Below are 55,668 nucleotides of genomic sequence, written 5' to 3'. Positions count from 1 at the left end.
GCCCTTGGTATCGCAGAGGATGACGTTGTCGGGCTTGAAGCCCATCGCCTTGAGCAGCTCCGTGCAGGCGATCGAGGCTGCGCCGGCGCCATTGATGACGAGGCGGGTCGATTTGACGTCGCGGCCCGTCAGGTCGAGCGCATTGATCAGGCCCGCGGCAGCGATGATCGCGGTGCCGTGCTGGTCGTCATGGAAGACCGGGATGTCCATCAATTCGCGCAGGCGCTGCTCGATGATGAAGCATTCCGGGGCCTTGATATCCTCCAGATTGATGCCGCCGAAGGACGGGCCGAGATAGCGCACCGCGTTGATGAAGGTGTCGGCGTCCTCGGTGTCGACCTCCAGATCGATCGAATCGACATCGGCGAAGCGCTTGAACAGGACCGCCTTGCCTTCCATCACCGGCTTCGAGGCGAGCGCGCCGAGATTGCCGAGGCCGAGGATCGCAGTGCCGTTGGAGATCACGGCGACGAGATTGGCCCGCGCGGTATAGTCATAGGCCTTGGAGGGATCTTCCGCGATCGCCAGCACCGGCACGGCGACGCCGGGCGAATAGGCCAGCGAGAGATCGCGCTGCGTCGCCATCGGCACGGTCGGGACGATCTCGAGCTTGCCCGGCCGCCCTTCCGAATGGAACAGCAGCGCCTCCTGATCGGTGAAGGTCGGGCGGGCGCGTTTGATCGGCGGCTGGTCGTTCATGAACGTATTCTTTTTTGTGAGCGTTTCCTGAAGGAGGCGGACCATAGGCAAGCCCCCGCCCGCCCACAAGATACGCGCAACGATCAACGCTCATGCCTGCAAGGCGAAAATCGCGCGGCTGGGGGCTCAGTGCCGTCAGAGCCGGCCGCGCACGCTCTGCACGAAATCGCCGACATAGCGGTCGAGCGCCACGGTCTGCTCATCGACCTTGCGGGCCGCCGCGACCACGCGCACAGCTGCATCGCCAGTGATGCGCGCCTCGTCGCCGACCGTGCCGACGCTGGCGGTGACGACGCTGGTGCTGCCGGCGACGGCCTGCGCGTCGGCGGCGATGTTCGAGGCGATGTCGGCCTGCCGGCTGACAACATCAGCGAGGATACCGGAGGTCTGCTCGATCGAGGTCATCGTGCCCTCGATATGCGCGACGGCATCCGATGCCGTGGCGGCCGCGCCGCGAATCTCCTGCAGCGTCTCGGCGATGTCGCGCGTCGCCTTCTGGGTCTGCTCGGCCAGATTCTTGACCTCGCCGGCAACGACCGCAAAGCCGCGCCCGGCGGCGCCTGCGCGTGCCGCCTCGATGGTCGCGTTCAGAGCGAGCAGATTGGTGCGGGCGGCGATGTCCTCGATGAAATCGAGCACCGCGCTGACCTTGTCGGCCGCCTCGGCGAGGCCGGCGACGTCGCGGCGCGTCGAGCGCACATAGCTCGCCGCATCGCGCGCGGTCTGGTCGGCATGGGCGGTCTGGCGCGTCAGCTCGCGGATCGAGGCCTCGATCTCCTCGGCAGCGACGGCAACGCTACCGACGCGCTGCGAGGCGCCCTCGGCCTGCTGCGTGACGTCGGCCGCGCGCTGCGCCGTCTTGTTGGCGCTGCTCGCCATTTCGCTGGCGGCTTCATGCATGCTGCGCACCGACTGCCCCATGCCCTGAAGAGCCTTGCCGACGGTGACCTCCAGCTGGACGGCGAGATCCTCGAGCGCCGCCTTGCGGCTGTTTTCGATGTCCTGACGGCGGTTCTCCAGCGTGCGCTCTGCGGTGACGTCGGTCAGGATGCCGTCCCAGCAGATCGAGCCATCCGCCAGGCGGCGTGCGGCCGCATCGGTACGCAGCCAGACGATCGAGCCGTCATCCTTCTGGTGGCGGGCCTCGAAGCGCCAAGGTGCGAGAGCGTGTTCAGCGACGCTCCTGGCATTCTCCCTGGTCAGCACCTCGCGGTCCTCGGGTGCCATCCAGCGCAGCCAACTCGTCGGCTCGCGCTCGACCTGCTCGCGCGTGACGTCGAGCAGCTTCTCGATGCCGGTGCTGGCGAATTTGTAGCTGACCACGCCGTCGGGCTTGATGATCTTCTGGTAGAGCACGCCCGGCGTGTTGGCAGTGAAGGCCTCGAGCTGGCGCAGGGTCTCGACGCGCTGCTGGTCGCTGGTCATGACATAGCCGATGAGGCAGGCGGCGAGCAGGTTGATCGCCGTCGGACCCAGGCCGGAGAAGAATGGCATCAGTTCCCAGGCCTCCGGAAACGGCACGAAAATCGAGATGATCAGCACCGGCATCCAGGCTGCGACGAGACCGATGAAGATCAGGTCCCGCATCGCCGCAGCCCGGCTCGCGCGCCGAAGCCGCCATCCGTAAATGCCGCCGATGGCGCCGCAGAGCAGGATGCCGACAAAGCCCGGCACCGCGCCTTCACCCCCCAGATAGAGGCGCACGCCGCCGATCACGACGGTCGAGATCACGGCCGAGATCGGCCCGCCCAGCGGGCCGGAAAGACCGGCGACGACATTTCGGAAGTCGAGCAGGATACCGGGTTTGACGACGACCGGGTCGAGCATGCTGGCGCAGCCTGCCGCGGCGAAGACGATCCCGACGATGATTTGGCGAAGCAGATGGCGTTCGCCGAGCCGCTGCATCGCCAGCGGCACGAAGACCGCCGCGATCAGGAGGTAGCTGAGGCCTCTGAACAGTTCGAACAGCATGGCGGTACGCACAACCAGGACGGGCGGAGGGAAGTTTCCGTCCCGTTACTTAAGCCGGGCGCCATTGATAAATTATAAACCGTAGAGCGCCTCGGTCGCGATCGCCGAAAGCTCCACATCAAAATCCCGTTTGCCGGGGATGGCGCGCCTCCGTGAGGTTCCCAAGCCGAGACCGAATCGCTAGCGTTCGCCGCGCCATGCGTCATGCCACCGATCCCCTTTCCGAGCGAAACGACCCCGGCCCCGTCCCTCCGACGGCGCCAAAGGACGAGGCCGCGCGCGTCACGCCGATGATGGCGCAATATGTCGAGATCAAAGCGGCCAATCCCGACTGCCTGCTGTTCTACCGGATGGGCGATTTCTACGAATTGTTCTTCAGCGATGCCGAGATCGCCTCGCGCACGCTCGGTATCGTGCTGACCAAGCGCGGCAAGCATCAAGGCCACGACATCGCGATGTGCGGCGTCCCTGTCGAGCGCGCCGACGACTACCTCCAGAGGCTGATCGCGGCCGGCCATCGCGTCGCCGTCTGCGAGCAGGTCGAGGATCCCGCCGAGGCCAAGAAGCGCGGCCCCAAATCGGTAGTGCGGCGCGATGTGGTGCGGCTTGTCACGCCCGGCACCATCACCGAGGAGCGCCTGCTCGAACCCGGCCGCGCGAGCCTGCTGGTCGCGGTCGCGCGCCGCAAGCTCAGCGACGACGGCGCGCTCTATGGGCTGGCGGCCATCGACATCTCGACCGGGCGCTTCAGCGTGATGGAGACGCCGCAGGAGCGGCTCGCAATCGAGTTCGCGCGCCTCGAACCGCGCGAGATCGTCTGCCCCGACGCGATCTATGACGACCCGGCGATGAAGGCGTTCTGGCGCGAGGTCAATGTGCCGGTGACGCCGCTGGCGCGCGAGGGGCTGGACGCAGCCTCGGCCGAGCGCAGGCTCAAGGAGTTCTTCGGCGTCGCCACGCTGGACGCCTTCGGCGCCTTCACACGCGCCGAGATCGCGGCGGCGGGCGCCGCGCTCGCCTATGTCGAGCGCACGCAGTTCGGCGCACGACCGCCCTTGTCGCCACCGGTGCGCGATGCCGGCGCCGGCACCATGCTGATCGACGCCGCGACGCGGACCAATCTCGAATTGACGCGGACCCTGTCGGGCGAGCGGACGGGAAGCCTGCTCGCCACCATCGACCGGACGGCGACACCGGGCGGCGCGCGCCTGCTCGCCGAGCGACTAGCCGGACCGCTGACGGATACCGCCGCCATCGCCAATCGGCACGACGCCATCGCGGCGCTCGTTGCCGACAGCGCCCTGCGCGAGGATCTTCAGCGCGCGCTTGCCCGCGTTCCCGATGTGGCGCGTGCGCTCGCCCGCCTCTCGCTCGACCGTGGCGGTCCGCGCGACCTCGCCGCACTAGGGGCAGGCCTCACCGCCGCACGCGAGATCGCAGCCCTGCTCGCCCGCCAGGCGACGCTGCCGCAGGATCTCGCCAACGCCGCCAGCGCGCTTGCGGCGACCGATCCGGCTCTCCCGACCCGGTTGACCGATACGCTGGCCGAAGAACTCCCGCTCAACCGCCGCGACGGCCGCTTCGTCCGCGAGGGCTTCGACGCCGCCCTCGACGAACTGCGGCTGCTGCAGGTCGATTCCCGCAAGGTCATCGCGCAACTCCAAGCGCGCTACAGTGCCGAGACTGGCTGCCGGACGCTGCGGATCAAGCATAATTCCATGCTCGGCTACTTCGTCGAGGTGCCCCAGGCCGTCGGCGAGGATTTCCTGAAGGAGCCCTGGCGGGCGACCTTCGTGCACCGGCAGACGATGTCGGATGCGATGCGCTTCTCCTCGGTCGAGCTCGGCGAACTTGAGGCCAAGATCGCATCGGCCGCCGATCGTGCCTTGAAGCTTGAGCTTGGCGTCTTCGCGGCCTTGTGCGAGGCGGTGCTGGCTCAGGCCGAGCCGATCAAGGCCGCAGCCGCCGCGCTCGCCGAGATCGACGTCTTCGCCGGGCTCGCGGAACTCGCCAGCCGCGAAGGCTGGAGCCGTCCGGTCATCGACGACAGCGCTGCCTTCACCATCACAGGCGGACGCCACCCAGTGGTGGAAGCCGCGCTCAAGCGCGACGGCAAGCCCTTCGTCGCCAATGACAGCGAACTCTCGCCGCCTGGCGAAAGTAGCGGCGGCGGACGCATCTGCCTGATCACCGGCCCGAACATGGCGGGCAAATCGACCTTTCTGCGCCAGAATGCGCTGATCGCAGTGCTGGCGCAGATGGGCTCTTTCGTGCCCGCAGCCAGCGCCCATCTCGGCATCGTCGACCGGCTGTTCTCGCGCGTGGGCGCGGCCGACGATCTTGCGCGCGGCCGCTCGACCTTCATGGTCGAGATGGTCGAAACCGCCGCGATCCTGAACCAGGCCGGGCCGCGCGCCCTCGTCATCCTCGACGAGATCGGGCGCGGCACCGCGACCTTCGACGGGCTCTCGATCGCCTGGGCAGCGATCGAGCATCTGCACGAGGTCAATCGCTGCCGCTCGCTGTTTGCGACGCATTATCACGAGCTCACCGCGCTCGGAGACCGGCTGGAGCGCGTCTCCAACGCGACCGTTCGCGTCACCGAATGGAACGGGGAGGTGATCTTCCTGCACGAAGTGGTAGCGGGCGCGGCCGACCGCTCCTACGGCATCCAGGTCGCCAAGCTCGCCGGCCTGCCGCTCGCCGTGGTCGAACGGGCACGCGCGATCCTCAGTGAACTGGAGAAGACCGAGCGCGAGAAGCCGGTCGCCTCGCTGGTCGATGACCTGCCGCTCTTCGCCGCGCCGGTCAGGCGGACTGCGCCTGTCCTGGCCATTGCTGCAGTCGATGCGCTGCGCGAGGCGCTGGATGAGCTCGACCTCGACGAAATGACGCCACGCCAAGCGATGGAGGCACTGTATCGGCTGAAGGGGCTGGGGTGACGGCAAGCGATCAGAAGACTACTGAAACTCGCGTTCCCAATCGCGACGGCCGTGCAGGACGCGCATGATCAGGATGTCCTCCTCATCGACTGCGTAGACGATGATATGACTGCCATGGGCATGCACCCGGACCGGCGGTTGAATTTCCGTTCGCTCTCGCGCCATCAAAGGCTGGGAGGCGAGCAATTCGAAGCATGAACTAAGGTTGGCCGCGTAAATCTCGGCTTGCCTTTGCCCGAATTGCCCGACGCCTTCGAGATAAATCCCGACCAGATCCTGGTCGGCTCGCGGCGTTCGCCTAACCGCCATCGAGGCCAAGCTCTTTGGCGCGGCGACGGGCCTCCTCCCAGACCTCGTCCAAAGCCCGCGTGCTGACGCCGCTAGCGCGGCCTTCATCGATCAGCCGCTGGAATGCTGCGATCTTGTCCTGCCGCTCCTGGTCGCGCCGGATCAGGTCGCGGACATAGTCGCTGGCGTTGCCGTAGCGGCCGCTCTCGGCCTGCGTCTCGACCCAGGCCTTCATCTGGTCGGGTAGGGACACGTTCATCGTCGCCATGGCAGCCTCCTGTGGCGACGAGATTCACATATTTGGCAAAGATTGCCAAGATTGGATTATCCCAGCCGCCGAACGCCCGTGATCGCGCCGAAGCTCTTGGCCTGGATGCGGTCGCGGGCCGTGCGCAACGGCTCGCTATAGACCGTCATCGTATAGGCGGTGGCGTGCAGCAGCGTCTCCGGGTCGGTCAGGATGCCGACATGGCCCTTCCAGAAGACGAGATCGCCGCGTTGCAGGCCCTGAAGACTGTCGTCAAAGGCAACGGGGTGGCCGAGCGACGCCTCCAGCATGTCGGAATCGCGCGGCGAACCGACGCCTGCCGCCGCCAGCGAGAGTTGCGTCAGCCCGGAGCAATCGAGCCCGAGACTGGTCTTGCCGCCCCAGAGATAGGGCACATGCAGGAAGCGCTCGGCGACTGCGACAAAATCGGGTTCATAGGCGTCGGTGGCGGACAGATGAGCGGCGAAGACATGCCCGCCATCAGCAAGCACGAGGAAGTCGCCGGCCTCTCCCGTGACCGTGACGCTCGCGCCGAGGGACAAGGCCTCCAGCGGTGGCAATTTCATCGATGCGCCGGGATAGATGAAGGTCCGAAGCGCCGAGACGCGGTGTGTCGGCACGGGGGCGTCTAATCGCAAGGCGTCGTCGGGCACGTAGCCGACATAGCCGTCGGTGGCGAGCTGGACCCAGGCCCAGCCTTCATGGCTCTCATAGACATCGACCAACTCGCCCGACAACGCTTCCGTATCGAGGGGTGCATCGGGGCGCGGCTCGCGGCGCACGGGCGCCGAGGCCGCGACGACGCGCCTCGGCTCGGGATCGACGAAAGCGCGCGCCTCGACCTGGCCCCGCAAGCGGCTGGCGGCGAGATCGGGGCGGGCAGGCGTGACACGATGATCGAGAATCAGGCTCATGGCCGCAATCTAGCCGCTACCGGTTAACGCGCGAAGACTGTGGGTGTTAGCCACCGCCGAGCTCCCTTGCGCGCTCCGTCACCAGATCAGCCAACTTCTCGACCGCGAGCGCGCCTGCCACGGTGCGCTGGATGATGACATTGCGGCGGTCGAACTCATCCCGCCGCCGGCTGACGAGGCCGAGCTTGCCCATGGTGTCGAGCGCGCGCGTGATCACCGGCTTGGTGACGCCGAGCTGCGCGGCGAGCCCGCGCACGGTATGGGGCGGCAATTCGAGATAGATCGTCAGCAGGATCGCGGTCTGGCGGGCCGAAAGATCGGCCTGCCCGTCGCGCACCAGATCGAGATGCACCTGCCGCCACAGTCTGAGCGCCTGCGCGGGCCTGATCTCCAAGGGCATGAATACGCGGATCCCGATCGTTACGGACCCGTATCATTATGCGCCTTCGGCCCGGGCGCAATCGCTGTCGCGCAAGAAGCTTAACCGACAGAAGAGGCTTAGCCGATGGGGTGAAGCTGTTTCAGCAGCGCATAGGTCAGGCGGGCGGCCTGGCACTCGCCGCCCTCCGGCCGACCGGGTTTGGCCGATGGCGTCCAGCCATAGATGTCGAAATGGGCGTAGGACGCGCTCTTCTCGACGAAGCGGTTCAGGAACAGGGCCGCCGTGACCGAGCCGGCAAAGCTGCCGCCCGAGACATGATTGACGTCGGCGATCTTGGAATCGAGCAAACCGTCATAGGGCGGCCAGAGCGGCAGCCGCCAGACCGGATCATTCACCGCATTGCCGAGGCGGGCGATCTCGGCGGCCAACCCCTCGTCATGCGTATAGAAGGGCGGCAATTCCGGCCCAAGCGCGACGCGGGCCGCACCCGTCAGCGTGGCGTAGTCGATCAGCAGCTCCGGCGCCTCCTCATCGGCGAGCGCCAGCGCATCGGCCAGGATAAGCCGACCTTCCGCGTCGGTATTGCCGATCTCGACCGTGATGCCCTTGCGGCTTTGCAGCACGTCTCCGGGCCGGAAGGCTGAGCCCGAGACCGCATTCTCCACCGCCGGGACGAGCAGGCGCAGACGGACCGGAAGCTTCGCCAGCATGATCATGCGCGCGGCGGCGATCGCCGCGGCAGCCCCGCCCATATCCTTCTTCATCAGCAGCATGCCCGCCGACGGCTTGAGATCGAGGCCGCCAGTGTCGAAGGCGACCCCCTTGCCCACAAGCGTGACCTTGGGATGGTTGGGATCGCCCCAGACCAGATCGATCAGACGCGGCGCGCGCGGCGAAGCGCGGCCGACCGCATGGATCATCGGGAAATTCCTGGCCAGCAGATCGTCACCGACGATGCTGGTGACGGTGGCGCCGCATTCCTCGCCGAGCGTGCGAATCGCCGTCTCGATCTCGGTCGGGCCCATGTCATTGGCCGGCGTATTGACGAGATCACGCGCAAGCATGACAGACGTCGCGACCGCGCTCAGCTCCTCGCCATCGACTCCAGCGGGCAGCACGAGGCGGGCCATGGCGGAAGCGGGATTGCGATAGCGGTCGAAGCGGTACCCCTGAAGCAGCCAAGCCAGCGCAGCCAGGCCGGCATCACCGATCTCGCCCGACAGCACATAGTCTCCCGCCGGCAAGATCGCCGCGAGCCGGCCGGGCGCGAAAGGATCGCGGCGACGCGATTCAGACGATTCGACGCCGAGCAGGACGGCAGCAACCGCTCCCGAAGCATCGGGCAAGACTAGATGCTGGCCCGGCCGGGCGGCGAAGCCCTGAGCCTGCGCAAAGCGCCGGCCTTCCGGCGCCAGGGCTTCAAGCAGCGTGGGTAACCCGGCTTTCGAGACGACATGAACCGGAATGGCCGAAGGCGAGGCGGAAACGAGAAGGCTGTGCACGGAGATGGACACCTGATCGAAAGCGAGGTCGGGAACCGGTCGCGAGGCCGTGGTTAAGAATGCATTAGGGTTAACGTTTTATCACCGGCAGGACCAGATTTTCCATCGTTGCGAGGCGATCCCGCCATGTCCGCCAGCCTTCCAGCGCCCCTGATGGCCTCTCGCAGGCTTGTCCGCACCGGCCTTCTGGCTGCCGTCTGCCTGGCCGCATTTGCCACTGCCGGCTGCCAAAGCCGCAGCGGGCTCGGCGATATCACAGGCTCGATCGGCCGCAGCGAGGCCCAGCCGCGCAATCCGGCCGATTGGCAGGCAGAGAGCCAGCGTTGGGGCAAGCGCTACGACGCCAACCCCAAGGAGCGCGACGCCGCCTTCTACTATGCCCGCGCCTTGCGCGCGCTCGACCAGAATGCCCAGGCGCTGGCCGTGCTGCAGGGCGCAGTCCTGATCCATACCAATGATCGCGAAATGCTGGGGGCCTATGGCCGTTCTCTCGCCGATAATGGCCGGTTGAAAGAGGCGGACGAAGTGCTCTCCCGCGCGCATTCGCCGGAACGGCCGGATTGGCGCATCCTCTCGGCGCAAGGCACGGTGGCTGACCAGCTCGGCGAGCCCGAACGCGCGCAGCAGCTCTATCAGGCAGCGCTCAAGCTCGCGCCCGGTGAGCCGACCGTGATGTCCAATCTCGGCCTCTCCTTAGCGCTCTCGAAGCATTTGCCCGAGGCTGAACGGGTCCTGCGCGAGGCCGCCACCTCCAACCGCAGCGATGCGCGCGTGCGGCAAAATCTCGTCCTCGTGCTCGGCCTGCAGGGCCGCTTCGGCGAAGCCGAAACGCTGGCCCGGCAGGACCAGAGCCCCACGGAAGCCGCGGCCACAATCGCTTACCTCAAGCGCAGCGTCAGTCAGACGAATAGCTGGGACGTTCTGAGGGCCGGCGGCAGCAAGGGTAAGACAACCGCCCGCAAGCCGGAAGCACCGATGGGCGAAGCGCCCAAGGTCTGAGTACCGAGCTCTGGGAAAGACGACCTAGGCCGGGGCAATCATGCTTCCGGTGCCGCGCCAGCATCCCATGCCTGGAGATTGCGCCACGGCGTGAATGCAGGGTATCCAACCAGATTGGGCCGGCGAACGGCTTTGGCTGCGTTCGACGCCGCTCGGCGATCGCTGCTCCCGTCAATGCGCCTGGCGGGTGCCCATGGATGGTGTGACGATGGCCTTGATCGGCAAATGATCGGACGCAATGCGAGCAAGGGGTGTGTCATGAAGCTCAACCCGCACAATTGTTTCGGCAGGATAGCCAACGATCCTATCGAGGGCCCAGAGCGGAAACCCGGCGGGAAAACTCGGTATTGCAGCATGGAGCGGTCCAAACTTCGGCGCGAGTCCATGCAGTGTCGATTTTTTGCCCAGGCGCCATTCATTCAGGTCGCCCATTAGAAAAACTGGCCTGCCGTCGGTAGGCTTTGAAGCATTCACGAGCGCTTCGACCTGCTTCGAGCGCGAGCGTCGAAGGAGGCCAAGATGGGCTGCGACAATGCGAACGTCAGCGGCCCCCATCGACAGGTCTATGATCAGAGCACCGCGCGGTTCTACGCCGGGCAATACGAGTTGTCGGCTAGCCGTGACGCGTCCGTTGCGAAACAGCACGACATTCCCGTGCCAGCCATGACCTTGCCAGCGCGTTTCGATCATAACCGGTCGTAATCCCGTCTTGCGGTGCAGAAGTCCCAGATCGAGCAAACCCGCCCGTGCACCAAAGCGCTGATCGGCCTCCTGCAGCGCAACAATATCGGCGTCGATCTGTTTGAGAACTTCCACGATGCGGTCGGGAGCAAAACGGTGATCCCGGCCGACAGCTTTATGAATGTTGTACGAGGCTATCGTCAGCTCGCTGGTGGAATGGTGTGATTCGGGCCGGGAACCTGCCCCCGCCCGGTCCCGACTCCAGCTCGAGATGCGCAGCGCCGGCAAGCGCCTGGTCCGACGAGGTTCGTGAAGATCGGTTTCGTGCATCAAGATTGTCCCAAGGCGGCCTGCAACTCATCAATGCCGAAGCGAGGCGAGAGTTCAGCGACGAGCGAACGAATGTGATCGAGCCGGGTTATCTTCGCGACACGTTTTAACGGTTGCGCGCATGCCGCTTTTCGAAATCCTGGCCAGTTGCTTGGTGGTCATCACGCTCGCCACGACGGCGGCGTTCTATTCGTACGGGCGGTTTGCCAGGCGGGCAAAGGGCGAACCCTCTTCAGCTCTCCCCGTTCGTGACGATGCGACACCGTTGGATCGCGAGCTCGCCCCGCTCCTCCGGAATCACGACGGAGCAACGGGCTTGGTGCTTTTGTCAGACAATCTCCATGCTTTTGAGATGCGTGTCCTCGCTGCGCGCAACGCCGGGCGTAGTCTTGACCTGCAATATTACTACTGGTGCGAGGATCTGACCGGAAACCTGCTCGCGAGGGAGGTTCTCGCAGCAGCCGACCGAGGCGTGCGCGTCCGCATGCTGATCGACGACATTAACACCCGCGGAAACGATTCGAGCTACCTCGCCCTCGACAGCCACCCCCACATCGAGGTTCGGCTGTTTAACCCCAGTCGAAATCGCTCGAATGGGTTGCGGCGTGGCCTGGAACTAGCCCTGCGCGTCTTTAGGACGACCCGGCGTATGCACAACAAGTCGTGGATCGCTGATGGGCGTTTGGCCATCGTCGGCGGCAGAAATATCGGCGATGCGTATTTCGACGCGGCGAAGACAACGAATTTTCACGATATGGATTTGCTGTTTGTCGGCGAAGGCTTGCGCAGCGTTCAGGACATTTTTGACGATTTCTGGAACAGTGCAGTCGCAGTTCCGATCAGTGCGCTAAGCCGCCCCATATCGCGTAGACTTCATACGTCGAATCGTCCGAAGGACCGCACGACCGCGACGGACGCCGAACCCTATCTCCAGCATTTGGCCAAGCTCGATAGTTGCGATGGCGTGCTCCGCGCCGCCGGCCAACTAAGCTGGACGACTGAAGTCGAGATCGTATCCGACCCCGCCGAAAAGGCGTGGGCAGTCGGCCAAAAGGGCTGGCTCGCCGATCGGATCTATAAAACCATCGAGACGGCGCGCGACGAGCTGAGGATCGTGTCCCCGTATTTCATTCCAGGGGACAGGGGCGTGGACGCGCTGCGGCGGCTGTCGAAAGGCGGCGTGGCGGTGTCGGTGCTGACGAATTCGCTTGCTGCAACGGATGTGGTGGCCGTGCATGGTGCCTATGCATCCTATCGGAAACCGTTGCTGCGGGGCGGTGTGGAGCTCTTCGAGCTGCGGCCGGACATGCCCGCGCAGAGAGCCTCTCTCTTCGGATCGAAGGGGGCGAGCCTCCACACCAAGGCATTTACCGTGGACCGGCGCTCCGGCTTTATCGGATCCTTCAACTTCGATCCGCGCTCGGCCTCGCTGAACACCGAAATGGGTGTCCTGTTTTCGGATCGGACGCTGGTTGAGCAGGTGAATTCCGTTGTCCACCAACAAACGATATCCGCATCCGCCTTCCGCGTTAGCCTAATCGATGATCGGGTTGCCTGGAGCGATCATGCTAAAGCTGGAGGTGCACCCCAGGTTTACGAGCCCTCGGCCAGCCTGTGGCGTCGGTTTGCTGCGCGCGTCATTCGAATTTTGCCCCTCGAATCCCAGCTTTGAGCGGTGCCCGCGCCTTCAGCCGGCTTGTTGCTAATTCAGCGTTCCCGAATGCCTCCACGGCTATCCTAAGCGCTGTGAGCGGTCGAAAAGGCGCGTGTCGAACATGCTTCGCCCGCAAAGAACAAGCGGTCGTCGTGTTGGGACCGCGGTTCAGCCGCCCTCATAATGAGACTGCATTAGCTATCGATTTTGAGAGAGGAAGCTCATTCGGACGGACATTCCGCTCCTCAGCACGCGAAATTATGGGTTTCACGCAAGCATCTGGAATCGTTCGTCATATTCGATAGGGCAGAGCGCATATCAGTCTCGTCCGTGTCCGATTTCGGCACGCTCCAGTCTCACGGCGACATCCGACACCAAAAGCCTTCTCATTGCCATTTGAAGACCTGGATCAGCGCTGGCGTCATGATGACGACGAACAGCACCGGCAGGAAGAACAGGATCATCGGCACCGTCAATTTGGGCGGCAACGAAGCCGCCTTCTTCTCCGCTTCCATCATGCGCTGGTCACGGCTCTCCTGGGCCAGGGTGCGTAGAGCCGTGCCCAGCGGCGTGCCGTAGCGTTCGGCCTGGATCAGCGCGGTCGAGACCGATTTGACGCTTTCAAGCCCGGTACGCAGGGCCAGATTCTCATAGGCCTGCCGGCGCTCGGCCAGATAGGCCAACTCGGCCGTGCACAGCGCGAACTCTTCAGCAAGCGGAACGGACTGCGTGCCGATCTCGCCGGCGACCTTGCGACAGGCGTGCTCCATCGACATGCCGGACTCGACGCAGATCAGCAGCAGGTCGAGAGCGTCGGGAAAAGCCAGCCTCATCGACGCCTGGCGCTTGCCGATCTGATTGGACAGAAAGACTTCCGGCGCCTTGATGCCGAGATAGGCGGCGGCAATCGCAATCCCGATCTTGACCATGAAGGGTTGGCCGAAATCGTTCAGGACGAAAACGTAGAACAGCGTGAATAGGAAAAGCCCGATCGGCGCCACCAGGCGGAAGAACAGGAAACCGACTTCAGCTTGGGGGCCGCGATAGCCGGCCATCAGGAGCTGCAGCTTCGCCGTCTCCGTGCCGAGCCAATCGCCGAGCTTAAATTGGTCGACGACTCGGCGCATATACTGTTTCGGTTCCTGGCGAAGCGTGACCTTGTCCTTCTGCCGGTTGAGCCTGTCGCGCTCGCGGGCACGGATCTTCTCGCGCTCGCTGGCGACGCCCTTCATGCGCTTTTGCAGGCTGTTGCCTTCCGTCAACGGGATCGCCAGCGTCAACACGGTCGCGGCAGCGGCGACCGCAACGAGCATGGACAGCAGAAATTGCCCGTCGGCGAGCTTGTCTGCGATGAGAGCAATCATCCGCGCCGCCTCAAATGTTGAAGTTGATCATCTTGCGCATCACCAGGCAGCCGATCAGCATCCAGATGCCGCCGGCGACCATTGCGACCTTGCCGGTCTGTGTGAGCCAGAGAAGTTCGATGTAGCGCGGGCTGGTCAGGTAGACCAGGATCGCGACGACAGGCGGCAATGAGCCGATGATGCCGGCCGAGGCCTTGGCCTCCATCGAGACGGCCTGGATCTTGTCGCGCATCTTGCGGCGCTCACGGATGACGCGAGACAGGTTTCCGAGCGTCTCGGCGAGATTGCCGCCAGTCTTCTGCTGGATCGCCAGCACGATGCCGAAGAAGTTCGTTTCGGCGCAAGGCATACGATCATAGAGCTTCGCAGTGGCTTCCGTCAGCGGCAGCCCGAGCGCCTGGCTCTCGATGATCTGCCTGAATTCACCGGCGACGGGCTCGGCAGCTTCATGCGCGATGATCCGCAGGCAGTCGTTCAGCGGCAAACCCGCCTTGATGCCGCGGACGATGACGTCGATCGCATTGGGGAATTCGATCCCGAATTTCTTCAGCCGCTTCGTCTTGCAGCGCTTGATGTACCAGGCGGGCAGGCCGAACCCGCCGACGAACAAGCCGATGACCGCAAGAAGCGGCCTCTCGCTTGCCAGCAGCAAGGCCAGTGCGGTCATCACGCCCATGACCGCACTGACGATGTAATATTTCTTGCGCGTCCAGTTCAGCCCACCTTGCTGAAGGCGTGTTTCGAGGGAAAGCTTGTTGCGTGAGCTCTCGCGCTTCTCGATCTCCTTGAGGCTTTGAGCCACCTGGCCGCGCTTGGCCCGCATCTGGGTCTCGCGGTCGATGCCGCGCGCCGCGACCGGGCTTGCGAACTCCTTGCGGCGCTTTTCCGCCCGGGCCTGCCCGCTGAGCAGCGGATAAAACAGCGCATAGACGACACCCCCCGCGGCGAGTGTCGCGAGCACGATGACAGCGATGACGCTCTTATCCATGGCGTGTTGCTCCGCTCAGATCGCTCTGTCAGGCTGCATCGGCCTCGCTGTGCCTTTCCAGCATGTCGATCGCCGCCGCGAGGCGCTGTTCCTCGCCATAATATCGCGCCCGCTCCCAGAAGCGCGGCCGGCCGATGCCGGTGGCGCGGTGGCGGCCGGTGAGCCTGCCGGCCGCGTCTTCGCCCAGAATCTCGTAGGTCATCAGATCCTGGGTGATGATGACGTCGCCTTCCATCCCCATCACCTCGGTGATGTGCGTGATGCGGCGCGAGCCGTCGCGCAGGCGCTGGGCCTGGATGATGATGTCGACCGATGAGCAGATCATCTCGCGCAGCGTCCTCGACGGCAGGCTGAAGCCGCCCATGGTGATCATCGATTCGATACGGCTCAGGCATTCGCGCGGCGTGTTGGCATGCAGCGTGCCCATCGAGCCGTCATGGCCCGTATTCATGGCCTGGAGCAGGTCGAAGGCTTCCGGTCCGCGCACCTCGCCGACGATGATTCGCTCGGGCCGCATGCGCAGGCAGTTCTTGACGAGGTCGCGCATGGTGACGGCGCCGGTGCCCTCAATATTAGGCGGGCGCGTTTCGAGACGCACGACATGGGGTTGCTGCAGTTGCAGCTCGGCGGCGTCCTCGCAGGTGATCACCCGCTCATCGAGATCGATGTAATTGGTCAGGCAGTTGAGCAGCGTCGTCTTGCCCGAACCGGTGCCGCCGGAGATGACGATGTTGCAGCGAACCTTGCCGATGATCTTCAGGATCTCGGCTCCCGGCGGCGAGATCGCACCGAACCGCACGAGCTGGTCGAGCGTCAGCTTGTCCTTCTTGAACTTGCGGATCGTCAGCGCCGGGCCGTCGATCGCCAAGGGCGGCGCGATGACGTTGACGCGCGAGCCATCGGCCAGGCGCGCATCGCAGATCGGCGAGGATTCGTCGACGCGTCGGCCGACCTGGCTGACGATGCGCTGGCAGATGTTCATCAGCTGCGCATTGTCGCGGAAACGGATATTGGTCAGCGTGATCTTGCCGGCGACTTCGATGAAAGTACGCGTCGCGCCATTGACCATGATGTCGGCGATGTCGTCGCGCGCCAGCAAGGGCTCGAGCGGGCCATAGCCAAGAACGTCGTTGCAGATATCGTCGAGCAGTTCCTCCTGCTCGGCGATGGAAAGCACCACATTCTTCAGCGAGATGATCTCGTTGATGATGTCGCGGATTTCCTCCCGCGCCGATTCACCGTCGAGCTTGGCGAGCTGCGAAAGGTCGATCGCTTCGATCAACGCCCCGAAGATCATGCTCTTCATCTGATAATATTCGTCGGAGCGCGGCGTCTCCACCGGCACGGGCGGGGGCGGCGGGCTGCGCCGCGGATCACGCCCGGTGTTCTGGTCGAGCGTGCGCCCAAGCCCCGGCGCGGAAGCGGCCGCCTTCACGGTCAAGGCCTGGGGCGGATTTGCGCCGACTGATCGCTTTCCGAACATCTCAACCCTCTTTCGCGGGCAAGGCGAGACCCCGCCCGACCGAGCAGCCCGTACCGACGCTGACCGTGGCGCACATCATCGTCAGGCCCTGCGGCGCTTCAGCTTGGCGACCAGCGGCTCGAACAGGCCGCGCTTGCCGCGCTTGGCCTCGCCGCGCCCTGTCAGGGCGCTGGCTATCTGGACGAAGGCTTCGTTAACCTTGCCGCCGGCCTGGACCTCGGCGATCATCTGGCCATTATTGGCTGCGGTGCCGAAAAGCTGCGCGTCGAAGGGAATCGAACTCAGCACCTCGACATTGAGCGCCTTGGCGAATTCGGACGCATCGATCTCGGGCCGCTTGGGCAGGCCGACCTGGTTCAGCACCAGCCTCGCGCCGGAATCATTGGCGCGGCCGGCGCGCATCAAATCGATCAGGTTCTTGGCGTTGCGCAGCGAGGCGAGCTCGGGCGCTGCCACGATGACGATCTCGTCCGCACTGATCAAGGCGCGCTTGACCCAGGCGCTCCAGACATGAGGAACGTCGAGGACGACGCAAGGCACGCTGGCGCGCAGCAGATCGAAGAGCTGGTCGAATGCATCCTCGGAGAGATCGCAGGTGCGGTCCAGCATGGCCGGCGCCGCGAGCAAGGCCAGGTTCTCGCTACAGCGCGACAGCAGACGGTCGAGGAAATTGGCGTCGAGACGTTCCGGCGCGAAGACGGCTTCCGCAACGCCCTGCGGCGGATCCTGGTTGAAATCCAGGCCCGCCGTGCCGAAGGCAATGTCGAGATCGACGATGACAGTCGAAGCGTCGAGGTTGCGGGCGATCGCCCAGGCGACGTTATGCGACACCGTCGAGGCGCCGACACCGCCCTTGGCGCCCATCACCGCAATGATGCGGCCGAGATTACGGGCGCCGGGCGCGACATAGAGCTCCGACAGCGTGCGCAGGATATCGAGCGTGCCGAGCGGAGCGATCAGATACTCGCTGACGCCGCGCCGAATGAGGTCACGATAGAGTTGAACATCGTTGACATGCCCGACGACGACGACCTTGGTGCCGGCATCGCAGGCTTCCGACAATGTCTCGAGATGGCGGACCAGCGTCGCGGGATCGGACACCGTCTCGACCACGATGACATTGGGGGTCGGAGCCGAACGAAAGGCCTCGACGGCGGCCGCTGGACCGCCCATCTGGATACGCGCATGCGCCTTGTCCATACGCCGGTCGGCGATGACGGCCTGCATCGTTGCAGCCACACCCGGCGTCTCGCAGAAGGCCTGCAAGGTGATGCGCGGAAGCGGGGCGATGATGATTTCGTTGCTCGGGGCTTCGACCTGCGTCTCGGAGGCCTGATCCTTGTCCATCAGGTTCCTCCGCCGACAGTGGAATTGATCTGCGGCGTCTGCTGCCGGTATTCGGTCGAGGGATCCTTGCCTTCACGCAGCTTGGTGATGGCACCCATGCGTTTGGCGATGTCGGGGCGGCCCTCGCTGCGGGCGCGGACGAGATCGATCGGATCGGCGACTTGCGCGGCAAACGTCGCCTGGGTGGCGCAGCCCAGATTCCAGTAAGGCGCGTTCGATGCACTCGTCTTGAAACTGGACATGCCCGTATCCTCCGGCCATTGCCCGCAGGAATGCGGCAAGCCGGCCTGGAGAGAGGCGAAGGTGAGGCGGATCGGCGAGGCGAGACCCGGATCATTGACCGGGTAGGTCCGGACCGAGAGTGCGGCAGCGGATACGCCGCTGCGAGCCAGGGTCGCGCGGATGGCGTTGAGCGTGTCATGCGCCGCCATCTCGCGACGCATGCCGGTGGGAACCTCGGCAACGAGCCCACCGCGACCGGCGCGGCGATACTCCCGGGCGAAGTCGGCGACATCCTCGGCCTGCCTGGCATCGAGCCCACCCCCGGCTCGTCCGACGAAAACGTCGAGCGACCGCGGAGCGTCGCGCAGCACGATCGGGTGGCGCTCGCGCGTGTCGATCGGTGCGAGCGAGCCCGTGACATCGGCGGTCTTCGCGCAGGCGCCAAGCGTGAGACCCGCCGCCAGGACGGCAGCGAGCCCGCGCAGCTGGCGAAGCCTGATATGCTGTGATCGAACCATCATGGTCCCGTCATTCCTCTCGCGCGCTCGACGCCGTCAGTCGGCGATGAAGCCGACGCGGCCCTTATAGGCTTGCGGCAATGGCCCGCTATTGGTGCCGTAAATCTTGTTCAGGCGGCCCAGCAGGATCGCTTGCGCGTCATGGGCCTCGACGAAGCCGTCATCGGGACGCTGAACCTGATTGGGCTCCATCGGCTTGGCGATATAGGGCGTCGCCGTGATCATCAGTTCGGTCTCCTCGCGCTGGTAGTCACGCGAGCGGAACATGGCGCCGATGACCGGAATGTTCATCAGCCCGGGAAAGCCGTTGATCGACTGTTTCGTCACCCGCTGGATCAGGCCCGCGGTCGCCAAGGTGCCCCCCGATGGCAGTTCGACCGTCGTGTCCGACTTGCGGACCCGGAAGGCGGGAGCGTTGACGGACTCCGAATTGGGACCGCTGAAGCGGAGCTGGTTCTCGAAGTCGAGCTCGGTGACTTCGGTTGCGATGCGCATGCTGATCTTGTTGTCGGACAGCACGATCGGCGTGAAGTTGAGCGCGACGCCGATCGGCTTGTAAGCAATGCCGAGCGTGCATCTGCCGCTGTCGCAGGTGTAACCGCTCGGGATCGGTACCTCGCCGCCAGCCGTGAACTTGGCGCTTTCGCCGGAGATCGCGGTCACCGTGGGCTCCGCCAGAACCCGCGAAAGACCGGCGCGCTCCAAGGCACGCAGGGTGAAGTTGGTCGAATTTCCGATGCCGGCCGTCACAGCGGTCGCCGACAGCGCCTGCGGCGACAGCGGCAGCGGATTGTCGAGACTCGGGGTGATCGAGAAATTGCCGAGCTTCCATTCGCCGGTCGAGTTGATGCCGAGCTGCTTGATCGCCTTGCGCGAGACTTCCGAAACCACGACCTTGACCATGACCTGATCGCGGCCGCGGATCGTCAGCGAGTTGATGACGGCGCCCTTGGACGAGGAGAAGAAGCCACCCGTTGTGCCGACGAAAGCCGTAGCGATATCGACAGCTTGCGTTGCCTCCGAGGCATTGGCGACGTTGCCGACCAGCAGGATCGAGTTGCCGGCGGGCTTGATATCGATCTGGGCTTTGGGAAGAGCGCTGCGCAGCGTCTGGCGGAGCACGTTGAGGTCGCGCCCGACCTCGATTTCAAGGGCGGAGATCTGCCTGCCCTCGGCATCGATGACGAACATCGAGGTCGAGCCGTCGGCGATGCCAATGATGAAGAGCTTGCGCGCCGAGCGCACGACGGCGTTGGCGACCTTCGGATTGGCGACGAAGACTTCCTTGGCGTCGCGGGGGAGCTCGACGACCAAGGAGCGCCCGATCGACAGATCGAGCTTGCGCGCAATCGCGTGGTCGCTCGACCCGACATTCAAAACCGGCGCGGGGCCTGTCGACTGGGCGCCGGCCGGCCCCGCCATGAGGAGCGCAAGCGCCGCCGAAATGACAATGCGTTCGACGGTCATGGTTTCACGCCTCTGCTGGTGACGCCGTAGCGGACGAGGGTCATGGCGCCATCCTCGGCAGGCCGCGCAGCCTCGCCGACATCTTTCAGGCTACGGAGAGCGAGCGAGAGCGAACCGGTCTTTTGAGCCTGGGCGACGGTCTCGACCTGGCCCGGATCGACTTCCAGCGTCGCCGTCTCGCCGATGACGACCTTCTCGCCATTACGCTCCTGGACATTCTGGCCGATCGCCAGGACGCGGACATTGCGCAGGATCGTCTCGCTGGAATAGCTTTCGCTGCGGCTGCCCGTGCCTTCTTCGCGCGAGGTGCGGATGACGTCGACATGGTCGTTGGGCAGGATGAAGCCGCCTGCCGTGTTGGCGCCGCGGCTATCCGTACTGATCGCGATGGCGCGCTTGCCGGCCGGGAGCACCGCCGAGAGGAAGCCGGTGCCGTCGGTCTTGATCAGCTTCTCGCGCCGGATCGGCTCCGCGCCGAGCATCGCATAGCGAGCGACCTGACCGATCAGCTCCTTCTCGGCCTCCGGCGCCTCGTCCTGGCGCACCACGCCAGCCGGCACGCTCGCGAGCGGCCAGTCGATCCAGCGCATGTCATTGGCGGATACCGTATTGCCGATCGGGATATCAGCGGCGGCCACGAGCACTGGCACGGTCGGTGCAGCCTGGATCTGAGCCACCGGCGCAGGAACATCCGCCGGGCGCTGCATGAGCAGGGCCGCGCCGAGTCCGGCGACCAGCGCCACGACGAGAATGATGATGCGGGCGGGACTCATTGCGACTGACCCTCAGCCAAACCGAGATGGCTTTCGGCGGGGATCGTGCGATGGGAATCGTCAACTTATGGTTAATCGAGCGTGTATTTTTTTCCGGACACGGCGTCTGAATGACGGTGCGAACGCCACTCAAGCACCGATGGCAGCACGCCAGAGATCGGTGTCGGGGAGGACGAAGAGCGCCGAGAAGGCAAGCGCGATACCATAAGGCACGCCTTCATTGGCGGCATGGAGCCGGCGCATCCACGGCCAACCAGCCACCATGGCCGGCAGCGGCCCGGAACGGAGGCTGAGGATGGCGAGCGTCAGGACACCGCCCGCGATGCCCGCGAGCATCAAATAGGGCATCAATTGGCCGAAACCGAACCAGAGCGCGACCGCTGCCGCAAACTTGGCATCGCCGCCACCGATCCAGCCGGCCGCGAACATGCCGAAGCAAACCGACAGCACGAGGCCGCCTGCCGCAAGGTGCCAGCCGATCTGGCTCCAGGAGAGACCGAGCAACAGCGCACACAGCGCAAACGCCACGATCAGGAGCAGGCAGAGACGGTTGGAAATTGTCATCGAGATCAGGTCACTGGACGCTGCGAACGCCATGATGGCCGGGAAAATAACGAGTAAGATGACAAGCGAGAGCGACATCGAACAATCTCCGGAACTCAACACTCCTAACTTTCGCACAGCTCTCTCATCAAAGCCTTACCGAAGTGCGCAAAAGTATAGCTTCAAAGCAGAACGCCCCGGACAAGCCGGGGCGTTCCAAATTGCGGCGCGAAACGCCGCACTGTGCAATCACACCGGAGCGACCAGCTTGGCCTGGATACCCTGGAAGAGCGCCTGAAGCTTGGTGCCCACCGCCGTCATTCCGACGATGGCAGCGACAGCGACGAGGGCCGCGATCAGGCCGTATTCGATTGCGGTGGCACCGGACTCGTCCTTGACGAAGCGGGCGAAGAGATTGGTCATGTTGGAATTCCTTTTGCACCACGGTTTGACTGCTGCCGTTGCTCTGAGCGGCTTCGGTCAGCGACAGATGGACACTACCTCGCGCCCCTTGCCGATCAGTTAAGCCGAAAGAAGAATTCGCTCGTTTTGAGAGACATCGAATCGATGGTTAATGCTGAATTTATGAGATCATGTAGCGTTTATTTGCAACAACTCCTAGTATTCGATTTTATTTCCACTCTCACGCATTCGCGAACAAGCTCCCTTTCCCCCATGTCGCTTCACCTCAAGCCAGATCGACTGAATTCTCGAGAGAAAAACCCTCAATCGCAGCAGCTCCCGGTAACGATCTAAGCCTTCGGCACAGGTCCATTAGGGATTGATTCATCAATTTGCGCTTTGCTCCCGATGTTGGAATCCTTGAGGCGTCAGCCATGTCCACTCTCGAACCGTCAGCGCCACGTCGCCGGGCACGCTTGTCGTGGATTCTGGCCGCGCTCATCGCGTTCGCCACACAGGCCGAAGTGGTAAACGCCGCGCCGCAGGCAGCCGCGCCCGAAACCGTGAACGTCCTGGTCGATCACGCGAAGGTGGTCCGGCTGCCGGAGAGGGCCCAGACCGTGATCGTCGGCAATCCCGGCATCGCCGATGTCTCGGTGCAGAAGAACGGCGTGATGGTCGTTACCGGCAAGAGCTTCGGCGTCACCAATCTGATCGCCCTCGACGCCGGCGGCGCACTGCTGGCAGAATCCCTCGTGCGCGTGAGCGCGGCTTCCGACTCCATCCTGACCGTGCAGCGCGGCCTGGAGCGCGAATCCTATTCCTGCACGCCGATATGCCAGCCGTCCGTTCAGCTCGGCGACGCACAGAAGTATTTCGGCGAGGTCGGCGGCCAAACCACCGCGCGCAACAACCTGGCGGTCGGCACGAACCGCTAGCGAAACATAGGGCGGCGACCCAATCCTCACCTGCTCCGGCAGCATAGCGAGCGGCCATCAAGGTGAACGGCAAGCTAACGCCTCCGGCGAGGGCCTGCATCTGGCCATAACGGATCCGAAATTCTTTTCGCCTAAGACTGCGCTCGCCGAGATCGACGGGCTCGTCCCGACGGCTGCCGGCATGACAAGTCGAGAATGTGTCTCGGTCTCACCTGCCCTGCAGTTCCCCGTGACACGCCAGCTGGACGCATGACGCTATGACGGGTCATCCGATCGAAACACCGGCCGTGCCTACGCGCCGACCGCGCGGAATCCGCCGCCTGCTGCAGCGCTTCAGGCGCTCGCAGGACGGCGCCACGATCATCGAATTCGCCATGGTCGCAACGCCTTTCCTGATGCTGCTGGCAGCGATCTTCGAGACCGCGCTGATGTTCTGGACCAGCCAGGCGCTCGAGGAGGGCGTCAGCCAGGCCTCGCGCGCTCTGCTCACCGGCCAGTCGCAGACACTCTACAAAGGCTCCGCCAGCGCCAATGCGACAGCCTTCAAGAACGCGATCTGCTCCAATGCGCCGGGCCTGATCGATTGCACCAAGGTGACCATCGACGTCCGCAGCTACGCCTCCTTCGCCAGCGCGAACACAGGCACGGCCGCCAGCAAACCCGTGAGCGGCGGTGCTTTGAACACGACCGGTTACGGCTACACCCAGCCGCTGCCCGGGCAGATCGTCGTCGTGCGGGCGGTACTCGAATACAAGCTGATCTTCACGCAATGGAGTTCCGCGCTTGCCAATATCGGCGCGGGTAAGACTGCGATCGTGGCCTCCGCCACCTTCCGCGCCGAACCCTTCGCCGTTCCTTCGACCTGAGGCCAGATCATGTGGCGTGCCCTATCCTTCCGCCGCAACCAGGCCGTCCTGCGCGGCCTGGCGCGGCGTTTCGCCCGCAGCCGCCGCGGCGTCGCCGCAATCGAGTTCGCCTTCGTTCTTCCTGTCATGCTGACGGTCTATTTCGGTATCGTCGAAGTCGCGCAGGGCGTGATGATCGATCGCAAGGTCACGGATTTGAACCGCGCTCTCGCCGATCTGACCGCCCAGGGCACGTCGATCTCGGACGCCGAGATGAGCAATATCTTCGATGCCGCGCAAACCGTCATGGCGCCGTTCACGAGCGTGGCACCGAAAATGGCCATCGTCAGCGTCGTCATCGACAGCAGCGGCGTTGCCAAGGTCTGCTGGAGCGCGCAGCGCAATACGACCGTGCCGAAACGCGGAGACACGGTCGCCCTGCCGGACAATCTCAAGATCGCCAGCACCTCGCTGATCATGGCGACGGCGAGCTATAGCTTCACGCCGCCGGTCGGCTATTTCTTGACCGGGCCGATCGTGATCGGCAACACCCCGATCTATATGCGCCCGCGCGTCGGCAAGACCGGCGGCACCGGCAACATAGAGCAGGTCGAGCGGGCCAGCGTTGCCATGTGCCCGCTCTACAACTGACGGGGAACGCCGCCCCGCAGCTTGTCTGCGTCGCCCGTCAGATGCTCTGGTTGTAGGCGCCGACCTCGGGGTTCTCGCGCAGCAGGGCATCGATTGCCGCAAACATCTCGCGCATTCTCGCCTCGGAGACCGGGCTCTCGCAGACGACGACGAGCTCGGGCTTGTTCGACGAGGCCCGGACCAGCCCCCAGGTGCCGTCCGTATTGACGACGCGGATGCCGTTCACGGTGATGACGTCGCGGATCGATTGGCCGGCGATGGTCGCGCCTTGCGCCTGCAGGGCCTCGATGCGCTTCACCACGCGCTCGCCGACCTGATACTTGATCTCGTCGGCGCATTTGGCCGCCATGGTCGGCGTGCCCCAGGTCTTGGGCACGGCGGCATAGAGCTGCGACATCGACTTGCCCGGATTGCGGTCGAGCATGTCGATGACGGCAATGGCGGTGACGACGCCGTCGTCATAGCCGCGCCCGACAGGCGCATTGAAGAAGAAGTGTCCGGATTTCTCGAAGCCGGCGAGCGCGTTCAGATCGCGCACGCGGCGCTTGATGTAGGAGTGGCCGGTCTTCCAGTAGTCGGTCTTGACGCCGAGCCGCTGCAATTCAGGATCAGTGCTGAACAGGCCGGTCGACTTCACATCGACGACGAACTGCGCAGCCGGATGGAGCGCGCCGAGATCGCGGGCCAGCATGACGCCAATCTTGTCGGCAAAGATCTCCTCGCCATGATTGTCCACGACACCGCAACGGTCGCCATCGCCGTCGAAGCCGAGTGCGACATCGGCGCCATGCTGCCTCACGGCATCGGCCATGGCATGCAGCATCTTCATGTCTTCGGGGTTGGGGTTGTAGCGCGGGAAGGAATGGTCGGGCTCGACATCCATCGGCACGACCTCGCAGCCGAGCGCCTCCAGGATCTGCGGGGCGAAGGCGCCGGCCGTGCCGTTGCCGCAGGCGGCGATGACCTTGAGCTTGCGCGTGATCTTCGGGCGGCTGGTCAGGTCCTTGATGTAGAGCGCCGGAAAATCCGGCACGAACTGATAGGAGCCGCCGCCCGACAGGTCGAAATCGGCGGCGAGCACGATCTGCTTGAGCCTACCCATCTCCTCGGGACCAAAGGTGACGGGGCGGTCGCAGCCCATCTTCACCCCGGTCCAGCCATTGTCGTTATGCGAGGCGGTGACCATGGCGACGCAAGGCACATCGAGCGCGAACTGGGCGAAATAGGCCATCGGCGACATGGCGAGCCCGATATCGTGGACCTTGCAGCTCGCCGCCATCAGGCCGGTGACGAGCGCCATCTTGATCGATGAGGAATAGCTGCGGAAATCATGGCCGGTGACGATCTCCGGCTTCACGCCCATGCGCTTGATCAGCGTTCCCAGTCCCATGCCGACGGCCTGGACGCCCATCAGGTTGAGCTCGGGTCCGAAGAACCAGCGCGCGTCATATTCGCGGAAGCCGGTCGGCTTCACCAGCGGCAGGGCTTCATATTCGAAGGTGTTCGGGAAGAGCTCAGGCAGCGGCTTGGGGAACATCAGGGCATCCGGAACGGAGAGGCGGGCCAGAGGCGTCACACATAGCCGATGACGCCGATGATGGGAAACGCTTCAGCCTGATGAAGCTCGACCGGATACGGTCAGCCGCGCAGGACCATCCGCCCGGTCTGAACCTCATAGCCTTGCAGCTTGCCGAGAAAGGACGTCCCGAGCAGGCTCATCGAGAGCGCGCCGTCCGGCAGCACGGCCGCCTCGACATTGCGCACCAGGATGTCGCCGAGCCGCACCTCGCGCAGATTGACGCGCGCGCCCTTGACCACGCCATTGGCGGTGTTGAAGATCATCTTGTAGTCGCTGGGTCCGAGCTGGATGCCGAGCGCCCGGGCATCGCTCGCCGTCAGCGCGACCATGCTGGCGCCGGTATCGACCATCATCTTGACGCGGTAATTGTCGATCATCGGATGAACAACATAATGGCCGCGATAATCTGCGGCGACGGTCAGGGTCGGACGTTGTGGGGCAGCCTTCGGCGCCATCGTCGACCGGTTCCCGGCAGTGGCAACCATCGCGACGGGAGGCGCGGCACTGCCAGTGATATCCGCAAGCCGCCCACTATAGGAAAGCGCGCTGTAGATCACGGCCCCGGCGATGCCGAGAGCCCATATGATCGGCCTTTGCGCCATCGATGTCTGACCCCATTCCCAATCTGCGTATCGAGAATGTCGCGCAGTCCCTGCGGAAAGATGAAAAGCGCAGCTCGTATTGTGAGCGTTGCGAGGCCAATGCCGGCTTTGCAAAGAACAGGCTTAACGCAAGGTTCCCGAAGCTCTCATCAACGCGCAGCAAAGGATACTGCGGAACTCCAAGAAACGCCTTGGAACTCAAAGAAACGCCTGGGAACTCAAATAAACGCCTGGCCGACCAAAGCCTCGATCGCCTCCCGGCGCGGCACGCTCGGCTGCGCACCGGCCACCGTGCAGGCAAGCGATCCGGCGGCCAGACCGCGCTGAAGCGCGCCCGAGAAGCCGCAGGCTGCGGCAAGCGCCGCGGCAAAGGCCCCCGTGAAACTGTCGCCAGCAGCAACGGTATCGACGACGTCGACCTGCGGCGCCGCGAGTCTGCGCCGGACGCCGCCCTGCCAACCGACCACGCCGGCCGCGCCGAGCGTCACGACGCAGGCCAGCCCGCGCTCGGCGTCGATGCGCCGAGCGACCTCCTCGGGCGCCCCGTCGGGCCAGCCCAGGGACTGCGCCAGAACCAACGCCTCATGCTCGTTAACGATCAGGACGTCGAGACAGTCGAGCAGCGCCGCAGCGGGCGCACCGGCCGGGGCGAGGTTCAAGATGACGCGCCCACCGGCTCGCTTCATCGACTGCGCAGCGGCGATGCACTCCGCCTCCGGCACTTCGCGCTGGAGCAGCAGCACGTCGCGCTCGCTCAGCGGCATGGTGTCCAGCGCGGCGCTGCGGGCGAATGCATTCGCGCCGGCCGCGACGACGATCTGGTTGGAGCCGGCCGCATCGACCGCGATGAAGGCCGCCCCCGTTGGCGCATCGACATGCGCGACATTGGCAAGATCGACCCCGTCCGCCGCGAGCAGCGACAAGGCGATCTCGGCGAAACCATCGCGCCCGACCGCGCCGACAAGCGCGACCTCGGCCCCGGCGCGGCACGCGGCCAGCGCCTGATTGGCGCCTTTGCCACCGGGATGGAGCGCATAGCCCGGGCCGATCACGGTTTCGCCGGCACCGGGCAGGCGCTCGACCGGCGTGACGAGGTCGACATTCAAGGAACCGAAAACGACGATCATGACGCGTCCCGAGGCGGCCTTCACAGCGAAGGCCTCAGGCCTCGAAGAACACCGTCTCACCCTCGCCTTGCAAGCGGATATCGAAGCGGAAGACGCCATCCGCGCCGCGCTGGGCGATCAGCGTATCGCGCCGCCCGGCCGGCACCAGGGCCAGGACCGGATCGAAGGCATTGCCCGGCTCGTCAGAGAAGTAGATCCGGGTCGCGAGCCTGAGCAGAACACCACGTGCGAAGACCGAGACGCTGAGATGGGGGGCCTGCTGTATCCCGTCAGCTCCCGGCAATGCGCCCGGCTTGACCGTCTCGAAGAAGAAACCGCCTTCCGCATTCGTCTCGGCTCGGCCGAAGCCGGTGAAGCCGACATTGCCCGCGGCATGGAAGCGCCCCTGCGGATCGGCCTGCCAGGTCTCGATCATGGCGTCGCTCACGGGCACGCCATCGCCGTCGAAGACCGTGCCTTCGATGCGGATACGCTCGCCGGCCACGCCCTCGGCCACAACCTGTTCGGTGGCGAGCTCCGACCCGCCATAGGCGCGCGGCGTCAGCGCATAGGCGAAGAACGGGCCGATCGTCTGCGATGGGGTCAAACCGGGCTTGGTCCCAGTGGGCTTGGTCTCAGTGGGCTTGGTCTCAGTGCTCATGGGGCTCTTCCAGCGGCGTCGCATTGCGGCCGCGCAGGACGATGTCGAACTGGTAGGCAAGCGCCCATTCCGGCTCGGTGGTCTCGATGTCGAAGCGTGAGACCAGCCGGTTGCGCGCATTCTCGTCGGTGATCGACTGGAAGATCGGATCGTATTTGAACAGCGGATCGCCCGGAAAATACATCTGCGTGATGACGCGCGAGAGGAAGCTCGGCCCAAACAGCGAGAAATGGATATGGGCCGGCCGCCAGGCATTGTGATGGTTGCGCCAGGGATAGGCCCCAGGCTTGACCGTGACGAAGCGATAGCGCCCCTGCGCATCGGTCAGTGCCCGGCCCGCGCCGGTGAAATTCGGGTCGAGCGGGGCCGGATGCTGGTCGCGGATATGGACATAGCGCCCCGCCGCATTGGCCTGCCAGATCTCGACCAGCGTATGCGGCACCGGCCGACCGTCCTCGTCGAGTACGCGACCGGTCACGATGATGCGCTCGCCCAACGGCTCGCCCTCATGCTGGCGCGTGAGGTCGGTGTCGGTCTCGGTGACCGCAACATGACCGAAGACCGGCCCGGTCGTTTCCGACAGCGCATGCGGCAGCAGGATCAGGGGCTGCGCCGGGGCGCGCTTCAAGGTGGATTTGTACTCGGGCGAGGCGTTGAGGGGGTGCGCCTTCAGGCTCTCGCGCGGATAGATCAGGCTCATGCCGCCACTCCGTGAGCGTGCTTGGTGCGGATGTGCAGATCGCGCAGCACCGCCAGTTCCTGCACTGAGGCGGCGGGAGTCTCCGCCAACTCGGCCGCAAAGCGCAAGGGCCAGCCGCAGCCGGCCTGAACCTGCTCGCGCGTGACGCCCGGATGCAGCGAGACCACGGTCAGCTCCGAGGTCTCGGGATCAGGCTCCATCACGCAGAGATCGGTGATGATCTTGGTCGGCCCCCTCGTCTTCAGGCCGAGCTTGGCGCGGTCGCCCTTGCCCGTGCCGTGGCCGAAGGAGGTGATGAAGGGCAGCGTCTCGACGAAAGCGCGCGAGCCCATCGCCATGGTGATGAAGATCTGGCCGCAATGGATCGCGATCTCGGGCGCACCGCCGCCGCCCGGCAGACGCACTTTCGGTGCGTCATAGGGACCGACGACCGTGGTGTTGAGATTGGCGAAACGGTCGATCTGCGCGCCGCCGAGGAAACCGATGGTGATGCGCCCGCCTTGCAGCCAGTAGCGGAACATCTCCGGCACCGAGACGGTGGTCAGCGCGGTATCACAGAGCTCGCCATCGCCGATCGAGAGCGGCAACACGGTCGGCCGCGTCGAAAGCGTGCCGGATTCGTAGATCAGCGTGATTTTCGGCGCATGGGTCAAACGCGCAAGGTTGCAGGCGGCCGAAGGCGCGCCGATGCCGACGAAGCAGACATCCTCATTCGTCAGCAGCCGGGCGGCTGCGATCGTCATCATCTCGGTGGGGGTCGCGGTCATCATGATCCCTCACGCTGCCTGCCGGGACGGCCGGGCATGCTGTGCGAAGGCCTCAGGCCCCTTCTCCAGCACATTCGCCTTGATCCAGGCCAAAAACGTCTCACGCTCGCGGGCGATCTTGTCCCAGGCGATGTAGAAATCATTGGCGCGCTTGTAGTAGCCCTGCGCGTAGGAGGGATAGGCGCCGCCCGGAACATGGGCGATCGCGGTCACCGTCCAGGCCGGCAGGATCACGGCATTGGCGTTGCGCGGGCCGAAATCATCGACGATCTCCTCGACCGTGACGAGCGAGCGCTTTGCTGCCAACACCGCCTCCTTCTGCACGCCGACGATACCCTCCAGCAGGACATTGCCCTCGCGATCGGCCTTGAGCGCATGGATGATCGCGGCGTCGGGGCGGATCGCCGGCACCGTCGCCAGCACCTCCCCCGTATAGGGGCAGGTCACGGATTTGATCTTCGGGTTGACCTTGGGCAGGTCGACGCCCTTGTAGCCGCGGAAGACCGCAAAGGGCAGGTTCGCGGCGCCCGCCTCATAGGCGTTGGCCATGGCCGCGTGGCTGTGCTCCTCGATCTCGAGCTTATGCGGCCAGCCATTCTCGACCGCGTCGCGGAAACGATGCAGCGAGCCGACGCCGGGATTGCCGCCCCAGGAGAAAACGAGCTTCTCGGCGCAGCCCATGCCGATCATCTGATCATAGACCAGGTCCGGCGTCATGCGGATCAAGGTCAGGCGCTTGCGGGCCTGGCGGATCACCTCATGGCCCGCGGCATGCGGGATCAGATGGGTGAAACCCTCCATCGCGACGGAACAGCCATCACTCAGGACCGCCTCGACCCCTTGGGCAAGGGAGACGAATTCAGCCACCTTGACATCTCCTCATTATGTGCGTTAATCGCACAACGTTTTGATAATCGCACTTTACGGTGCGCGACAATGACGGTCAAGCATGGCGAGTACAGCACCGGACCGCGACCATATGGCCGCCCTGGAAAAGGGGCTGGCGGTGATCGAATGTTTCGACGCCATCCATGACAAGCTCACCATCGCCGATGTCGCCCGTGCGACCGACCTGTCCCGCGCCGCCGCGCGGCGCTGCCTGCTGACGCTGGCGAAGATCGGTTACGCGGAGTTCGACGGCAAGTTCTTCCGATTGACGCCGCGCGTGCTGCGCCTCGGCTATGCCTGGCTCGCCTCGACGGCGCTGCCGCAGCTGGTTCAGCCGTTCCTGGAGCGGCTCTCCGAGGAAACCCACGAATCCTCATCCGCATCGCTGCTCGACGGGCATGAGATCGTCTACATCGCCCGCTCCGCACAAAGGCGGATCATGTCGGTGGGCCTGTCCGTCGGCAGCCGGTTGCCGGCCTTCTGCTCCTCGATGGGCCGCATGCTGCTGGCGGCCCTGCCGCCAGAGGAGGCGCAGGCGCGCATTCTCGCAGGCAAGCCGCACGCGCTGACGCCACGCACGGTCACCGAGATCGCGCAGTTGATGCCGATCCTGGCGCGGGCGCAGGCGCAGGGCTATTGCCTCGTCGACCAGGAGCTCGAACTCGGCCTGGTCTCGCTGGCGGTGCCGCTCGTCAATGCGCGCGGCGAGGTCGTTGCGGCCTTCAACCTGTCGGGCCAGGCCCAGCGCAACTCCGCCGAAGCGATGGCCGAGGCTTTCCTGCCGAAAATGCGCGCGATGCAGGCGATGCTGCAGCCGTTGATCAAATGAACCCAAATGATCACATGAAGCCAAGTGATCACATGACCCCAGGCGAGATCGCGATGCTGGAACTGTCGACCGGCCCCTTCACCGCCCGCATCGTCCCCGAGATCGGTGGGATCGTCACGGGACTTGAATGGCGCGCTCCGGACGGAAAACGACACAAACTGCTGCATGCACCCAATGGCGCGGTGCCCACGACCGCGCATTCCAACATGTTCGGGACATGGCTGATGGTGCCCTTCGCCAACCGCGCCTTCGATTGCCTGATCGATGATGGCGAGCGTGCCTTCACTGTCCCGGCCAATGACCGCAGCGGCAACATCCACGGTTTCGGCCGGCAGTCGGCCTGGACTGTCCTAGGGATGACCCAAGGCCATACCGTGCTGGAGCACCGCCGGACGGAAGGTCCAGATCCTTATCGCTACCGTGCGACGCAGGACATCACGCTCGACGACGCCGGTATGACCATCACGATGGCCGTCACCAACGAGGCCGATACGGCACTACCCTACGGAATCGGCCATCATCCCTGGTTTCCCTGCGCGCCCGACACGCGGCTGGGTATGACCGCAGCGGGCGCGCTCGTCTTCGGCGAGGCTTTTCGCGCAACCGGCTCGGCGCTGTTCAGCGATGGCGGCCCCTATGCGGACAAGCCGGTTTTCGCGAGGGAGCATGAGACCGCCTGGAGCTTGCTCGGCTGGAATGGCGTGGCGCGCATCGAGACGCCCTCGACTGGTCTCGCGATCACGCTGACCGCCAGCGAGAATTTCAGCTTCCCGGTGGTCTGGGCGCCGCTCGGTGCGGATTTCCTCTGCGTCGAGCCGCAAAGCCATGCGATCGGCTCACCGAGCGAAGCGGCAGCACGCGCCGTCTCGCCGCTAACGCGGCTTCAACCGGGCGAGACTCTGGAAGGCTGGCTGCGGATCGTGCCGGAGACGCTGTGAGCCGGCAGCCGGGCGCAGCCGCTCAGCGCCAGCGCTGGTTGGGATAGTAGGGCTGATAGCCAAAGGCATCCACCGGCAGCGCCGGGCGCAGGAAGATCTGCTCGCGGGCAGCGTTCCAGCTCGGGGCCTTGCGGTTCTGCGCGATGGCGGCACGCTCGCTGGCCTTCGCCTTGGCGAGCTTGGAGCTGGCGAGCTTAGACTTGGCGCCGCTCGACGCCTTGGCGAATTGCGAGAGCCCGTCATCGGCCGCGCCGTTCAGCGCGATGCGCGTCTGGCCGGCGCCATGCTTCTTCACCAGCGCGAAGAACTTCGCGGCATTGGCCGTATGAAGACGGATGCAGCCATGCGAGGCCGGGCGACCGAGCGCGCCGACGGCATTGGTGCCATGGATCGCGTAACCACCGCGGAAGAACACGGCATAGGGCATGGCCCCGCCATATTTCCGCGAGTACCAGCTCTTCTCCAGCCGGGTCGGCCGATAGACGCCGTTGGGCGAGCGGAAGCCCTTGCGGCCCGAGGAGATCGCCCAGTTGTAAACCTCGCCATCGGTCGTCGCGACCTGCATGCGCTGGGCGGCGATATCGACCTTCACCGAGACGCCGGCTTGAGCCGTGGCGATGCTGGCAAACGATAGGAACAAGACGGCCAGGATGCCGAGAACGCGACGCATCACACCACTCCGAAAAACGCGACTGTTGGATCTTTCGGCATTGTCGGGCGCAAGGCTCCGCCGCCATTGCCTTCAGGAAACGCTGCGGCCGGCCCCTCTGTAAAGCGCAAAGGCGAATTGTGGTTTCCACGATCGCGCAATCAGCGCTTCAAACCCGATGAGGGCTGGTCCCGTGCGCAAGGCGAGCTTTTGACGGCGACGCCAAGAGCCGGCAGCATAACGACCCGTCAGCCACCGGATTTTGCCATGCCGTCACGATCGCCTTCCCGCCTTGCTCGCCACTTCCTTGCCCTGAGCTTGCTCCTGCTGCTGTTTCCCGCGCAGGAGGTCCGCGCCGTCGAGACCCTGAAGACCTCGGTCGGCGGGAGCGAGATCGCCGTCCATCTCTACGTCCCGACCGGACAAGGCCCGTTTCCGGTGCTGATCCTGTCGCATGGCAGTCCACGCAGCCCCGCGGCACGCGCGAAGTTCGGCGAGGCGACGCTAGCTGCCGTCGCTAAAACCTTCGTGGCGCGCGGCGTGCTCGTCGCAGTGCCGATCCGGCGCGGCTATGGCGGCGCGGGAAGCGGCTGGGCCGAGGGCTATGGCCGCTGCGAGAACGCAGACTATTATGGCGGCGGTCTGGCGACTGCCCAGGATATCCGCGCCGCCGCCAGCGCCGTGAGGGCTCGACCCGACGCCGATCCACGCCGGTTGGTCTATATGGGCGTCTCGGCTGGCGGCTGGGGCTCGATCGCAGCCGCAACTCACGGCGATTCAGGGCTGCTCGGCGTGGTCAATTTCGCAGGCGGGCGCGGCTCGCGCGGCCCCAATGACGTATGCTCGGAAGAGGCGCTGATCTCCGCAGCCGGGCGCTATGGCGGCTATGCGCGCGCACCGGAACTCTGGCTCTACAGCAGCAACGATCTCTTTTTCGGCCCCGATCTGGCCAAGCGCCTGCACGCGGCCTTCACCGCCGCAGGCGGAAAGGCGCGCTTCGTGCCCGCCCCGGCCTATGGCCAGGACGGCCATGGCTACATCAACGCCGTCGGCTCCTGGCGCAGCGAGGTCGAGGGGTTTTTGCGCGGTGTCGGATTCATGCGCTGAGGTCTGTGCCTCTGATGTCTGGCCTCGACGCCGGCGGCTACAACATCGGCAGCGAGCGCGGCCTCGGTCCGTGCGGCATGGCGGCATCGATGCGGGCGATCTCGGCCTCGCTCAGGCGCAGGGACAGCGCGCCTGCATTATCCTCGACATGGTTGGCCTTGGCCGCTTTCGGGATGGCGAAGACCGAGGGCCGCCGCGTCAGGAAAGCCAGCGCGACCTGCCGGGCGCTGGCCCCATGCGTCGCCGCGATCTCCGCCAAAAGCTTGCCGCCGGCGCTGGTGGAAGGCGGAAAATCGTCCTGCCCGAACGGGCTATAGGCTGTGACGGCGACACCGTTGCGCTCGCACCACGGGATCACCGCATGCTCGATCGCCCGCTCGCGCAGATGGTACAGCACCTGATTGCAGGCGATGCGGCCCGGTCCGGCCACGTCGAGTGCCTCGTCGAGATCGTCGACATCGAAATTGCTGACGCCCCAGGACAGGATCTTGCCCTCCTCACGCAGCGCCTCGAACGCGGCGAAGGTCTCCTCCAGCGGATAGGAGCCGCGCCAATGCAGCAGGTAGCAATCGAGCCGCTCGGTCTTGAGGCGCCTGAGCGAACGCTCGCAGGCGCTGCGCGTTCCCGCTTTCGAGGCGTTATGCGGCAGCACCTTCGAGACCAGGAAGACCTCGTCGCGCCGCCCCGCGAGCGCCTCCGCAATGATCTCCTCGGAGCGGCCCGAGCCGTACATCTCGGCGGTGTCGATATGGCTCAGGCCGAGATCGAGCCCGCGCCGTAGAGCGGACACCGCGCCTGCCTTGTCCGCGAGCTCGATGTTCCAGCTGCCTTGGCCGATCCGCGCGACCTGCGGGCCATCCTGACCGAAACGATGTGCCATCAGCGCTCTCCTGCCTCTCTCAGCGAATCTCGACCTCGAAACGGCCGTGACGCAGCTCTCCATCCGCATAGCGCACCCGCACCGCGAAGGCATCGCGGCCGCGATAATCGGGTGCCGAAATGTATTCGAAGGCGAGCGAAGGGCCGACCTTGCCGTCGCAATGCCGGTAGGGGCCGGGCCCGTAGGTCGCCGCGCCTCTGCGGGGCAGCATCCTCACCTTGCCGTATCGAGGCGGCTGCGTCAGCACGGCGGTCGGCCGCTTCACCGGGCGGCAGCGCATATCCATCGTCATATAGGTCTGCTGCATAACCGTCGGCTCGCCCGCCGCGACCCGATCGATGCCGTCCGCCTCGGACAGCCGCCCATCGCCGGAGGTGACGCAACCACCGAGCCCGCCGCAAAGCAGGAGGAGACCGCAAAACAGAAAGAGGCCTGGCCTCGCCATTCCGGGACCCCGCATGCTGTCTCCGCTCGGCCTGCACCAGCGCCACGGCGCGATCTGCGGACGCCCTTCCGCTTGATCAAACCGGCGGCGTGCCATTGGCCGAGAGCACCTCACCCGCCAGATAGAGCGAGCCGCAGATCAGAATGCGCGGCGGGGCCGACCAGCTCCGGCTGGCGATTTCGTGCAAGGCCTGCTCGACGGAGCCCACGACCTCAGCCTTGAGCCCGGCCTCGCGCGCCAGGCTCGCCACCTCCTCGGCCGGGCGCGCCGCCAGCGTATTCTGGATCGGTACGGCGAAGAGCGTCTGCGCCAACCCTTTGAAATGGCTGAGCGTCGCCTTGGCGTCCTTGGTCGAGAGCAGGCCCGTGATCATCACCAGCGGAGCTGGATTGCGATCGGCAAGATCAGCCATCGCCTGGGCCAGAACACGCCCGCCATCGGGGTTGTGGCCGCCATCGAGCCAGAGTTCGGCGCGGGCAGGGATGAGCTCGGCGAGCTTACCACGCGCCAGCCGCTGCAGCCGCGCCGGCCAATCGGCCTCCAGCATGCCCTGCTCGAAGGCCCGCGCCGGCAGGCCGCCATAGCCGGCGGCGCGCAGGGCGGCGATCGCCGTGCCGGCATTCACATGCTGGTGGCGTCCAGCGAGGCGCGGCAAGGGCAGATCGAGCAGGCCGTCGCCGTCCTCATAGACAAGGCGGCCACCATCCTCATGGACGTTGAAATCCTGCGCGCCGATCAGGATGCGCGAGGCGCCGACGCGCTCGGCCGTGGCCTCCAGCACCGCCGTCGGCTCAGGCTCCTGCGGCGCGATCACCGCCGGGGCGCCACGCTTGAAGATGCCGGCCTTCTCGGCCGCGATCTTGGTCACGGTGTCGCCGAGATATTCGGCATGGTCGAGCGAGACCGGCGTTACCACCGTGCAGGCGGGGTGGGCGATGACGTTGGTCGCATCGAAGCGGCCGCCCAGGCCGACTTCGAGCAGCACGACATCCGCCTTGTGCTCGGAAAACAGCAGCAAGGCCGCCGCGGCGGTGATCTCGAAGAAGGTGATGGCATCGCCGGCATTGATGCGCTCGCAGCGCTCCAGCGCTTCGACCAGCACGGCCTCGTCGACGAAGCGGCCGCCGCCCGGCGCACCGATGCGGATGCGCTCGTGGAAACGCACCAGATGCGGCGAGGTATAGACATGGACGCTGAGGCCCGCCGCCTCCAGGATCGCCCGCATGAAGGCGATGGTCGAGCCCTTGCCATTGGTGCCGGCGACATGGATCACCGGCGGCAGGCGCTTCTGCGGATCGCCGAGGCGCTCCAGCAAGGTCAGGATGCGCCCGAGCGAGAGATCGATCAGCTTGGGGTGCAGCGCCATGAAGCGCGCGAGCAGCGTGTCGGACGACCCCATCTCGGTTCAGGGCCTCCCGCCCATGCGCGTCTTCAGACGGCCTCGGCGACCGGAAGCGGCGGCTTCGCGACGCCATTCGGCGCGGGCTGCTTCGTCAGCAGCCGTCCGAGCCGGGCCAGCGTCGCCGGAATCTCATGGCGGTGCACCACCATGTCGACCATGCCGTGGTCCTTGAGGTATTCGGCGCGCTGGAAGCCGTCCGGCAATTTCTCGCGAATGGTCTGCTCGATCACGCGCGGGCCGGCGAAGCCGATCAGCGCACCGGGCTCGGCGATATGGATGTCGCCCAGCATCGCGTAGGAGGCTGTCACGCCACCCGTGGTCGGGTTGGTCAGCACCACGAAATAGGGCAGGCCGGCATTGCGCAGCATGCGCACCGCCACGGTGGTGCGGGGCAATTGCATCAGCGAGAGGATGCCCTCCTGCATACGCGCGCCGCCCGAGGCGGCGAAGACGACATAAGGCGTCTTCTTCTCGAGCGCGGTCTCGGCGCCCTTGATGAAGGCCTCGCCCGCCGCCATGCCGAGCGAGCCGCCCATGAAGTGGAAATCCTGCACGGCAAGCGTCATCGCCAGGCCCTGGACGCGGCCGTAACCGACCTTGAAGGCGTCAATCGCGCCGGTCTTGGCGCGAGCGTCCTTCAGCCGGTCGATATAGCGCTTCTCGTCGCGGAACTTCAGCGGGTCGATCGCAACCTCGGGCAGGGCGACGTCGAGCCATTTGCCCTCGTCGAAGGTCAGGCGCAGCCGGTCGGTCGCGGTGACGCGCAGATGATGGTCGGAGCCGGGGATGACGAAGCCATTGGCCTCGACATCCTTGTGGAAGACCATCTGTCCGGAATCCGGGCATTTGATCCAGAGATTCTCCGGGCTCTCGCGCTTGAACAGCGTCTTGATCCGCGGCCGAACGACTTCGGAAATCCAGTTCATGGATTGGTCCTCAACTATACCTGCAGGGTCAGGCGGCGGTCCTGGCGGCCGAGCGGACGCCGGCTGCGAGCTCGGCGACGAGCGAGGTGACAGCGGAAACCGTCTTTTCCGTGGCCTTGCCCTGAACATCCAACGAAAGCCTGACGCGTTCGACCAGCGACGAGCCGACGACGACACCATCCGCACCCCTAGCGATCGCGGCCGCATCAGCCGCCGTCTTGACGCCGAAACCGACTGCCACGGGCAGGTCGGTATGGCGCTTGATCCGCGCGACGGCTTCTCCGACCGCGTCGTAATTGGCGATGGAGCCGCCGGTGACGCCCGTCATCGAGACATAATAGACGAAGCCGGAGGTATTCTGCAGCACTTTCGGCAGGCGCTTGTCATCCGTCGTCGGCGTGGCGAGGCGGATGAAATTGATGCCCGCGGCCAGCGCCGGCAGGCAGAGCTCGGCATCTTCCTCAGGCGGCAGGTCGACCACGATCAAGCCATCGACGCCGGCTGCCTTCGCATCGCCCAGGAAACGCTCGACGCCATAGACATAGATCGGGTTGTAGTAGCCCATCAGCACGATCGGCGTGTCGTTTCCGGCCGCGCGGAAGGCCTCGACCATGGCGAGTGTCTTCTTCAAGGTCTGGCCGGCCTTGAGCGCGCGCTGCCCCGCAAGCTGAACCGGGATGCCATCAGCCATCGGGTCGGTGAAGGGTACGCCCAGCTCGATGACGTCGGCGCCTGCGGCCGGTAAAGCGTGCAGGATCGCGCTGGCGGTGTCGAAATCGGGATCGCCCGCCGTGATGAAGGTCACCAGCGCGGCGCGGCCTTCGGCGGCACAGGCTTGGAAGCGGGTCTGGATGCGGGTTTGGCCGGTCGTTGTCATGGGCTTGCGGTTAGCATGCCCGGGGCCGGCTTGGCGAGAGCTATGCCGTCAAGCTCCGGTCTCTCCGGCGATCTGCGCGCCGCGCTCGGTCAGCAGCGCACGCAGCACCGAACGGTGGCAACGGTTCTCATGCTCGCAATAGCAACCGATCGAGAAGCGTCCGCCATGGGAGAGCGCGGCGAGCAGATCGAGCGTACGACGTGGCGCGGGCTCATCCATTTCGGTGCGGAAGGCGCGGACGAAGCCATGCCATTCCGCCTCGCTCTCCGCGGTCAGCGCCGATTTTACCAGTTCGGGGCTGGGCGAAAGCTCCGGAAACCAGACGTCGTACCAGTCATCGGCCGCATAGCGCTCCTTGCGGACGCCGCGCGGCGGCCGGCGCACGGTGCCGATCCGCGTGCCCTCGTCGGGGAGGCGGGGCGTGCCGAGACGGACGATATGCAGGGTCATGATGCGTTAGATAACACGCGCCTCGGAAGCCTGGGAGCCCTGCCTGGGAGCTTTGCGAAAGCGGGGCTATGCGCTAATGTAGTGAGATCACTACTTTGGAGGCCGGCATGGTAAAAACCGTTTCCGCCGCACAAGCCAACCGTGAATTTTCCAAGCTGATGCAGATCGCCGAGACCGGCGAGGAGGTGGTCGTGACATCGCGCGGCAAGCCGAAGGTCAAGATCGTTCGCGCGGACGACGCCGACAGCGAGATGGAGCGGCGGCAAAAAGCTTTCGACGAGCTGACGCGGCGGCTCAACAGCCAAACGGCTCAGAATCTGCCTCGCGCGACGCGTGACGACATGTACGACTGAGCCATGCTGGTCGCGTTCGATACCAACATCCTTGTCTATGCCGAAGGCTTGAACGATCCGCAGCGCGAGGCGCGAGCGAAGGAGCTTCGCTCGATACTTGGACCGAAGCGCATATTCCTGGCATCGCAAGTCGTCGGCGAATTCTACAATGTCCTCACCCGGAAATATCGGACGCCCCTCGATCGGGCGCGCAGCATTTGCCGGGAGTGGAACAGTACCTGCGCTTCAGGCGCAGCGACCGAGGCGACATTCGCTGATGCGACCGACCTCGCAACCGAGGCCGGCTTGCAAATCTGGGATGCCGTGATCCTGGCAACGGCGGCTGATGCAAATTGTGCGGCCCTGCTCTCCGAGGACATGCAGCACGGCTTCGTCTATCGCGCCGTGACCGTGATCAACCCGTTCGCCGAGCCGCCGCATCCGCTGCTCGCGGATGCATTGCGCCACCATCGCTAAACGACCGGCTACTTCTCGATGCGCCAGACGGTGCGCAGCGCGGCGCTGACCGTGATCTCACCCGGCTCGACCTGGATCGGCGCGGCGCCCGCCGCCATGCGATAAGCCCGCACATCGCCCATCGGCCTGGCGGGAGGCTCGGCTTCAGCCTCGACGATCGAGACGAGGTCACCCAGCTTCACGCCGAGCTTGCCGGCATAGAGTTCCGCACGGGCCCGCGCGCTTTCGGCCGCCTTGGCGCGCGCAGCATCCTTGGCCTTGCCCTCATCGGCGAGGCCGAAGCTGATGCCGGACATGTCGTTGGCGCCGGCAGCGACCAGCGCATCGATCAAGGGCCCAGCCTTGGCGATGTCGCGCAGGATGACGGTGATGCCGGTGCGCGCCTCATAGCCGTCGATCCTGGGCGCCCGCGGTTGCGGCGACGAGGACGCCGAGGGTTGGGTCAGGCGCGGCGTCAGCGCGACCTGGGAGGTCGAGAGATCGGCAGAGGCGACGCCCGCCGCCTTGACCGCCTCGACCAGCTTGGCCAGCGCCGGCGTGTTCTTGGCCAGGGCCTCCGCCGCGGTCTTGCCTTCGCTGACCACGCCGGCCTGGATCGTCGCGAGATCCGGCTTCACCCGGACTTCGCCTTCGGTGCGGATGACGACGCCTTCGGCGGGGGCCGCGTCGCGGCTCTGGGCCTGCGCCTGGCCCGAAAGGGCCAGCATGGCCGCAAACAGGATGGTCTTCTTCATCATCTGCTCCTTCTCGGCCGCCCGGTGCAGCTCAGCGCGCCGCCAGAATCTCCGCCACTTGCGGGATATCCTTGTCGCCGCGCCCGGAGAGATTGACCACCATCAGATGGTCCTGCGGTTTCTTCGGGGCGAGCTCGGCGACGCGAGCGAGCGCATGGGCCGATTCCAGAGCCGGGATGATGCCCTCCAGCTTCGAGATCAGCTGGAAAGCCTCCAACGCCTCCTCGTCGGTGGCCGAGATGTATTTCGCCCGGCCGACATCGTGCAGCCAGGAATGCTCGGGGCCGATGCCGGGATAGTCGAGCCCGGCCGAGATCGAATGCGCGTCCTTGATCTGGCCGTCAGCGTCCATCAGCAGATAGGTGCGGTTGCCGTGCAGCACGCCCGGCGCGCCGCCGGTCAAGGAGGCGGCGTGAAGGCCGCTCGGGATGCCGTGGCCAGCCGCCTCGACGCCATAGATCTCGACGCTGGGGTCATCGAGGAAGGGATGGAACAGGCCCATCGCATTCGAGCCACCGCCAATGCAGGCGATCAGCGAATCCGGCAGGCGGCCTTCCAGCTCCTGCATCTGCTCGCGCGTCTCCCTGCCGATGATCGACTGGAAATCGCGCACCATGGCGGGATAAGGATGCGGGCCCGCGACAGTGCCGATGCAGTAGAAGGTCGTCGCGACATTGGTGACCCAATCGCGCAACGCCTCGTTCATCGCGTCCTTGAGCGTCTTGGTGCCTGACTCGACCGGGATGACGGTCGCGCCCAGCATCTGCATGCGGAAGACGTTGGGCGCTTGGCGTGCGACATCGACCGCGCCCATATAGACGATGCATTCCAGGCCGTAGCGGGCGCAGAGCGTCGCGGTCGCGACGCCGTGCTGGCCGGCGCCGGTCTCGGCGATGATGCGCTTCTTGCCCATGCGCCGCGCCAGCAGGATCTGGCCGAGCACATTATTGACCTTGTGCGAGCCGGTATGGTTCAGCTCCTCGCGCTTCAGATAGATTTTTGCGCCGCCCGATAAGCCAGAGGCCGCCGCCTTGTCGCGAAAATGCTCGGTCAGGCGCTCCGCGTAATAGAGTGGCGAGGGCCGGCCGACATAATGCCTCAAACCATAGGCCGTCTCGGCATGGTAGACGGGGTCTATCTTGGCCGCCTCATAGGCCTGTTCGAGCTCCAGGATCAGCGGCATCAGCGTCTCCGCGACGAAGCGGCCGCCGAACATCCCGAAGCGGCCGTTCTCGTCAGGGCCGGAGCGGTAGGTGTTCGGGTTATGGGGCGCGTTCATGTCCGGCTTGCCTCTATGGTCTCAAACTCTGCGCACCGGCCCGCGCCGCCGCGATGAAATCCCTGATCCGGCCGGCATCCTTGACGCCTGGCGCGGTTTCGACGCCCGAGGAGACGTCGACCCCGGCGGGTCGCGTGATGCGGATCGCCTCGGCGATATTGGCCGGATCGAGCCCGCCCGATAACATGAAGCGCAAGCCTGGGTCGAGTTCGGCAAGCAAGGTCCAGTCGAAGGGCCGGCCATGGCCGCCGGGATAGGCGGCGCCCTTGGGCGGCTTGGCGTCGAGCAGAATGCGGTCGGCGACGCCGCGATGAGCTTCGACAGCCGCAAGATCCTCGGTGCCCGCGATGCCGAGCGCCTTCATCACAGGCAGACCGGTCGCGGCCTTGAGAGCACGCACCTGCTCCGGCGTTTCCCGGCCATGCAGCTGCAGCCAGTCCGGTTTCACCGCTTCGACCAGGCTCATGGCCTGCGTCTCGTCCCAGTCGACGATCAGGGCCACGATCTCCGCCCGCCCCCGCGCCATGGCGGCCAGCGCCGTCGCCTGCGCGATCGTGACGAAGCGCGGGCTTCTGGGGTGGAAGTTGAGGCCGATCATGTCGGCGCCGGCGTCGAGCGCGACAGCCAGCGTCTCCGGCGTCGAGAGCCCGCAGATCTTCACGGCAAATGTGTCGTCATGATCGTTCATGGGCTCGCTCTAGAGCAGGATGCGAAAAAGTGGAAACCGGTTTTTCGCATCCTGCTCTCACTCCTTAGATGGGAGCCGGGACGCCGCCGCACTTGCGACATGATCGCCCGTGAGAGCATCCTGCATGAACGTTACGGAATGGGGCGGATCGATTGAGGATGGGGCGGCGCGGCTTTACGGCTCTGGCGGGGCTACTGGCGGTCTTTGGCGTCACGGCGTCGGTTTTCTACTTCGTCAGCCAGCCCAAGACACTGCGCCTGGCCGTCGGGCCGCTGGGCTCGGAGGATGCGCGCATGGCGGCGGGCTTCGTCCAGGGGCTCAACCGCGAGAAATCCTCGATCCGCATCCGGCTTGTGCTGACCGAGGGCTCGGAGGAAAGCGCCAAGAAGCTCGACGACGGCCTGGCCGATCTCGCGATCGTGCGCCCCGACATCGCGCTGCCCGCCCAGGGCGACACGGCCCTGATCACGCGCCGCACCTTCCCCTTCATCATCACCACCAAGGCAACCGGGATCGGGCGGATCGCCGATCTGCGCGGCCGCAGGATCGGCGTCGCGCGCAATCCGGCCGGGAATACGGTGCTGCTCCAGCGCGTCCTGGTGCAATACGAGGTCGGGCCCGGCGAGGTCGAGATCATCGGGCTGGCCCCGGACGAGATCGTTCCCTTCGCCAAGGAAGGGCGCATCGACGCCTTCTTCTCGATCAATGCCGTCGGCTCGCTGACGAATAATGACGGCCTCAACCGCCTCCGTTCCGCCTGGGGCGAAGATCCCATGCTGATCCCGATTCGTGAGGCCGAGGCGATCAAGGCGCGCTACCGCTCGATCGAGACCGGCGAGATCGTGCGCGGCGCGCTCGGCGGCGACCCGCCCCGCCCCTCCGAGAACCTGCCGACGATCTCCGTCACCTCGCGCCTGATGGCCTCGCAGAATCTCGACGACACTCTCGTCGGCCTGGTGGTCAAGGACCTGCTGGCGCTGCGATTGACGCTTGCAGCCGAGCTGCCGTCGATCCAGGGGCTGGAGACGCCCTCCACCGACAAGGATGCGCCGCTCTCGGTCCATTCCGGCGCAGCCGCCTTCATCGACGGCGAGCAGGAGAGCTTCTTCGAGCGCTATGGCGACTGGTTCTATCTCGCCGTGATGGGGCTCTCCTTGCTGGGCACAGGCGGCGCCGCGATTCTGGGTCAGGAAAGCGCGACGCGCCGCCGCCGGGCGATGTCGGGGCTCGACGAATTGCTGGCGCTGCTGCCGGTGATCCGCACCTGCTCCGACGCGGTCGAGCTGGCGCGGCTCGACCGCGAGGCCGACGAGATCCTGACGCGCGTGCTCAGCGATTTCGCCAAGGGCGATCTCGACGGCTCGGGGCTCGCCGCCTACCGGCTGGTGATGGATCAGGTCGGGCGCGCGGTCGCGGAGCGGCGCCTGGCGCTGGTCGACGCATAGCGCGCCGCCCCGCCGTATCAGGCCGGATATCGGCTTCGGCCCGATGCTGTAGGGCTTCGATCTTGCATCGGCTTGTCCCGAGCAACCGGCTCCGCTTTTCGGGCCGATGCCCAAGACCGGATGCGAAAAACCGGCTCCCGCTTTTCCGCATCCCGCTTGAGCGCGCGAGCAAAGGTTGCCCAAACGGCCTTCAGCGTTTATGTGCAGCGCAGCGAATTCCAGTTTCCTCATGAACGGGCTGCGCCGGCAGGGCTTTGACCTGGCCGGCTTGCGGTCTTGAAACAAGGCCCTTACCCGCATGTCCATGCGCAATATCGCCATTATCGCCCACGTCGACCACGGCAAAACCACGCTTGTCGACAAGTTGCTGCAGCAGTCGGGCACCTACCGCGACAACCAGCGCGTGATCGAGCGCGTGATGGACTCCAACGAGCTCGAGAAGGAGCGCGGCATCACCATCCTGGCCAAGGCGACCTCGGTCGTCTGGAAGGATACGCGCATCAACATCGTCGACACCCCCGGCCACGCCGATTTCGGCGGCGAGGTCGAGCGCATCCTGAACATGGTCGACTCGGCCATCGTGCTGGTCGATGCGGCCGAGGGTCCGATGCCGCAGACCAAGTTCGTGGTCTCCAAGGCTTTGAAGCTCGGCCTGCGCCCGATCGTGGCGATCAACAAGGTCGACAAGCCCGACGCCCGCGTCACCGAAGTCATCAACGAGGTTTTCGACCTGTTTGCGGCGCTCGACGCCAGCGACGAGCAGCTCGACTTCCCGATCCTCTACGGTTCGGGCAAGCAGGGCTGGATGGCGCATGATCCCGCTGGCCCGCAGGATCAGGGCCTCGCCCCGATGTACGACCTCATCCTCAGCCATGTGCCGGAGCCGCGCATCGAGGAAGGCCCGTTCCGCATGCTCGGCACGCTGCTCGAAGCCAACCCCTATCTCGGCCGCATCATCACCGGCCGCGTCGTCTCGGGCTCGGCCAAGCCGAACCAGATGATCAAGGTGCTGTCGGGTGACGGCTCGCTGGTCGAAAGCGGCCGCATCACCAAGATCCTCGCCTTCCGTGGTCTCGAGCGCACGCCGATCGAGGAAGCCATCCCGGGCGATATCGTCTCCATCGCCGGCCTCGTGAAGGGCTCGGTCGCCGACACCTTCTGCGATCCGTCCGTCGAGACCCCGATCAAGGCGCAGCCGATCGATCCGCCGACCGTGTCGATGACCTTCATGGTCAATGATTCCCCGCTCGCCGGCACCGAGGGTGACAAGGTCACCACCCGCGTCATTCGCGACCGCCTGTTCAAGGAGGCCGAGGGCAATGTCGCGCTGAAGATCGAGGAAGCGACCGACAAGGACAGCTACATCGTCTCGGGCCGTGGCGAATTGCAGCTCGCCATCCTGATCGAGCAGATGCGCCGTGAAGGCTTCGAGCTCGGCGTCTCGCGTCCGCGCGTCGTGCTGAAGCGCGACGAAGCCGGCCAGCTGCTGGAGCCGATCGAGGAGGTCATCATCGACGTCGACGAGGAGCATTCCGGCGTCGTCGTGCAGAAGATGTCCGAGCGCAAGGCCGACATGCTGGAGATGCGTCCCTCGGGCGGCAATCGCCTGCGGCTCGTGTTCCACGCCCCGACGCGTGGGCTGATCGGCTATCAGGGCGAACTGCTGACCGACACGCGTGGCACCGCGATCATGAACCGGCTGTTCCATGCCTACCTGCCCTATAAGGGCGAGATCGGCGGGCGCCGCAACGGCGTGCTGATCGCGATGGAGACCGGCGAGGCCGTGGCCTATGCGCTGTGGAACCTCGAGGATCGCGGCCCGATGATGATCGAGCCCGGCTGGAAGGTCTATCAGGGCATGATCGTCGGCGAGCACACCCGCGAGAACGATCTCGAGGTGAACGTGCTCAAGGGCAAGAAGCTCACCAACATCCGCACCACCTCGAAGGACGAGGCCGTGCGCCTGACGCCGCCGATCCGGATGACGTTGGAGCGTTCGCTGGCCTGGATCGACGATGACGAGCTCGTCGAGGTGACGCCGAAGTCGATCCGCCTGCGCAAGGGCGTGCTCGACCCCAACGAGCGCAAGCGCTCGCAGAAGCAGAAGCAGGAAGTCGCCTGAGCGGGCTGGCCTCCGACTTGGTGGCCACCGACTCGACGGCCACCGAAATCCTGCTGATCACCGGCCCCGCCGGCGTCGGCAAATCGACGCTGTCCTGGGCCCTTGGCGACGCGCTCGCCGAGGCCCGGATTCGGCATGCGGCCGTCGAGAGCGACGAGCTCGACCGGGTCTTCCCGAAGCCCGATACCGGGCAGCTCGACGCATTGTCGCCCGGCGCGCGCGACATCAGCCAGATCAATCTCGCCGCGCTTTGGGCAAGCTATCGCGCGCTTGGCCATACCCGGCTGATCATGTCCGGCGTCATGCTCCATGTCGATTTCGACCAGCGCTGGATTCTCGCGGCGATTCCCGATGCAGCGATCACCGTCGTGCGGCTGCGGGCCAGCGACGAGACCCTGGTGGCGCGGCTCGACCGGCGCGAGGTCGGCGCAGGCCGGGAGGCGCAGATCGAGCGCAGCTTGCGACAGGCCAGGCGGATGGCCAGCGAAGCCGGCGGCGGCCTCATCGAAGTGGCGACCGATGGACGGACGCCGCAAGATCTGGCGCGCGAAATCCTCGACGCGACAGGCTGGGCCGCGGCTGCAGGATAGGCCGCCCCGACGCCGGCGCCTGAACAGGGTTGCGCCAGTGGCAATTGCATCGACCGGCCCGCTCTGATCCCTTGCGTCCCTCATCACGAAGGACGTTTCCCATGCTCACCCGCAATCTCGGCCGCTCCGGCCTGCGCGTTTCGCTCGTCGGCCTCGGCTGCAACAATTTCGGCGGCCGCATCGATGACGAGGCGGCGCGCAAGGTCGTCGATGCGGCGATCGAGCACGGCATCACCTTGTTCGACACCGCCGATGTCTACGGCGCGCGCGGGGGCTCCGAGACGGTGCTCGGCCAGCTTCTGGGCCCGCGCCGCAAGGACATCGTACTCGCCAGCAAGTTCGGCATGGACATGAACGATGCCGGCACGATGAAGGGCGGCTCGCGGCGCTACATCATGTCGGCGGTCGAGGCCTCGCTGAAGCGCCTCAAGACCGACTGGCTCGACCTCTACCAGTTCCACCGCGCCGACCCGCTGACGCCGATCGACGAGACGCTGCGGGCGCTCGAAGACCTGATCCGCCAGGGCAAGGTCCGCTATATCGGCTGCTCCAACATGCCGGCCTGGCAGATGGCCAATGCGGAATGGACGGCGCGCGATCTCGGCATCAACGGATTTGCCTCCTGCCAGGACGAATACAGCCTGCTGGTGCGCGGCGCGGAGAAGGACCTGATTCCCGCCGCCCGCCATTTCGGCATGGGGCTGCTGCCCTATTTCCCGCTCGCTAACGGCTTGCTGACCGGCAAGTACAAGCGCAACGCGCCGATGCCCGAAGGCGCGCGCATGACCAGGGAGTCGCAGCGCGCCAACGAGGTCCTGACCGACGTCAACTGGGAGAAGACCGAGAAGCTGACCGCCTTCTGCGAGGCCCGCGGCAAGACGCTGGTCGAGCTCGCCTTTTCCTGGCTCGCCGCACAGCCCGTCGTCTCCAGCGTCATCGCGGGCGCGACCAAGCCCGAGCAGATCGCCGCCAACGTCAAGGCGGCCGAATGGGCGCTGACGGCCGATGAGCTGGCCGAGATCGACACGATCACGAAGTAGCCCCGGAACCGCGCCCGAGAACCCCTCTCCTGTAAGGAGAGGGGCAGGGGTGAGGTGTAGGCCCCTGGACCATTTCACTGCCCGCCTCACAGCAACGCAGCGGTTAGCTCGCGATCAACCTGTCAAACGGCCGACCCCTCACCCTGCCCTCTCCCACCAATCTCGGGCTTGCCCGAGATTGGCAGCTAGAGTGACCCAAGTCGGAAACATCCGACTTGGGTTGGAGAGGGTTCCCCGCGCCTTCCTTTGCAGAGGTGCCGCCACTCCTGACAGCTTCTTGCGAATCGGTGCGCGCACCCGATGGACCGCCCGGCGCGCGCCGCTTATGGTCCGCGCCATGAGCGAGACAGCCCCGAAGACCACCGCCCCCGACCTGAAGCCCGGCGACCACCTCTTCCTGGTCGACGGCTCGAACTTCATCTTCCGCGCCTATTTCCAGTCGATCAATCAGGACCGGAAATACAATGCGCGCTCCGACGGCCTGCCCTCCGGCGCGGTTCGGCTTTTCGCGACCAAAATGTTCCAATTTGTGCGCGAAGGCGTGCTCGGGGTGAAGCCGACCCATCTCGCCATCGTCTTCGACAAGACCGAGAACTCGTTCCGTAAGGCACTCTACCCCGCCTATAAGGGCAATCGCTCCGAACCGCCGGCCGATCTGATCCCTCAATTCCCGCTGATGCGCGAGGCGGTGCGCGCCTTCGGGCTGATCCCGGTCGAGCAGGATGTCTACGAGGCCGACGACCTGATCGCGACCTATGCCAGACAGGCGCGCGAGGCCGGCGCCGACGTGCTGATCGTCTCCGCCGACAAAGACCTGATGCAGCTCGTCGGGCCGGGCGTGGCGATGTATGACCCGGCCTCGGGCGACGCCAAGAAGGGCGCCGGTTTCCGGGCTGAACGCCGGATCGGCGAGCCCGAAGTGGTCGAGTATTTCGGCGTGATGCCGAACAGGGTGGTCGACGTGCAGGCGCTGGCCGGCGATGCGACCGACAATGTGCCGGGCGCTCCCGGCATCGGCATCAAGACGGCGGCCCAGCTCATCGGCGAATATGGCGACCTGGAGACGCTGCTGGCGCGGGCCGGCGAGATCAAGCAGCCCAAACGCCGGGAGACCCTGACCAATCCCGAGGTGATCGAGAAGGTGCGCATCTCGCACAAGCTTGTGACGCTGGTCGACGACGTGAAGGTCGAGACGCCGCTCTCGCATCTGACGCTGGCCGACCCCGATCCGGCCAGGCTCGTCGCCTTCCTCAAGGCGATGGAGTTCACCACCATCACCAAGCGTGTCGCCGAGGCCTATGGCGCCGATGTCGCGGCGATCGACGCCGACGAGGCACTGGCGCCGGGCGGGGCGCGCGCGGCGGAACTGAAGGCGCTCTATATCGGCGCGGATGCGGGCGAGGGCGGCTTCGCAGCCGCTGCTGCGGCCTCTGTCGCAGGCGCCGAACCGGCCGGCACGCCGCCAGCGGCCGGCGACGGCTGGATGAAACCGTCCGAGCTCGCGACCGCCCGCAAGAATGAGGCGATCGCCGAGAAGATCGACCGCACGGCTTATGAATGCGTGCGCACGCTCGCCGATCTCGAGCGTTGGATCGGATGGGCCTATGAAGCCGGTCATGTCGCGCTCGACACCGAGACCAATTCGCTCGACGCGATGCAGGCCGATCTCGTCGGCATCTCGCTTGCGGTCGCGCCCGGACGCGCCTGCTACATCCCGCTGCAGCATCGCGGCGGCACCGATCTGTTCGGCAGCGGCATGGTCGAGGGCCAGATCCCGCTCGACCAGGCTGTGGCGGCGCTCAAGCCGCTGCTGGCCGATCCAGGCGTCCTGAAGATCGGCCAGAACCTGAAATACGACCTGCTGATCCTCGAACGGCACGGGCTTTCCGTCGCCCCGATCGAGGACACGATGCTGATTTCCTATGCGCTCGACGCCGGCAACAACAATCACGGCATGGACCGGCTCTCCGAGCTTCATCTCGGCCATGAGACGATCCCGTTCTCGCAAGTCGCAGGCACCGGCAAGGCGCAAGTGACCTTCGACAAGATCGCACTCGACAAGGCGACGGATTACGCCGCCGAGGATGCCGATGTGACTTTGCGGCTCTGGCGCGCGCTCAAGCCCAGACTCGCGGCCGAGGGCAAGACCACCGTCTATGAGACGCTGGAGCGGCCATTGATCGCCGTGCTCGCCCGCATGGAGCAGCGTGGCATCGCCATCGACCGGCAGATCCTGTCGCGGCTCTCGGGCGAGTTCGCGCAATCGCTGGCGCGGCTGGAAGACGAGATCTACGAGGTCGCCGGCGAGAAATTCCTGATCGGCAGCCCAAAACAGCTCGGCGACATCCTGTTCGGCAAGATGGGGCTTTCCGGCGCCAAGAAGACCGCGACCGGGCAATGGGCGACCGGGGCCGGCGTGCTCGAGGAGCTCGCCGAGCAGGGCCATCCGCTGCCTTCGAAGATCCTGGAATGGCGCCAGCTCGCCAAGCTGAAATCGACCTATACCGACTCGCTGCCGACCCATCTTCACCCGCAGACCAACCGGGTGCACACCTCCTATGCGCTGGCGGCGACGACGACGGGACGGCTCTCTTCATCCGAGCCCAACCTGCAGAACATCCCGATCCGCACCGAAGCCGGCCGCAAGATCAGGACCGCCTTCGTCGCCGAAAAGGGCCATAAGCTGATCTCGGCCGATTACAGCCAGATCGAGCTGCGGCTGCTCGCCCATATCGCCGACATCCCGCAGCTCCGGCAGGCTTTTGCCGACGGCATCGACATCCATGCGATGACAGCCTCGGAAATGTTCGGCGTGCCGGTCCAGGGCATGCCGAGCGAGGTGCGCCGCCGCGCCAAGGCGATCAATTTCGGCATCATCTACGGCATTTCGGCCTTCGGCCTCGCCAACCAGCTCGCCATCAGCCGCGAGGAGGCCGGTGCCTATATCCGCAAATATTTCGAGCGCTTCCCCGGCATCCGCGACTATATGGACCAGACCAAGACCTTCGTGCGGGCCAACGGCCATGTCACGACGATCTTCGGCCGGGTCTGCCATTTCCCGGCGGTCGCCTCGAAGAACCCCTCCGAACGCGCCTTTGTCGAGCGCCAGGCGATCAATGCGCCGATCCAGGGCTCGGCCGCCGACATCATCCGCCGCGCCATGATCCGGATGGAGGGCGCGCTCGCCGCAGCCAGGCTCGACGCCCGCATGCTGCTGCAGGTGCATGACGAACTCGTCTTCGAGGTGCCCGACGCCCAGGTCGAGGCGACATTGCCGCTGGTCCGCCAGGTGATGGTGGATGCACCGCACCCGGCCGCGCAGCTGCGCGTGCCCCTGCAGGTCGATGCGCGGGCGGCCAGCAACTGGGACGAAGCGCATTGAGGCGCTGACGCTTCGACGCAGAAACTTGGAGCGCAGGAACTCGGACCGCAGAATCTTGGACCGCAGGAACCTTGCCCGCCAGTGCCACGTTATAGGTCCGACGCGCCGGGGGGCGCGCTTTGCGCGTTGGATGTCGTCACATGCTCAGCTCGTCCGCCTGGAGACCGTTTCCGCGCTATATGGCGGAACCCGAGATCGAGGAGACCCAGGACGACGTCACGCCTTATGAGCATGACCTTATCGTCCGCTACGCCATTATCGGCATCTTCGTCATCCTGGCGACCACAGCGCTCTATCTGACCAAGGTCATCGCCCTGCCGGTGACGGCGGGCATCATCTTCGGCCTGGTGCTGGGACCGCTGGTCGACTGGCTGGTGCGCCGCGGCATGCCGCAGCATCTGGCGGCAGCCATAGTGGTCCTGCTTGGGGTCGGCCTGATTCTCTTCGCGATCACCCTGCTCGCCGTGCCGATCGCCGGCTGGAGCGACCGGGCGCCCGCAATGATGGCGGCGCTGCAAGCCAAGCTCGCCGGCGTCTTCATCTTCATGGACGAGCTGAAGCGGGCGGCCGCCGCACTGACCGGCAAGAGCGGGGCGGAACTCAACGTCTCGCAAGGCAATCCGCTGCTCGATATCGCCGTGTCGTCTTCGACGGCGGCGGGCGGCCTGCTGATCTTCGTCGCGACAGTGTATTTCTGGCTGGCGACGCGACGCCATCTCAAGGCGCGCACGCTGCGGTTTTGCCTCGGGCACGGCGCGCGGAAGTCCGCCGGCGCCTTCTTTCAAGAAATCGAGACGCGGGTCGCACGCTATTTCGGACTGGTGACGCTGGTCAATCTCGGCATGGGCCTGATGGCTCTGGCGATCGCCTGGCTCGCAGGGCTGCCATTCCCCGTATTCTGGGGCGCGCTGGCTTTCCTGCTGAACTATCTCGCCTTCATCGGGCCGATCATCGTCACCGTGTTGCTGCTTGCAGGGGCGCTGCTGGACGCGCCATCTCTCCTCGCCGCGATCTGGCCGGCAGCGGCGTATTTCGTGCTGCATCTGCTCGAAGGCAACCTGGTGACCCCGGTTTTCGTTGGGAGCAGGCTCACCGTCTCGCCATTCCTGGTCTTCATCGGCTTCATCTTCTGGCTTTGGCTCTGGGGGCCGATCGGCGCCGTGCTCTCGACGCCGATCCTGCTCGTGGCCATGGTGGCGCAGGAGGAATTTGCCGCATACCGCAAGGCGCAGCAGGCCGAGGCCACGCCCCAGGAAGAGCCTGCCCAGCAGCAGGTGGCGGGTGTCGGCTAAAGCGTTTTCGAGCGAAGTGGGCACCGGTTCGCGTGAAGAAAACGCGCTAGAACAAGAAGCGAGAGCGGTTGAACGATCCAACTGGATCGGAAAGCGCTCTTGTCGGCTACAAGGAACCCGCGCGCCATGCGTGCGTTAGGTCACCAAGCTCCGGAGTCATTTGGAGCGCATCCATCCATTCGCAGTATCGCATCCGTCGCAGTATCGAGAGGGGGACATCAGACATGGCCAGCACCACTTCCGCGAAACGCCAGGCGGCCTCGGCGGTCAAACGCGCCAAGGACGAAGTCGTCGCAGGCGCCGAGGACATCGCTGCTGACGCCAAGGCGTCCGCGCAAAAAGCCAACCGCCGCGTCAAGCGCGAGACGAGCGAGCTCGAAGCCAGTCTGACGCGCAGCGCCGAGGACCTGGCGGCCACGGTCACCGAAAAGCTCCGCGCCGTCGGCGTCGACACCGACAAGATGGTCGGCGTCGCCAAGGAACAGGCGACCGATCTGCAGCGCATCATCGTGCAGGAGATCCAGGAGCGGCCGCTGCGCGCGCTCGGGGTGGCCGCGGCTGTCGGCCTGTTCGTCGGCTTCCTGTCGGCGCGATAAGCCATGCTCGGGGGGCTGGGAAGCTTCATCGCGTCGGAAATCTCCGGCGCGGTCAAGCGCAATGTCATCATCTACGGGCTGTACGGCTTTTCGGCCGTGCTGGTGCTATGCGCGGCGGGCTATGCCCTGAACGCGCTGCACACCGTGCTGACGCTGCGTTACGACCCGATCACGGCGAGCCTCTGGATCGCAGGCGGCCTGTTCCTCGCCGCCTTGCTGAGCCTGGGCGTCGCGACCTATGTCAAGAACCGTCGCCGGCCGCGGCGGCCGCTGGCGACCACGGCATTGGCCGCCGCGCCGATAGCCGCCAAGCTGCTCGGATCGTCGCGCATGGGCTGGCGCACCGCCGTCGTCGGAAGCGTCGTCATCCTCGGCGTCCTGATCGGCAGGCAGTTCTTCAACCGCGACGGGGACGACGAGGACGAGGCGTAGCAGCGCAAGCCGCGCGTTAGAGCCGGATGATTCCAGATGGAATCACGCAGTGATGCCATCTGGAATCTGAATCCGTCTCTCATCCAGGAGTTAGAGCCGGATCAGCGCGAAAAGCTGGTTTCCACTTTTTCGCCTCCTGCTGGAGCCATTGCTCTAGCCCTTTGTTTTGGCGCGCTTTCTTCACGCGAACTGGTGTCCGCTTCGCTCGAAAGCGCTCCAAGGCGAATGCCAAGCGCCCTCGACTGCCCCTGTCTTTTTACATAGGGGTTGTGGATTCCGTCCTGTATCACGGTGTCCATGTCCACTGAGGTAAGGCCCCGCAGCCGCTTGGCGCTGCCCAGCATTCCCGCCCTAGGCGCCCGCCTGCGATCGGCCACGACGACGATTATCGCGATCGGCGTCGTTGGCGTGGCGGTCATCCTGGCGGCCTGGATCAACGCGCAAGCGCGCGCCACCGCCGAGCGCGTCTCCCATTCCATCGAGATTCGCGAGCGTTCCGAGCGGTTCCTGGGTCATATGCGCGACGCCGAGACCGGACAGCGCGGCTATCTCCTGACCAATAACCCCGGCTATCTCGGCCCCTATACGAGCGGCCGCGCGGCGGCCCTGCCGGAACTCGACGCCTTGGCGCAACTCGTCGAAGGCGACGCCGCACAGACCGAGCGCGTCGCCAAGGCGCGCAGCGAGGCGCTCTCCAAGCTGGAAGAGCTCGACACCACGATCGCGCTTGCGCGGGAGGGCAGGCTGGACACCGCCGTCGCCCGCGTGAAGGACGGCGGCGGTTTCTCGGTCATGGATGCGTTGCGCGGCACCGTGCAGCAGCTTCAGCTCGCCGAGAACATCCGCCTCGTCGCGCTCAATCGCGGCGAGGAGCGCAGGCGGCTTCTGGCCAGCATCGGCATCGTCGTCGCGCTGGCCGGGCTTGCCTTCGCCGCCTGGCAGCAATTGCGCACGCGGCAGCGCCGCAGCACCCTGCTCGCCTCCAGCAACGCGCAGCTGGAGCGGGTCGTGAGCGAGAGGACCCAGCAGCTCGAGAACGAGCGGCTGCGCATCGAGGCGCTGCTGCGCGACGTCAACCACCGCGTCGGCAACAACCTCGCCATGGTCTCGGCGCTTCTCAATGTCCAGAGCCGGCAGACGCGCGAGCCGGCCGTGCGCGACGCTCTCTCCCAGGCGCAATCCCGCATCCAGGCAATCGCCGCCGGGCAACGTCGCCTGCGCCTCGACATCGAGACCGACGAGATCGACGCCCAGCCCTATATGGAGGATCTCCTCGCCGAGATCGGCAAGGCGGCCGAGGGCCGGCCGATCGAGATCGTATTGGAGATGGATGCGATCCGCTTGCCGGGACGCGACGCGGTGTCCTTCGTCGTGATCGTCAACGAACTCGTAACGAACGCGATCAAGCACGCCTTCCCCGACAATGCGCCAGGGCGAATCGTCATCCGTTTCAGCCAGCATGACGAGGACGGGGCGACCACGCTTCTCCTGACGGTCGAGGATAACGGCGTCGGGCTGCCGGTGGTCGAGGCGGATACAAAGGGCCTGGGTCAGACCGTGATCACCAGCCTGTTGCGCAGCATGCGGGCAACGATGACGAGCGAGCCGCTTTCGCCCGGCTCCGGGCGCCCCGGTTCCAGGATCACGCTGACCTTCCCGGAACGGGATTGAGTGCGGCGAAGCTGCCGCTGGCCGCCAGAGCGTTTTCGAGCGAAGTGGGTACCGGTTCCCCCGCGACAAATGCGAAGCGTTTGAGCGGAGGGAACGCGTTAAAACAATGACCCAACTGGATCGGAAACTGCTCTAGTCCAGCTTGATCGCGCTCGACACGAAGCTCGCGATCTCGCGCGTGGAGAAGGGCTTGCGCAGGAAGCGCACGTCACGCAGCGATTTGGGCATATCGCTGGGGGGCGAGCCCGAGACGAACGCGAAGGGCGTGCCGCTCTGGAGCAGGCTGGTGGCGACATCGAAGGTCTTGCCCCCGACGACATCGATATCGAGCAAGGCGCAGGACAGGTGCGACGCGGCCGCCAAACGCGCACCGGCAACCGATCCGACGATGATCAACTCGGCACTGTCACCAAACTGTTCCGCCACGGCTGCTTCGATGTCCATTGCGATGAAAGGATCGTCTTCGACGATCAGGATGCGGATATCGGACATCAATCCAGCCTCCCTTCCTCTGTTCTCTTGTCGTAACATGCCGAGAGAACGTCAGAGTGCTTGCGATGTTCCGGCAGATTCCTCCGAACATGTTGGGAAATCGTCAAATGCGATTAAAT

Annotated in this window: 55 protein-coding genes and 1 pseudogene (1 of these 56 running past the window's edge); 21 read left to right on the top strand and 35 right to left on the bottom strand. The window is 65.4% G+C overall.

All coding sequences use genetic code 11. The annotated features are described in order from the left end of the window. A protein-coding gene (locus BHK69_RS06080) for an NADP-dependent malic enzyme (RefSeq protein WP_069689322.1) crosses the window boundary here: on the bottom strand, positions 1-699 show its 5' end (the start). 1,587 nt of this gene lie to the left of the window's left edge; only the first 699 of its 2,286 coding nucleotides appear in the window; the start codon lies at positions 697-699; the stop codon falls past the left edge of the window. Positions 700-834: 135 nt separating this feature from the next. Beyond that, positions 835-2,670, bottom strand: coding sequence for a methyl-accepting chemotaxis protein (locus tag BHK69_RS06075; protein WP_069689321.1), 1,836 nt, complete (start codon positions 2,668-2,670; stop codon positions 835-837). A 197-nt stretch (positions 2,671-2,867) separates the two neighbouring features. On the opposite strand from BHK69_RS06075, the pseudogene mutS reads away from it, so the two are divergent. Together mutS and BHK69_RS33700 are read left to right on the top strand one after the other, a co-directional pair. Next, positions 2,868-5,540 (top strand): annotated as a pseudogene (gene mutS / locus BHK69_RS06070) (DNA mismatch repair protein MutS); the annotation flags it as partial. Continuing rightward, the gene (locus BHK69_RS33700; protein WP_503413691.1) at positions 5,523-5,612 is read left to right on the top strand and encodes a hypothetical protein; all 90 of its coding nucleotides are present in this window, start codon (positions 5,523-5,525) and stop codon (positions 5,610-5,612) included. The pseudogene mutS and the gene BHK69_RS33700, both read left to right, overlap by 18 nt. Before the next feature lie 18 nt (positions 5,613-5,630). Here BHK69_RS33700 and BHK69_RS06065 read toward each other — a convergent pair whose 3' ends face one another. From BHK69_RS06065 to BHK69_RS06045, 5 genes are all read right to left on the bottom strand, one after another. Further along, positions 5,631-5,921: a type II toxin-antitoxin system RelE/ParE family toxin gene (locus BHK69_RS06065; RefSeq protein ID WP_069689319.1), complete on the bottom strand. Its 291-nt coding sequence runs from the start codon at positions 5,919-5,921 to the stop codon at positions 5,631-5,633. After that, entirely contained in the window at positions 5,911-6,168 is a 258-nt protein-coding gene (locus BHK69_RS06060) for a type II toxin-antitoxin system ParD family antitoxin (RefSeq protein ID WP_069689318.1), read from the bottom strand. Before BHK69_RS06060 ends, BHK69_RS06065 begins: the two co-directional genes overlap by 11 nt. A gap of 56 nt (positions 6,169-6,224) precedes the next feature. Next, a complete protein-coding gene (locus BHK69_RS06055; protein ID WP_069689317.1) occupies positions 6,225-7,082 on the bottom strand; it encodes a C40 family peptidase in 858 nt (285 codons plus the stop codon). Positions 7,083-7,128: 46 nt separating this feature from the next. Beyond that, entirely contained in the window at positions 7,129-7,482 is a 354-nt protein-coding gene (locus BHK69_RS06050; RefSeq protein WP_069689316.1) for a MarR family transcriptional regulator, read from the bottom strand. 98 nt (positions 7,483-7,580) lie between these two features. Further along, positions 7,581-8,966, bottom strand: coding sequence for a leucyl aminopeptidase family protein (locus BHK69_RS06045; protein WP_069693416.1), 1,386 nt, complete (start codon positions 8,964-8,966; stop codon positions 7,581-7,583). Between the two features lie 126 nt (positions 8,967-9,092). On the opposite strand from BHK69_RS06045, the gene BHK69_RS06040 reads away from it, so the two are divergent. After that, positions 9,093-9,965, top strand: a complete 873-nt coding sequence (locus BHK69_RS06040) for a tetratricopeptide repeat protein (protein ID WP_069689315.1) — start codon at positions 9,093-9,095, stop codon at positions 9,963-9,965. 171 nt (positions 9,966-10,136) lie between these two features. On the opposite strand, the gene BHK69_RS31305 is transcribed toward BHK69_RS06040, so the two are convergent. Beyond that, positions 10,137-10,976 (bottom strand): endonuclease/exonuclease/phosphatase family protein, encoded by an 840-nt coding sequence (locus BHK69_RS31305; protein ID WP_083269152.1) that lies wholly within the window; start codon positions 10,974-10,976, stop codon positions 10,137-10,139. Positions 10,977-11,097: 121 nt separating this feature from the next. Between BHK69_RS31305 and BHK69_RS06025 the strand changes: the two genes are divergently transcribed. Next, on the top strand, positions 11,098-12,648 hold the full coding sequence (locus tag BHK69_RS06025) for a phospholipase D family protein (protein ID WP_069689312.1): 1,551 nt from the start codon (positions 11,098-11,100) through the stop codon (positions 12,646-12,648). A 368-nt stretch (positions 12,649-13,016) separates the two neighbouring features. Here BHK69_RS06025 and BHK69_RS06020 read toward each other — a convergent pair whose 3' ends face one another. The 9 genes from BHK69_RS06020 to BHK69_RS05980 all read right to left on the bottom strand — a co-directional run bounded on the left by BHK69_RS06020 (position 13,017) and on the right by BHK69_RS05980 (position 21,758). Beyond that, positions 13,017-13,994 carry a type II secretion system F family protein gene (locus BHK69_RS06020; protein ID WP_069689311.1) on the bottom strand — a complete coding sequence of 326 codons (978 nt, stop codon included), beginning with the start codon at positions 13,992-13,994 and terminating at the stop codon, positions 13,017-13,019. Between the two features lie 10 nt (positions 13,995-14,004). Continuing rightward, positions 14,005-14,982 (bottom strand): type II secretion system F family protein, encoded by a 978-nt coding sequence (locus BHK69_RS06015; protein WP_069689310.1) that lies wholly within the window; start codon positions 14,980-14,982, stop codon positions 14,005-14,007. A gap of 28 nt (positions 14,983-15,010) precedes the next feature. Continuing rightward, a complete protein-coding gene (locus BHK69_RS06010) occupies positions 15,011-16,465 on the bottom strand; it encodes a TadA family conjugal transfer-associated ATPase (protein ID WP_069689309.1) in 1,455 nt (484 codons plus the stop codon). A gap of 81 nt (positions 16,466-16,546) precedes the next feature. Continuing rightward, the gene (locus BHK69_RS06005) at positions 16,547-17,812 is read right to left on the bottom strand and encodes a CpaE/TadZ family protein (protein ID WP_069689308.1); all 1,266 of its coding nucleotides are present in this window, start codon (positions 17,810-17,812) and stop codon (positions 16,547-16,549) included. After that, positions 17,812-18,555, bottom strand: a complete 744-nt coding sequence (locus BHK69_RS06000; RefSeq protein WP_069689307.1) for a CpaD family pilus assembly protein — start codon at positions 18,553-18,555, stop codon at positions 17,812-17,814. The genes BHK69_RS06005 and BHK69_RS06000 overlap by 1 nt, the downstream gene beginning before the upstream one ends. 33 nt (positions 18,556-18,588) lie before the next feature. Further along, complete coding sequence (locus tag BHK69_RS05995; RefSeq protein WP_069689306.1) at positions 18,589-20,019, bottom strand: type II and III secretion system protein family protein; 1,431 nt, start codon at positions 20,017-20,019, stop codon at positions 18,589-18,591. Beyond that, the gene (gene cpaB / locus BHK69_RS05990; protein WP_069689305.1) at positions 20,016-20,792 is read right to left on the bottom strand and encodes a Flp pilus assembly protein CpaB; all 777 of its coding nucleotides are present in this window, start codon (positions 20,790-20,792) and stop codon (positions 20,016-20,018) included. The genes BHK69_RS05995 and cpaB overlap by 4 nt, the downstream gene beginning before the upstream one ends. Positions 20,793-20,921: 129 nt before the next feature. Next, on the bottom strand, positions 20,922-21,434 hold the full coding sequence (locus BHK69_RS05985) for an A24 family peptidase (RefSeq protein WP_069689304.1): 513 nt from the start codon (positions 21,432-21,434) through the stop codon (positions 20,922-20,924). Between the two features lie 150 nt (positions 21,435-21,584). After that, on the bottom strand, positions 21,585-21,758 hold the full coding sequence (locus BHK69_RS05980; protein WP_069689303.1) for a Flp family type IVb pilin: 174 nt from the start codon (positions 21,756-21,758) through the stop codon (positions 21,585-21,587). A gap of 413 nt (positions 21,759-22,171) precedes the next feature. Here BHK69_RS05980 and BHK69_RS05975 point away from each other — a divergent pair, with 413 nt between their 5' ends. The 3 genes from BHK69_RS05975 to BHK69_RS05965 all read left to right on the top strand — a co-directional run bounded on the left by BHK69_RS05975 (position 22,172) and on the right by BHK69_RS05965 (position 24,171). Further along, on the top strand, positions 22,172-22,675 hold the full coding sequence (locus BHK69_RS05975) for a pilus assembly protein N-terminal domain-containing protein (RefSeq protein ID WP_083269151.1): 504 nt from the start codon (positions 22,172-22,174) through the stop codon (positions 22,673-22,675). A 287-nt stretch (positions 22,676-22,962) separates the two neighbouring features. Next, positions 22,963-23,541, top strand: coding sequence for a TadE/TadG family type IV pilus assembly protein (locus tag BHK69_RS05970; protein ID WP_158516165.1), 579 nt, complete (start codon positions 22,963-22,965; stop codon positions 23,539-23,541). A gap of 9 nt (positions 23,542-23,550) precedes the next feature. After that, positions 23,551-24,171 carry a TadE/TadG family type IV pilus assembly protein gene (locus tag BHK69_RS05965; protein WP_069689301.1) on the top strand — a complete coding sequence of 207 codons (621 nt, stop codon included), beginning with the start codon at positions 23,551-23,553 and terminating at the stop codon, positions 24,169-24,171. A 37-nt stretch (positions 24,172-24,208) separates the two neighbouring features. On the opposite strand, the gene BHK69_RS05960 is transcribed toward BHK69_RS05965, so the two are convergent. The 7 genes from BHK69_RS05960 to BHK69_RS05930 all read right to left on the bottom strand — a co-directional run bounded on the left by BHK69_RS05960 (position 24,209) and on the right by BHK69_RS05930 (position 30,453). Further along, positions 24,209-25,708 carry a phosphomannomutase/phosphoglucomutase gene (locus BHK69_RS05960; protein WP_069689300.1) on the bottom strand — a complete coding sequence of 500 codons (1,500 nt, stop codon included), beginning with the start codon at positions 25,706-25,708 and terminating at the stop codon, positions 24,209-24,211. 101 nt (positions 25,709-25,809) lie between these two features. Continuing rightward, positions 25,810-26,352, bottom strand: coding sequence for a retropepsin-like aspartic protease family protein (locus tag BHK69_RS05955; RefSeq protein WP_069689299.1), 543 nt, complete (start codon positions 26,350-26,352; stop codon positions 25,810-25,812). A gap of 218 nt (positions 26,353-26,570) precedes the next feature. Then, complete coding sequence (locus tag BHK69_RS05950; RefSeq protein WP_069693414.1) at positions 26,571-27,479, bottom strand: ribokinase; 909 nt, start codon at positions 27,477-27,479, stop codon at positions 26,571-26,573. A gap of 34 nt (positions 27,480-27,513) precedes the next feature. Then, on the bottom strand, positions 27,514-28,119 hold the full coding sequence (pcaG, locus tag BHK69_RS05945) for a protocatechuate 3,4-dioxygenase subunit alpha (protein WP_069689298.1): 606 nt from the start codon (positions 28,117-28,119) through the stop codon (positions 27,514-27,516). Beyond that, positions 28,109-28,819: a protocatechuate 3,4-dioxygenase subunit beta gene (gene pcaH / locus BHK69_RS05940; RefSeq protein ID WP_069689297.1), complete on the bottom strand. Its 711-nt coding sequence runs from the start codon at positions 28,817-28,819 to the stop codon at positions 28,109-28,111. Before pcaH ends, pcaG begins: the two co-directional genes overlap by 11 nt. Further along, positions 28,816-29,589, bottom strand: coding sequence for a CoA-transferase subunit beta (locus BHK69_RS05935; protein WP_069689296.1), 774 nt, complete (start codon positions 29,587-29,589; stop codon positions 28,816-28,818). Before BHK69_RS05935 ends, pcaH begins: the two co-directional genes overlap by 4 nt. 6 nt (positions 29,590-29,595) lie before the next feature. Further along, positions 29,596-30,453 carry a CoA transferase subunit A gene (locus BHK69_RS05930; RefSeq protein WP_069689295.1) on the bottom strand — a complete coding sequence of 286 codons (858 nt, stop codon included), beginning with the start codon at positions 30,451-30,453 and terminating at the stop codon, positions 29,596-29,598. A gap of 82 nt (positions 30,454-30,535) precedes the next feature. Here BHK69_RS05930 and BHK69_RS05925 point away from each other — a divergent pair, with 82 nt between their 5' ends. Both BHK69_RS05925 and BHK69_RS05920 read left to right on the top strand, forming a co-directional pair. Continuing rightward, positions 30,536-31,303: an IclR family transcriptional regulator gene (locus BHK69_RS05925; protein WP_069689294.1), complete on the top strand. Its 768-nt coding sequence runs from the start codon at positions 30,536-30,538 to the stop codon at positions 31,301-31,303. Between the two features lie 14 nt (positions 31,304-31,317). Next, on the top strand, positions 31,318-32,241 hold the full coding sequence (locus BHK69_RS05920) for an aldose epimerase family protein (protein WP_158516164.1): 924 nt from the start codon (positions 31,318-31,320) through the stop codon (positions 32,239-32,241). A gap of 22 nt (positions 32,242-32,263) precedes the next feature. On the opposite strand, the gene BHK69_RS05915 is transcribed toward BHK69_RS05920, so the two are convergent. Further along, positions 32,264-32,911, bottom strand: a complete 648-nt coding sequence (locus BHK69_RS05915) for a L,D-transpeptidase (RefSeq protein WP_069689292.1) — start codon at positions 32,909-32,911, stop codon at positions 32,264-32,266. Positions 32,912-33,157: 246 nt separating this feature from the next. On the opposite strand from BHK69_RS05915, the gene BHK69_RS05910 reads away from it, so the two are divergent. Next, complete coding sequence (locus tag BHK69_RS05910; RefSeq protein ID WP_083269149.1) at positions 33,158-33,997, top strand: dienelactone hydrolase family protein; 840 nt, start codon at positions 33,158-33,160, stop codon at positions 33,995-33,997. 37 nt (positions 33,998-34,034) lie between these two features. On the opposite strand, the gene BHK69_RS05905 is transcribed toward BHK69_RS05910, so the two are convergent. The 6 genes from BHK69_RS05905 to BHK69_RS05880 all read right to left on the bottom strand — a co-directional run bounded on the left by BHK69_RS05905 (position 34,035) and on the right by BHK69_RS05880 (position 38,977). Further along, on the bottom strand, positions 34,035-34,877 hold the full coding sequence (locus tag BHK69_RS05905) for an aldo/keto reductase (protein WP_069689290.1): 843 nt from the start codon (positions 34,875-34,877) through the stop codon (positions 34,035-34,037). A gap of 19 nt (positions 34,878-34,896) precedes the next feature. Continuing rightward, positions 34,897-35,337, bottom strand: coding sequence for a hypothetical protein (locus BHK69_RS05900; RefSeq protein WP_148663332.1), 441 nt, complete (start codon positions 35,335-35,337; stop codon positions 34,897-34,899). A gap of 61 nt (positions 35,338-35,398) precedes the next feature. Further along, entirely contained in the window at positions 35,399-36,721 is a 1,323-nt protein-coding gene (locus BHK69_RS05895; RefSeq protein ID WP_069689288.1) for a bifunctional folylpolyglutamate synthase/dihydrofolate synthase, read from the bottom strand. 32 nt (positions 36,722-36,753) lie between these two features. Continuing rightward, positions 36,754-37,650, bottom strand: coding sequence for an acetyl-CoA carboxylase, carboxyltransferase subunit beta (gene accD, locus BHK69_RS05890; RefSeq protein WP_069689287.1), 897 nt, complete (start codon positions 37,648-37,650; stop codon positions 36,754-36,756). Between the two features lie 28 nt (positions 37,651-37,678). After that, a complete protein-coding gene (gene trpA, locus BHK69_RS05885) occupies positions 37,679-38,527 on the bottom strand; it encodes a tryptophan synthase subunit alpha (RefSeq protein ID WP_069689286.1) in 849 nt (282 codons plus the stop codon). A gap of 48 nt (positions 38,528-38,575) precedes the next feature. After that, positions 38,576-38,977 carry a DUF488 domain-containing protein gene (locus BHK69_RS05880; protein ID WP_069689285.1) on the bottom strand — a complete coding sequence of 134 codons (402 nt, stop codon included), beginning with the start codon at positions 38,975-38,977 and terminating at the stop codon, positions 38,576-38,578. A gap of 107 nt (positions 38,978-39,084) precedes the next feature. Here BHK69_RS05880 and BHK69_RS05875 point away from each other — a divergent pair, with 107 nt between their 5' ends. Together BHK69_RS05875 and BHK69_RS05870 are read left to right on the top strand one after the other, a co-directional pair. After that, positions 39,085-39,330, top strand: a complete 246-nt coding sequence (locus tag BHK69_RS05875) for a type II toxin-antitoxin system Phd/YefM family antitoxin (protein ID WP_069693413.1) — start codon at positions 39,085-39,087, stop codon at positions 39,328-39,330. 3 nt (positions 39,331-39,333) lie between these two features. After that, positions 39,334-39,786, top strand: coding sequence for a PIN domain-containing protein (locus BHK69_RS05870; protein WP_069689284.1), 453 nt, complete (start codon positions 39,334-39,336; stop codon positions 39,784-39,786). 8 nt (positions 39,787-39,794) lie between these two features. On the opposite strand, the gene BHK69_RS05865 is transcribed toward BHK69_RS05870, so the two are convergent. From BHK69_RS05865 to BHK69_RS05855, 3 genes are read right to left on the bottom strand one after another with little or no spacing between them, the layout of a single operon-like run. Beyond that, positions 39,795-40,520, bottom strand: a complete 726-nt coding sequence (locus tag BHK69_RS05865) for an SIMPL domain-containing protein (protein WP_158516163.1) — start codon at positions 40,518-40,520, stop codon at positions 39,795-39,797. Positions 40,521-40,551: 31 nt separating this feature from the next. After that, positions 40,552-41,799, bottom strand: coding sequence for a tryptophan synthase subunit beta (gene trpB / locus BHK69_RS05860; RefSeq protein WP_069689282.1), 1,248 nt, complete (start codon positions 41,797-41,799; stop codon positions 40,552-40,554). Between the two features lie 13 nt (positions 41,800-41,812). After that, entirely contained in the window at positions 41,813-42,487 is a 675-nt protein-coding gene (locus BHK69_RS05855; protein ID WP_069689281.1) for a phosphoribosylanthranilate isomerase, read from the bottom strand. 158 nt (positions 42,488-42,645) lie between these two features. On the opposite strand from BHK69_RS05855, the gene BHK69_RS05850 reads away from it, so the two are divergent. The 9 genes from BHK69_RS05850 to BHK69_RS05810 all read left to right on the top strand — a co-directional run bounded on the left by BHK69_RS05850 (position 42,646) and on the right by BHK69_RS05810 (position 55,057). Continuing rightward, positions 42,646-43,932, top strand: coding sequence for a TAXI family TRAP transporter solute-binding subunit (locus tag BHK69_RS05850; RefSeq protein WP_069689280.1), 1,287 nt, complete (start codon positions 42,646-42,648; stop codon positions 43,930-43,932). Positions 43,933-44,230: 298 nt separating this feature from the next. After that, on the top strand, positions 44,231-46,054 hold the full coding sequence (typA, locus tag BHK69_RS05845; protein ID WP_069689279.1) for a translational GTPase TypA: 1,824 nt from the start codon (positions 44,231-44,233) through the stop codon (positions 46,052-46,054). Positions 46,055-46,074: 20 nt separating this feature from the next. Continuing rightward, positions 46,075-46,644 carry an AAA family ATPase gene (locus tag BHK69_RS05840; protein ID WP_069693412.1) on the top strand — a complete coding sequence of 190 codons (570 nt, stop codon included), beginning with the start codon at positions 46,075-46,077 and terminating at the stop codon, positions 46,642-46,644. A gap of 101 nt (positions 46,645-46,745) precedes the next feature. Continuing rightward, on the top strand, positions 46,746-47,684 hold the full coding sequence (locus BHK69_RS05835) for an aldo/keto reductase (RefSeq protein ID WP_069689278.1): 939 nt from the start codon (positions 46,746-46,748) through the stop codon (positions 47,682-47,684). Positions 47,685-48,021: 337 nt separating this feature from the next. Next, the gene (gene polA, locus BHK69_RS05830) at positions 48,022-51,066 is read left to right on the top strand and encodes a DNA polymerase I (protein ID WP_069693411.1); all 3,045 of its coding nucleotides are present in this window, start codon (positions 48,022-48,024) and stop codon (positions 51,064-51,066) included. Between the two features lie 140 nt (positions 51,067-51,206). Beyond that, entirely contained in the window at positions 51,207-52,358 is a 1,152-nt protein-coding gene (locus tag BHK69_RS05825; protein ID WP_083269146.1) for an AI-2E family transporter, read from the top strand. Positions 52,359-52,582: 224 nt separating this feature from the next. Beyond that, a complete protein-coding gene (locus BHK69_RS05820; RefSeq protein WP_069689276.1) occupies positions 52,583-52,954 on the top strand; it encodes a DUF883 C-terminal domain-containing protein in 372 nt (123 codons plus the stop codon). A 3-nt stretch (positions 52,955-52,957) separates the two neighbouring features. Continuing rightward, the gene (locus tag BHK69_RS05815; RefSeq protein WP_069689275.1) at positions 52,958-53,386 is read left to right on the top strand and encodes a hypothetical protein; all 429 of its coding nucleotides are present in this window, start codon (positions 52,958-52,960) and stop codon (positions 53,384-53,386) included. 327 nt (positions 53,387-53,713) lie between these two features. After that, positions 53,714-55,057, top strand: a complete 1,344-nt coding sequence (locus BHK69_RS05810; RefSeq protein WP_069689274.1) for a sensor histidine kinase — start codon at positions 53,714-53,716, stop codon at positions 55,055-55,057. A 132-nt stretch (positions 55,058-55,189) separates the two neighbouring features. Here BHK69_RS05810 and BHK69_RS05805 read toward each other — a convergent pair whose 3' ends face one another. After that, positions 55,190-55,549, bottom strand: a complete 360-nt coding sequence (locus tag BHK69_RS05805; RefSeq protein WP_069689273.1) for a response regulator — start codon at positions 55,547-55,549, stop codon at positions 55,190-55,192. Positions 55,550-55,668: the final 119 nt, after the last annotated feature.

Source organism: Bosea vaviloviae, from assembly GCF_001741865.1.
GTDB lineage: Bacteria > Pseudomonadota > Alphaproteobacteria > Rhizobiales > Beijerinckiaceae > Allobosea > Allobosea vaviloviae.
This window is presented reverse-complemented; position numbering and strand designations above follow the sequence as displayed.

Coding starts and splice junctions, on each gene's coding strand:
- BHK69_RS05880 (WP_069689285.1), bottom strand. CDS start 38,977: ATGACCCTGCATATCGTCCGTCTCGGCACGCCCCGCCTCCCCGACGAG.
- BHK69_RS05815 (WP_069689275.1), top strand. CDS start 52,958: ATGCTCGGGGGGCTGGGAAGCTTCATCGCGTCGGAAATCTCCGGCGCG.
- BHK69_RS06040 (WP_069689315.1), top strand. CDS start 9,093: ATGTCCGCCAGCCTTCCAGCGCCCCTGATGGCCTCTCGCAGGCTTGTC.
- BHK69_RS05950 (WP_069693414.1), bottom strand. CDS start 27,479: ATGATCGTCGTTTTCGGTTCCTTGAATGTCGACCTCGTCACGCCGGTC.
- BHK69_RS05865 (WP_158516163.1), bottom strand. CDS start 40,520: ATGAAGAAGACCATCCTGTTTGCGGCCATGCTGGCCCTTTCGGGCCAG.
- polA (WP_069693411.1), top strand. CDS start 48,022: ATGAGCGAGACAGCCCCGAAGACCACCGCCCCCGACCTGAAGCCCGGC.
- BHK69_RS06050 (WP_069689316.1), bottom strand. CDS start 7,482: ATGCCCTTGGAGATCAGGCCCGCGCAGGCGCTCAGACTGTGGCGGCAG.
- BHK69_RS06010 (WP_069689309.1), bottom strand. CDS start 16,465: ATGTTCGGAAAGCGATCAGTCGGCGCAAATCCGCCCCAGGCCTTGACC.
- typA (WP_069689279.1), top strand. CDS start 44,231: ATGTCCATGCGCAATATCGCCATTATCGCCCACGTCGACCACGGCAAA.
- BHK69_RS05915 (WP_069689292.1), bottom strand. CDS start 32,911: ATGCGTCGCGTTCTCGGCATCCTGGCCGTCTTGTTCCTATCGTTTGCC.
- BHK69_RS05870 (WP_069689284.1), top strand. CDS start 39,334: ATGCTGGTCGCGTTCGATACCAACATCCTTGTCTATGCCGAAGGCTTG.
- BHK69_RS05905 (WP_069689290.1), bottom strand. CDS start 34,877: ATGGCACATCGTTTCGGTCAGGATGGCCCGCAGGTCGCGCGGATCGGC.
- BHK69_RS05965 (WP_069689301.1), top strand. CDS start 23,551: ATGTGGCGTGCCCTATCCTTCCGCCGCAACCAGGCCGTCCTGCGCGGC.
- cpaB (WP_069689305.1), bottom strand. CDS start 20,792: ATGAGTCCCGCCCGCATCATCATTCTCGTCGTGGCGCTGGTCGCCGGA.
- BHK69_RS05820 (WP_069689276.1), top strand. CDS start 52,583: ATGGCCAGCACCACTTCCGCGAAACGCCAGGCGGCCTCGGCGGTCAAA.
- BHK69_RS05875 (WP_069693413.1), top strand. CDS start 39,085: ATGGTAAAAACCGTTTCCGCCGCACAAGCCAACCGTGAATTTTCCAAG.
- trpA (WP_069689286.1), bottom strand. CDS start 38,527: ATGACAACGACCGGCCAAACCCGCATCCAGACCCGCTTCCAAGCCTGT.
- BHK69_RS05955 (WP_069689299.1), bottom strand. CDS start 26,352: ATGGCGCAAAGGCCGATCATATGGGCTCTCGGCATCGCCGGGGCCGTG.
- BHK69_RS31305 (WP_083269152.1), bottom strand. CDS start 10,976: ATGCACGAAACCGATCTTCACGAACCTCGTCGGACCAGGCGCTTGCCG.
- BHK69_RS05835 (WP_069689278.1), top strand. CDS start 46,746: ATGCTCACCCGCAATCTCGGCCGCTCCGGCCTGCGCGTTTCGCTCGTC.
- accD (WP_069689287.1), bottom strand. CDS start 37,650: ATGAACTGGATTTCCGAAGTCGTTCGGCCGCGGATCAAGACGCTGTTC.
- BHK69_RS05985 (WP_069689304.1), bottom strand. CDS start 21,434: ATGTCGCTCTCGCTTGTCATCTTACTCGTTATTTTCCCGGCCATCATG.
- BHK69_RS05935 (WP_069689296.1), bottom strand. CDS start 29,589: ATGATGACCGCGACCCCCACCGAGATGATGACGATCGCAGCCGCCCGG.
- BHK69_RS06020 (WP_069689311.1), bottom strand. CDS start 13,994: ATGATTGCTCTCATCGCAGACAAGCTCGCCGACGGGCAATTTCTGCTG.
- BHK69_RS05805 (WP_069689273.1), bottom strand. CDS start 55,549: ATGTCCGATATCCGCATCCTGATCGTCGAAGACGATCCTTTCATCGCA.
- BHK69_RS05920 (WP_158516164.1), top strand. CDS start 31,318: ATGAAGCCAAGTGATCACATGACCCCAGGCGAGATCGCGATGCTGGAA.
- BHK69_RS05975 (WP_083269151.1), top strand. CDS start 22,172: ATGTCCACTCTCGAACCGTCAGCGCCACGTCGCCGGGCACGCTTGTCG.
- BHK69_RS05825 (WP_083269146.1), top strand. CDS start 51,207: ATGCTCAGCTCGTCCGCCTGGAGACCGTTTCCGCGCTATATGGCGGAA.
- BHK69_RS05850 (WP_069689280.1), top strand. CDS start 42,646: ATGGGGCGGCGCGGCTTTACGGCTCTGGCGGGGCTACTGGCGGTCTTT.
- BHK69_RS05980 (WP_069689303.1), bottom strand. CDS start 21,758: ATGACCAATCTCTTCGCCCGCTTCGTCAAGGACGAGTCCGGTGCCACC.
- BHK69_RS06075 (WP_069689321.1), bottom strand. CDS start 2,670: ATGCTGTTCGAACTGTTCAGAGGCCTCAGCTACCTCCTGATCGCGGCG.
- BHK69_RS06055 (WP_069689317.1), bottom strand. CDS start 7,082: ATGAGCCTGATTCTCGATCATCGTGTCACGCCTGCCCGCCCCGATCTC.
- pcaH (WP_069689297.1), bottom strand. CDS start 28,819: ATGAGCCTGATCTATCCGCGCGAGAGCCTGAAGGCGCACCCCCTCAAC.
- BHK69_RS06005 (WP_069689308.1), bottom strand. CDS start 17,812: ATGGACAAGGATCAGGCCTCCGAGACGCAGGTCGAAGCCCCGAGCAAC.
- BHK69_RS06015 (WP_069689310.1), bottom strand. CDS start 14,982: ATGGATAAGAGCGTCATCGCTGTCATCGTGCTCGCGACACTCGCCGCG.
- BHK69_RS05895 (WP_069689288.1), bottom strand. CDS start 36,721: ATGGGGTCGTCCGACACGCTGCTCGCGCGCTTCATGGCGCTGCACCCC.
- BHK69_RS06060 (WP_069689318.1), bottom strand. CDS start 6,168: ATGGCGACGATGAACGTGTCCCTACCCGACCAGATGAAGGCCTGGGTC.
- BHK69_RS05925 (WP_069689294.1), top strand. CDS start 30,536: ATGGCGAGTACAGCACCGGACCGCGACCATATGGCCGCCCTGGAAAAG.
- BHK69_RS05960 (WP_069689300.1), bottom strand. CDS start 25,708: ATGTTCCCCAAGCCGCTGCCTGAGCTCTTCCCGAACACCTTCGAATAT.
- BHK69_RS05900 (WP_148663332.1), bottom strand. CDS start 35,337: ATGCGGGGTCCCGGAATGGCGAGGCCAGGCCTCTTTCTGTTTTGCGGT.
- BHK69_RS06000 (WP_069689307.1), bottom strand. CDS start 18,555: ATGATGGTTCGATCACAGCATATCAGGCTTCGCCAGCTGCGCGGGCTC.
- BHK69_RS06065 (WP_069689319.1), bottom strand. CDS start 5,921: ATGGCGGTTAGGCGAACGCCGCGAGCCGACCAGGATCTGGTCGGGATT.
- BHK69_RS05910 (WP_083269149.1), top strand. CDS start 33,158: ATGCCGTCACGATCGCCTTCCCGCCTTGCTCGCCACTTCCTTGCCCTG.
- trpB (WP_069689282.1), bottom strand. CDS start 41,799: ATGAACGCGCCCCATAACCCGAACACCTACCGCTCCGGCCCTGACGAG.
- BHK69_RS05855 (WP_069689281.1), bottom strand. CDS start 42,487: ATGAACGATCATGACGACACATTTGCCGTGAAGATCTGCGGGCTCTCG.
- BHK69_RS05995 (WP_069689306.1), bottom strand. CDS start 20,019: ATGACCGTCGAACGCATTGTCATTTCGGCGGCGCTTGCGCTCCTCATG.
- BHK69_RS06025 (WP_069689312.1), top strand. CDS start 11,098: ATGCCGCTTTTCGAAATCCTGGCCAGTTGCTTGGTGGTCATCACGCTC.
- pcaG (WP_069689298.1), bottom strand. CDS start 28,119: ATGAGCACTGAGACCAAGCCCACTGAGACCAAGCCCACTGGGACCAAG.